This is a genomic window from Citrobacter sp. Cpo045 (genome assembly GCF_030332875.1).
GTDB classification, from domain to species: domain Bacteria; phylum Pseudomonadota; class Gammaproteobacteria; order Enterobacterales; family Enterobacteriaceae; genus Citrobacter; species Citrobacter portucalensis.
In genome coordinates, this window is record NZ_JAOWGZ010000070.1 from 56862 (window position 1) to 114532 (window position 57671).

Genomic DNA, 57671 nt, shown 5'->3' on the forward strand with positions numbered 1-57671 from the left:
ACCTCACCGCTCGGCAGCGAGATCATTGATGAACGCGGCGCTTATCATGACCGGGTGACTCTGCGTCTGAACGTCGAAAAACCGGCGCTGTGGAGTGCCGAAACGCCCAATCTGTACCGCGCCGTTGTGCAGTTACACACCGCAGGCGGAGTACTGATTGAAGCGGAAGCCTATGACGTTGGTTTTCGTCAGGTTTGTATCGAAAACGGCCTGTTGCTGTTAAACGGCAAGCCGCTGTTGATTCGCGGTACCAACCGCCATGAGCACCATCCGGTCAACGGCCAGGTGATGGATGAGGCGACGATGGTGCAGGACATCATCCTGATGAAGCAGAATAACTTCAACGCCGTGCGCTGTTCCCATTACCCGAACCATCCGTTGTGGTACACCCTGTGCGATCGTTACGGCCTGTATGTGGTCGACGAAGCCAACATTGAAACCCACGGCATGGTGCCGATGAATCGCCTCACCGACGATCCCGCATGGTTGCCTGCCATGAGCCAGCGCGTCACGCGCATGGTGCAGCGCGATCGCAACCACCCGAGCATTATTATCTGGTCACTGGGCAATGAATCCGGCCATGGCGTCAATCACGACGCGCTCTACCGCTGGATAAAATCAGAAGACCCGTCACGTCCGGTGCAGTACGAGGGCGGTGGAGCTGATACTGCCGCCACCGACATTATTTGCCCGATGTACGCCCGCGTCGATCAGGATCAGCCCTTCCCCGCAGTACCCAAATGGTCGATTAAAAAGTGGCTGTCGATGCCCGGCGAACAGCGTCCGCTGATCCTTTGTGAATACGCCCACGCTATGGGCAACAGCTTTGGCGGCTTCGCCAAATACTGGCAAGCGTTCCGTCAGTATCCGCGCCTGCAGGGCGGATTTGTCTGGGACTGGGTGGATCAGTCGCTGACCAAATATGATGAGAACGGCAAAGCATGGTCAGCCTACGGTGGCGATTTTGGCGACACGCCTAACGATCGTCAGTTTTGCATGAACGGGCTGGTGTTCGCCGATCGCACTCCGCATCCGGCGTTATATGAGGCCAAACATGAACAGCAGTTTTTCCAGTTCACTTTACTGCCGGGCGCTGAACGCCAGATTGAAGTGACCAGCGAATATCTGTTCCGCCGCAGCGATAACGAAGTTCTGCACTGGTCGATTGCCCTGGACGGCAACCCGCTGGCCGCCGGAGAAATCGTTCTGGATATCGCCCCACAGGGCCGCCAGGTGATTACCCTGCCGAACGTTCCGATGCCGGACACCGCAGGCGAACTGTGGTTGACGGTGCGCGTAGAGCAGCCTCAGGCAACCGCATGGTCAGAAGCCGGGCATATCAGCGCCTGGCAACAGTGGAAGCAGGAAGAGAAGCTCAGCCTGGTACGTCCATCACACGGCAGCAGCGCACCACAGCTGGATGTTAGTGAGAGCAATTTTACCGTGCTGGCCAAAAACACACGCTGGCAATTCGATCGTCAGTCCGGCCTGCTAACACAATACTGGATTAGCGATGAAGCCCAGTTGGTAAGCCCGCTTACTGACCAGTTCACCCGCGCGCCGCTGGACAACGACATCGGCGTGAGCGAGTCAACCCGCATCGATCCTAATGCCTGGGTTGAACGCTGGAAGGCCGCCGGTCACTATCAGGCTGAAGCAACGTTACTGTACTGTACTGCCGATACGCTGAGCAGTGCGGTACTGATCACCACCGAACATGCGTGGCAGTATCAGGGTGAAACGCTGTTCATCAGCCGAAAAAGCTACCGTATTGACGGCAATGGTGAAATGCAGGTAACGGTGGATGTCGACGTTGCCAGCGGTACGCCGCATCCGGCCCGCATCGGCCTGAGCTGCCAGCTGGCGCAGGTTGCGGAGCGAGTGAACTGGTTAGGTCTCGGCCCGCATGAGAACTACCCGGACCGTCTGGGCGCCGCCTGTTTCGATCGCTGGGATCTGTCGCTTGATGAGATGTACACCCCGTATGTTTTCCCGAGCGAAAACGGTCTGCGCTGCGGTACGCGCGAACTGTACTACGGTGCGCACCAGTGGCGCGGAGACTTCCTGTTCAACATCAGCCGCTTTAGCCAGCAGCAACTGATGGAAACCAGCCACCGCCATCTGCTGCAACCTGAGGCGGGCACCTGGCTCAATATTGATGGCTTCCATATGGGCGTCGGCGGCGATGATTCGTGGAGTCCTTCCGTGTCGCCGGAATTCCAGCTGAGCGCCGGACGCTACCACTTCCAGTTCGTCTGGGGCCAAAAAAAATAATATAAGCAGGGCAGGTTGATACCTGCCCGCATTTATAGGAAGTCTGTTATGTATTATTTAAAAAACACTAACTTTTGGATGTTTGGCTTTTTCTTCTTCTTTTACTTTTTTATTATGGGTGCGTATTTCCCCTTCTTCCCTATCTGGTTACACGATGTAAACCATATCAGCAAAGGCGATACCGGCATCATCTTCGCCTGCATCTCACTGTTTTCTTTGTTATTCCAGCCAATTTTCGGACTACTGTCCGATAAGCTTGGCCTGCGTAAACATCTGCTATGGGTAATTACCGGCATGCTGGTAATGTTTGCCCCGTTCTTTATTTACGTATTTGGCCCATTATTGCAGGTTAATATTTTATTGGGTTCAATTGTCGGCGGGATTTACCTTGGCTTTATTTACAATGCCGGTGCCCCAGCGATTGAAGCCTATATTGAAAAAGCCAGCCGCAGAAGCAACTTTGAATTTGGTCGCGCGCGCATGTTTGGCTGCGTGGGCTGGGCGCTGTGCGCCTCGATTGCCGGAATTATGTTCACCATCAATAACCAATTCGTCTTCTGGTTAGGCTCTGGCTGTGCGGTCATTCTGGCATTGCTGCTGTTATTTTCAAAAACAGATGCCCCCTCTTCTGCAAAAGTCGCGGATGCGGTAGGCGCCAATAACTCGGCATTCAGCCTGAAGCTGGCGCTGGAGTTATTTAAACAACCGAAACTTTGGTTCCTCTCCCTGTATGTGGTCGGCGTTTCCTGTACTTACGATGTGTTTGACCAGCAGTTCGCCAACTTCTTTACCTCATTCTTTGCCACCGGCGAACAGGGTACCCGCGTGTTTGGCTACGTCACGACGATGGGAGAATTACTCAACGCCTCTATCATGTTCTTTGCACCGCTGATTGTGAACCGCATTGGCGGAAAGAACGCCCTGCTGCTGGCCGGTACGATTATGTCGGTAAGGATTATTGGCTCGTCATTCGCCACCACTGCACTGGAGGTCGTTATTCTCAAAACGCTGCATATGTTTGAGATACCGTTCCTGATCGTCGGCTGCTTCAAATACATCACCAGCCAGTTCGAAGTACGTTTCTCGGCCACGATTTATCTGGTGTGTTTCTGTTTCTTCAAACAGTTAGCCATGATTTTCATGTCAGTTCTGGCCGGGAAAATGTATGAGAGTATTGGTTTCCAGGGAGCTTATCTGGTGCTGGGGATTATTGCGCTGAGCTTCACGCTGATTTCCGTATTTACCCTTAGCGGTCCGGGGCCCTTTTCCCGCGTTTTCACCCCAGCAAGCAAACAAGTTTGAAAACGAATAACAAGGAGGGAATATCTTCGATGAGCATGTCCATGAGAGACAGAATAAAAGCAGGCAAACTGTATACCGATATGTGCGAGGGCCTGCCGGAAGAGAGATTGCATGGAAAAGAGTTAATGTATGAGTTTAACCACACGCGTCCATCGGAGGTTGAAAAGAGGGAAATACTGATTCGTGAAATGTTTGGAAGCGTGGGTGAACATGCGTGGATTGAACCCCCTATTTATTTCTCATATGGGAGCAATATTCACATTGGCAAAAACTTTTACGCCAATTTTAACTTTACCATTGTGGATGATTACACGGTCACCATTGGCGATAACGTTTTAATTGCACCAAACGTCACGATCTCAGTAACGGGTCATCCTGTTCATCATGAATTAAGAAAATCCGGAGAGATGTTTTCCTTTCCAGTCACCATCGGCAATAACGTATGGATTGGCAGTAATGTGGTGATCAATCCTGGCATAACGATTGGCGATAATTCTGTTATCGGCGCAGGGAGCATAGTCACAAAAGACATTCCGGCAGATGTCGTGGCGGTGGGAGTTCCCTGTCGGGTTCTCAGAACCATTAATGAGCGAGATAGAGAGTTCTATTATCAAAATTATAAAGTAGAGCCGTCAATTTAAGCAGTCATGCCGGATAGACCACTTATGCGGTCTATCCGGCATGGAGTTACTCTTCGATCGCCTGACGGATTTGCTGCAACGACGCGGGATCGTCAATGGTCGTTAGATCGCCAGGATCGCGGCCTTCACAGATCGCCTGGATCGTCCGTCTAAGCATTTTGCCAGAGCGCGTTTTCGGCAACTGCGACACAAACCAGACGTGCGCCGGACGGCCAAAATTACCAATCTGACTGTCCACCAGCGCCATAATCGCCTTCTCTTCCGAATGTGCGATGTCGCGATCTTCAAGGCTGTCGCTCTGTTTCGGAATGACAAACGCGACCGCTACCTGCCCCTTCAGTGCGTCCTTCACGCCGACCACAGCCACTTCGGCAACGTTCGGATAGCTGGAAATACTCTCCTCTATCTCACGCGTCCCCAACCGATGCCCGGCCACGTTGATGACATCATCCGTACGACCAAGGATGAAGTAATAGCCGTCCGCATCGCGAATACCCCAGTCAAAGGTGGCGTACACCTGACGAGAAAACAGCGACCAGTAGGTATTCACAAACCGCGCGTCATCACCCCAGATAGTCTGGATACAGCCCGGCGGCAGCGGCCCTTCAATCACCAGCATGCCCTTTTCATTCGCTTCGCAGGGCTCACCGGTCACCTCATTGAGCAACTGCACGTTATATCCGTACATCGGCACGCCTGGGCTACCCAGCCGCGACGGGCGGTCGTCCAGCCCGCGAGCGATCGCCATAATCGGCCAACCGGATTCAGTCTGCCAGTAGTTGTCGATAACCGGGACGCCCAGCGTTTCCGTTACCCAACTGGCGGTCGGTTCATCCAGCGGCTCACCCGCCAGATACAGCACCTCCAACGAGGAGAGATCGTGATTGCGGATTTGCGCGGTCGGGAATTTCTTCAGCACGCGGATGGCGGTTGGGGCGGAGAACATCCGGCTGACCTGATACTTCTCAACAATTTTCCACCATACGCCACAGTCTGGATACGTTGGCAACCCTTCGTAAACCACTGTCGCCATCCCCGCCAGTAGTGGGGCATACACGATATACGAATGCCCAACTACCCAGCCGATATCCGACGCGCAGAAGAACACGCCGCCTGCCTTGCCGCCGAAAATAGTGTCCATCGAGGTCGCCAGCGCGACCGCGTAGCCGCCAACGTCGCGCTGGACGCCTTTCGGTTTACCGGTTGTCCCGGAGGTGTAGAGAATGCAGGACGTTTCGTTCGACTCCAGCCAGGCAACCGGTACCCGCGCGCCGAGATGCTGCTGGCGCAGCGTGGCAAAGTCGAGGTCTCGCCCCTCTACCCGCGCCATTTTCGCCAGACCGCGATCGACTAATACCACATGACGCGGCTGATGCTGCGCCTGATCGATTGCATCATCGAGCAGCTTTTTATACGGCAGGACTTTACCGCCGCGCGCCCCGGCATCCGCCGACACGATAACCACCGGTCGGGCGTCGTCGATACGCGCCGCTACGCTGTGCGAGGCGAAACCACCGAACACCACCGAATGGATCGCCCCTATACGTGCGCAGGCCAACAGCGTAATGTGCGCCTCGGCGATCATCGGCATATAAACCAGTACCCGATCGCCACGCTGTACGCCCAGCGACAACAACATCGCCGCCGCGACGTTCACTTCGTCATACAGCTGACGAAAGGTAAACGTGCGTTCTTCTTCGGTTTCTGATGACACAGCAATCAGCGCCAGCGCGTCAGGCTGTTTCTCCAGCCAGCGGTCAATGGCGTTGTGGCACAGATTGGTCGTACCACCGCAAAACCAGCGGGCAAACGGCGGATTACTGTGGTCCAGTACCTGCGTATACGGCTGCTGCCAGTCAATACGCTGGGCCTGCTCGGCCCAGAACGACTCCGGCTGCGTAATAGAACGTTGATAAAACTCGCTATAAGACATAATGCTCTCCTGTTGAACTTACGCCTTGCCGCACGCAGGTTTAGATTACATAAAGGTCCATATACTCATTGACCGGCATCTGCTCCAGGCGAGTTCTGTCCAGGGAGACATCCAGGATGCGCTGCTGCTGACGGGTCGGGAACTGACGCGCCAGGTTAATTTTGAACTTCTCGACCAGCTTCGGCATACCGTCGTTACGACGGCGCGCGTGGCCGATTGGGTATTCCACTACCACTTCTTCAAAGCGTGAGCCGTCGGTGAACTCAAGCGTGATGGCATTCGCGATGGCGCGTTTTTCAGGGTCGTGGTAATCGGCAGTAAAGGCCGGATCTTCGAAGCAGTTAATCTTTTCACGCAGCGCATCAATGCGTTTGTCCTGCGCCACGCCGTCTTCGTAATCTGCCGCCGTTAAGCGTCCGAACAGCAGCGGGATAGCCACCATGTACTGGATGCAGTGGTCACGATCCGCCGGGTTATTCAACGGGCCTTTTTTATCGATGATGCGGATACAGGCTTCGTGCGTACGAATGGTCACTTTTTCGATATCGGCAGCGGTCTTACCTGCGGCCTGTAACTGCTCGTACAGCGTCATCGCCGCTTCTACCGCGGTCTGCGAGTGGAACTCTGCCGGGAAGGAAATTTTAAACAACACGTTTTCCATCACGTACGAACCGTACGGGCGCTGGAAGCGGAAAGATTCGCCTTTGAAAGAGACATCATAGAAGCCCCAGGTTTTCGCCGTCAGTGCAGATGGATATCCCATTTCACCGGTTTTCGCCATCAGCGCCAGACGTACAGCACGTGAGGTGGCATCGCCAGCCGCCCAGGATTTACGCGTGCCGGTATTCGGCGCATGACGATAGGTACGCAGCGACTGACCGTCGACCCACGCCAGCGAGACGGCGTTGAGAATTTCATCCCGGTTAAGGCCGAGCATCTCGGCAACCACCGCCGTGGAAGCGACTTTTACCAGCAGGACGTGATCCAGACCGACGCGGTTGAAGGAGTTTTCCAGCGCGATACAGCCCTGAATTTCATGGGCTTTAATCATTCCGGTTAACACTTTTTTCATGGTTAACGGCGCTTTACCCACCGCCACCGCATTGCGCGACAGCCAGTCAGCCGTCGCCAGAATACCGCCGAGGTTATCGGAAGGATGACCCCATTCTGCGGCCAGCCACGTGTCGTTAAAGTCCAGCCAGCGGATCATCGCACCGATGTTAAACGCCGCCTGCACCGGATCGAGCTGGAACTGGGTACCAGGCACGCGCACACCGTTCGGGACGACGGTACCCGGTACAACCGGCCCCAGCAGTTTTTTACAGGCCGGATATTCCAGCGCTTCCAGGCCACAGCCAAGGGTATCAAGCAGGCAATAATGCGCGGTGTCATACGCCACCTTCGAGGTGATCTCGTAGTTCATGACATAATCAACGATATCAACGATTTCACGGTCAAATTCAGGGCGGACGTTCGAAATATGTGCAGACATAGGGTACATTTCCTGTTTTTTTATCTTTAGAGGTTTTGCATTAGCAACGTTTTTCAATCGGGACAAATTCGCGATCTTCCGGGCCGGTATAGTTGGCGGAAGGACGGATAATTTTGTTGTCCTGGCGCTGTTCGATGATGTGCGCCGCCCAGCCGGTGACGCGGGCGATAACGAACAGCGGTGTGAACATTTCAGTGGGGACGCCCATCATGTTGTAAGAGACTGCCGAGAACCAGTCGAGGTTAGGGAACATCTTTTTCGTTTCCCACATCACCTCTTCCAGACGGTCGGCAATGTTGTACATTTTCAGCGAACCGCCCTCCTGAGAAAGCTGTTTCGCCACACGCTTGATCACCTGATGGCGCGGGTCGGCGATGGTGTAAACCGGGTGACCAAAGCCAATCACCACTTCTTTGTTTTCAACGCGTTTACGGATATCCGCTTCGGCTTCATCCGGCGTTTCGTAGCGCTGCTGAATTTCCAGCGACACTTCATTCGCGCCGCCGTGTTTCGGCCCACGCAGTGCGCCAATCGCACCGATAATCGCGGAGTACATATCAGAGCCAGTTCCCGCAATCACACGCCCCGTGAAGGTGGAAGCGTTAAATTCGTGCTCGGCGTACAGCACCAGCGAAATGTGCATCGCCTTTTCCCAGCTTTGTGATGGCTTTTCACCATGCAGCAAATGCAGGAAGTGACCGCCAATAGAATCATCATCGGTCTCCGGCTGAATACGCTCGCCGTTATGGCTGTAGTGATACCAGTACAGGAGGATAGAACTGAGCGATGCCAGCAGTTTGTCGGCAATATCGCGTGCGCCGGAGACGGTATGTCCTTCTTTTTCCGGCAGCGTACAACCCAGCGCGGAAACACCAGTGCGCATCACGTCCATCGGATGCGAGGCGGCAGGCAGCGCTTCCAGTACGGTACGCACGTTAGCGGGCAATCCGCGCAGCGCTTTCAATTTGCTTTTATAGGCGGTGAGCTCATCGCGGGTGGGTAATTTCCCGTGAATCAGCAGATGCGCAACTTCTTCAAATTCGCACTGTTGTGCCAGGTCAAGAATATCGTAGCCACGATAGTGCAGATCGTTACCGCTTTTACCCACGGTACATAAGGCAGTATTTCCGGCAGCGACGCCTGACAGCGCAACCGATTTTTTGGGTTTAATGACATGGGTACTATTTTGCAGGATCGTTGTGTCGCTCATGTTGTCCTCGTCATTATTGTAATATGTAGGGTACTAATTTATTGCCGGATGGCGGCTAGGCCTTATCCGGCCTACGACGGTTACTTTTTTGTGTACAACGCGTCGAGTTTCTCTTCGAACTGGTAGTAATTGATGCTTTCGTACAGCTCGTTGCGCGTCTGCATAATGTCGATAACGTTCTTTTGCGTACCTTCCTGACGCAGCACGTTGTAAACCTTCTCCGCCGCGCGGTTCATGGCGCGGAAAGCTGACAGCGGGTATAGCGCCATCGCAACGTTCGCGCTGCGCAGTTCATCGGTGGTAAACAGCGGTGTGGCGCCAAACTCAGTAATGTTGGCGAGAATTGGTACCTGTACCGCATCGGCAAACTGGCGGTACATCTCAAGTTCGGTAATGGCTTCCGGGAACAGCATGTCAGCGCCCGCTTCGACATACGCCTGGGCACGATCGATGGCAGCCTCTAACCCTTCCACCGCCAGTGCATCGGTTCGCGCCATAATCACAAAGTTGGGATCGGTGCGCGCATCAACGGCTGCGCGGATCCTGTCGACCATCTCTTCTTTCGAGACGATCGCCTTGTTCGGGCGATGACCGCAGCGCTTGGCGCCGATCTGATCTTCAATATGCAGCGCAGCAGCACCCGCTTTGGAAATCGACTTGACGGTACGCGCCACGTTGAATGCAGACGATCCAAAACCAATATCCGCATCCACCAGTAACGGCAGCGGGCAAACATCCGTAATGCGACGAATATCAGTCAGCACATCATCAAGGGTAGAAATGCCGAGATCCGGCAGACCCAGCGACCCCGCAGCGACACCGCCGCCGGAGAGATAAATCGCTTGATACCCGGCACGTTGAGCCAGCAGAGCGTGGTTGGCGTTGATGGTGCCAACGATTTGTAATGGGTTTTCTTTAGTGAGCGCAGCGCGAAACGCCAGCCCTGGGGAGTGTAGAGACATATCCCGTCCTCTTGTTATCAACTTGTTATCGTTCGTTGATGTTTCTAAAGCAAGGGGTATGCCAGGGAGCTTATTTTCTCTTCGATTTAATTTTTTACCTTTTAAAACAACAGATTAAATCCAATGCTTCTATTTTTGTTGCACAAAAGCGTGTCAGCTATCGTTTCATGAAACGTTCCTTCACGTTTCATTGCAACATTTATGAAACACAACTAAACCCTACTACTCGGTTCCTTAATTTTTAGGGTTAGTTATGGCAGATACGCATCTACCGCCGCGAGTGAACGACGATAAACCGGTTATCTGGACAGTCTCGGTCACCCGCCTGTTTGAACTGTTTCGCGACATCAGTCTGGAGTTCGACCATCTGGCGACCATCACCCCCATTCAGCTTGGTTTCGAAAAAGCGGTGGCCTATATCCGTAAGAAGCTGGCCACCGAGCGTTGCGATGCCATCATTGCGGCAGGCTCCAACGGCGCATATCTGAAAAGCCGTTTGTCTATTCCGGTGATCCTGATTAAACCCAGCGGATTCGACGTGCTACAGGCACTGGCAAAAGCGGGAAAACTCACCTCGTCAATTGGCATCATTACCTATCAGGAACCCCTCCCGGCGCTTCTCGCGTTTCAAAAAACTTTCAATTTGCAGCTTGAACAGCGTAGCTATATCACCGAGGAAGATGCTCGTGGGCAAATCAACGAGCTGAAGGCTGGCGGTACACAAGCGGTAGTTGGTGCGGGGTTGATTACCGATCTGGCAGAAGAAGCAGGCATGACCGGCATCTTTATCTATTCGGCGGCCACCGTGCGCCAGGCCTTTGTCGATGCGTTGGATATGACCCGCCTGACATTACGCAGAAACGGTCAGTACGCCTCTGGCGATACGTTGCGCACTCGCTACGCGCTCGGAGATATGCGCGGTCACTCTGCGCAGATGGAACAGGTACGGCACACCATTATGCTGTACGCCCGTTCGCGTGCGCCGGTCCTCATTCAGGGCGAAACAGGAACGGGTAAAGAGCTGGCCGCACAGGCCATTCACCGTGAGTTTTTCACCCGTCAGGAGAATCGGCGCGGTAAACCCTCACCGCCGTTTGTTGCCGTCAACTGCGGGGCAATCACCGAGTCATTGCTGGAAGCGGAGCTGTTCGGCTATGAGGATGGCGCCTTTACCGGCTCTCGCCGAGGGGGACGCGCGGGCCTGTTTGAAATCGCTCACGGCGGAACCCTGTTTCTTGACGAGATAGGCGAGATGCCGCTGCCGTTACAAACCCGACTGCTGCGTGTGCTGGAAGAAAAAGAGGTTACCCGGGTCGGTGGACATCAGCCGATTCCGGTCGATGTCCGGGTAATTAGCGCCACACACTGTAATCTGGAGCAGGAGATGAAACTGGGGGAATTTCGTACCGATCTGTTTTATCGCCTGAGCATTTTACGCCTCAAGCTGCCGCCGCTGCGCGAGCGGTTGCCCGATATCCTGCCATTAGCGGAAGGCTTTTTAAAACAGTCGCTGGCGGAACTGGACGTGCCGTTTTCTGAGTCTGTTCGCAAGGGGCTGGGGTTAAGTCAGCCGACGTTGCTGAATTATGGCTGGCCGGGGAATATCCGCGAACTGCGTAATATGATGGAGCGCCTGGCACTGTTTTTAAGCGTCGAGCCGCAGCCAGAGCTGAATGTGGATTTTTTACAACAGCTGTTACCGGAACTGGCCATTGTTGCAGACTCACCGCAAGCATCGTCATTGCTGACGCCGCAACAGGTGTTGGCACAATTTGATGGTGACAAAACTGCCGCCGCGCGGTATCTCGGAATTAGCAGAACCACGTTCTGGCGCAGGCTAAAAGAAAAACCGCCGGTACAATGACCGGCGGGTATCGTGTCTTTTACAGTAGCGCGTTATTTTTTCTTGTAAATATTCGCTGTGCCATGGATTTTGTTATCCGTTTGGCCGGAGGTTAATACCACCACGTCAGCACCTTTCTCTTCAGCTTTCTTCAGAAGGTCTTCTTTAGCATCCGAAGTAGAGACTTCATTACTCGTTGAAATATCACCGATTTTTGTATACTGAGACTCAACCTTTTCAAACTCAACCTTCGTCATAAATTCCGCGGCGTACGCGTTGGTCACAACAAAAGCTAACGCACCAATAAGTACTTTAATTCCAGTTTTCATATAAAAGCTCCAGATTTTGTTATATATGCCATCATCGACCCCTGAACATTCGACATGCGAGTCAAGGATGATTAATAAGTAGTTCAGCCTGGCAAAAAGATCCAGAGCAGGCGGAAATATAAAGAGATTTTGCGAATCGTTGATAACAGAAAACCTGTGCCGTCGCGTTATCTGACGCGCCAGGTTTGCACAAAATAATCTATGAAGTCATTTGCAAATCTCAGCGCGTTTCACTGCGCAGTGTGAGTGAATACGCAGAATGATGAACACACTAAAATTATAGTGTTAGCTGTCACTTAAGCGCTTACTAATGGAAATGTTGTCTATGGAACCTTTGCACGCCGTTGTACTCACCGTCAGCCTGTTTGTTTTAACCTTTTTTAACCCCGGCGCAAATCTGTTCGTGGTAGTACAAACTAGCCTGGCATCCGGACGACGCGCAGGTGTGATGACCGGTCTGGGTGTTGCCTTGGGTGATGCGTTTTACTCCGGCCTTGGGCTTTTTGGTATGGCAACGCTAATCACCCAGTGTGAAGAGATATTTTCATTGATTAAGATTGTCGGCGGCGCCTATCTGCTGTGGTTTGCCTGGAACAGCATCCGCCATCAGGCCACGCCGCAAATGCCCACGCTACAGCACCCGCTTTCCGCCCCCTGGTATGTATTTTTCCGCCGTGGATTACTAACGGATTTATCAAATCCGCAAACCGTGCTGTTTTTTATTAGTATCTTCTCGGTCACCTTAAGCGCAGACACGCCTACGTGGGCCAGGTTGATGGCCTGGGCAGGCATAATATTGTCTTCCGTTATCTGGCGTATTTTTCTCAGTCAGGCGTTTTCATTGCCCGCCGTGCGCCGTGCTTATGGCCGAATCCAGCGGGTTGCCAGCCGGGTGATTGGCGCAATAATAGGTGTTTTCGCGCTAAGACTTATTTATGAAGGTATTAGCCATCGATAAGAGAGTTTAACTTGACCATTGTGAGGTAATTGTCCGTAATACCGCCTGAATTTTTAATCGCAGGTTGAGTGGCAGTGAGATGGAACAGGTTGAACCGGTAAACGACACATTACTCCTTACAGAATGGCAGGCGCTGATACGACAAACATCGCCTGACGTTCACACGCTCCTCACATCGTTAAGCGATGAAGAGATCCGCCATTTAGTGACCGTTTTTTATGACTATATGCTCTCCCATGCCCAGAGCGCATTGTTCCTCAATACAGAACAGGTCAGTACCCGCCTCAGCGGCAGTATGTTTGACTGGTTACGCAGCGTGCTTGGCAGCGCGCACGAAGATCTACCGCAGCTGCTGGCCAAACAGCGAGAAATTGGCGTGGTGCATGCCCGTATCGGCCTGCCCATCGATCTGGTAAACCGCGGCGCGCGTAAGCTCAAGGATGAGCTGTATCGGGTATTGAAAACCAAAGCTGACGACTCGTCTTCCCTGTTGAGCAATGCTATCTGTTTCAGCAGCCTGGCAATGGATACTGCGCTGGAGGCCATGACCGTCTCCTATTCCCCAAGCCACCAAAACTCTCTGCATACGCAGGAGCAGTATCGCCTGCAGACCATTTACGATGACGTTAACGTCGAGCGCGAACGGCAAATTCGCTCATTTACCGACTGGGAAAATCAGTTTATCTATAACATCGCCATCGGTATGCCTTTCGGTGAGATGGTATTTCTGGCGAATTCTGATTTTGGTATGTGGTTCTCACATAAAGGAAAACACATTCTCGGCAACAGCAATCTGTTGAAAGAAATGGAATCGCTGATAGCAGAGATCGACAACCGCATGACGACCACCTTTTCGCATCAGCATCAGCCAACAGAACCTGAGAGGATGAGCCTGTTGCAGGATGTCCGCCAGCTATCGGCAAAAATCCATTTCCTGCTCGCCTCAATGTTTGACGCACTGGTTAAACAGGAAAATGGTAAAGACTCGCTGACCCAGTTACTTAACCGCCGCTTTATTCCAACCATCATGCGGCGTGAGATTTCGTTAGCGTTACATGCGCGGAAGCCCTTCACCCTGGCGATGCTGGATATCGACTACTTTAAGCAAATTAACGACAACTATGGGCATAATACTGGTGATATGACGCTCAAAAACGTCGCAGCGGTCATTTATGATCATATCCGTAGCAGCGATTACGTGTTTCGCTATGGTGGTGAAGAATTTATGATCCTGCTCGTCGAGTCAGACAAGTCGCAGGCCAGTATCATCCTCGAAACGCTGCGTATGAAGATTGCCGAGATGTGCATGGCGGCATCGGCGGCAGAATCATTTTCTATTACCGTCAGCATTGGCATCACCGAATATGACTATCATCCCGACTATAAACAGTTGGTTGATAAAGCCGATCGCGCGCTTTATCTGGCGAAAAGTAATGGCCGCGATCGCATAGAGGTATATCAGGAATAACCTTCTCCGCCACAGAGAAATAAATACCCCGTTCAGGGTATTTATCTGATCGGCGATAAATACCGAGCTGTTATTTTTATTCAGGCCTATTTGCGTGATGAAAATAACAGCCACGTAATAAGATGTAAATCAAATACACCAAATCTGAATAGCGCTAGCATATCCCGGTGATGACGCCTTCTGAATGCAGAAGGGGAAATATGAGGGATAGTATAAAACCATGAACGGGAAGAAAAGAACGCGCTGGCAGCGCCGTCCAGGCACGATCGGAGGCAAACTGCCGTGGAATGACTGGCGCAACGCCAGCAGCTGGCGAAAAGCCACCCAGTTTCTCCTGCTGGCTATTAATATTTATATTGGCGTAACGTTCTATTACTGGGTCCGCTATTTCGAAACCGCCGGCACCAGCGTCTATATTCCAAGGCCAGGTGGTATTGAGGGATGGCTACCAATCGCGGGTTTGATGAATATCCGCTATACGTTGGAGACTGGTTTTCTTCCGCCTATCCATGCCGCCTCCATGCTGCTGTTAGTTGCGTTTATCCTGATTAGTCTGTTGTTAAAAAAAGCCTTCTGTTCGTGGTTATGCCCGGTGGGCACGCTGTCCGAACTGCTCGGCAATCTGGGGAAAAAAGTATTTGGTCGCAACTTCACGCTGCCGCGCTGGCTGGATATCCCGCTGCTCAGTCTGAAGTATTTGCTGCTGAGTTTCTTTTTGTATATCGCCCTGTCGATGCCTGCACAGGGGATTCAGTATTTTCTAATGTCGGCCTATGGCATGATTATCGACGTGAAGATGCTCGATTTCTTTCGCCATATTGGCTCCGCTACGCTCATCTTTGTTGTCGTTATCAGTGTCCTGAGCCTGTTTATTCGCAATGCCTGGTGCCGCTATCTGTGCCCTTATGGTGCGCTGCTCGGTCTGTTCTCGCTGCTCTCGCCGTTTAAAATCCGCCGTAACGCAGACAGTTGCATCGACTGCGGAAAATGCGCGAAAAACTGCCCGTCGAATATCCAGGTCGACAGACTGATTCAGGTGCGTACCGTGGAATGCACTGGCTGCATGACCTGCGTTGAATCCTGTCCGGTGGCCTCAACGCTGAGCTTCTCACTGCAAACACCGCCGGGGGCGCAAGACAACGGTAAACCGTTATGGCGACAGAAGACGCTATCAGGTGTTGCCATGACGCTACTGGTGCTTGGCATTCTGTTTGCCACCATTGGTTATGCCGTTTATGCCAATGTCTGGGATACACCAGTGCCTGACCATATGTATTTCCAGCTGATCCCGAAGGCAAAGATGATCGGCCATTAATTTTTTTATCAGTATGTTCAAAACCCTGCCAATTCTGGCAGGGTTTCCCGCCTGTCCTGCCATTTTAAGACAATTGAACTTGTGCCATCGCGCTCTCGTTTATACAACCTTAAATATCATCTGTAATAATTTTTCTATTTTGTTATGGGCGACTGGGATCAAAATAATGAACGGGATAACATCATGACTAAAATAAAACTGGCACTGCTATTACCTCTGTTTCTGGCAGGTTGTACGATGAATGACGGGGAATTAAGAAACGCTTACGCTCAGCATTATCAGCAACCTACCGCTTATGTAGATGCTTATAAACAGAAAATAGCCAGTATGGATATTCATGCGCTGGCCCAATATGCCGCCGCGGAAGATAAGAAAAAAATGCGTGGGCAGCCAAGACTGAAAATCGACGAATTCATTACCATTGAGAACGTGCAGGCGAAAGGAAATCGGGTGGTCTACGATTACTCACTGTCCGAAAGCTGGCTGGCGCTGTCCGCAGATAAACAGCGCGAGAAGCAGACCAATATGAATAAAGACCTGATCTACCGTACCTGCTCGCTGGAAACGGTACGTCTGGCGCAGGCAAAAGGGCTGGAAGAAGAGCATAACTATTACAGCCAGTACCCAGACAAAGTCGCCTTTACGCTGAGAACCAGCGCGCAGATTTGTATGCAAAACGGTTTTACAAAATAACCGCAATCCACTATGCCTGATGCGCTGCGCTTATCAGGCCTACGATTTGCACGCTGCCGTAGGCCGGATAAGGCGCCAGCGCGCAGATTTGTCTGCAGAACGGTTTTACACAATAGCCGCAATCCACAATGCCTGATGCGCTGCGCTTATCAGGCCTACGATTTACACGCTGCCGTAGGCCGGATAAGGCGCCAGCGCGCAGGTTTGTCTGCAAAACGGTTTTACACAATAGCCGCAATCACTATGCCTGATGCGCTGCGCTTATCAGGCCTACGATTTGCACGCTGCCGTAGGCCGGATAAGGCGCCAGCACGCAGATTTGTATGCAAAACGATTTTACACAATAGCCGCAATCACAAAGCCTGATGCGCTGCGCTTATCAGGCCTACGATTTGCACGCTGCCGTAGGCCGGATAAGGCGCCAGCGTGCAGATTTGTCTGCAGAACGATTTTACAAAATAACCGCAATCACAAAGCCTGATGCGCTGCGCTTATCAGGCCTACGATTTGCACGCTGCCGTAGGCCGGATAAGGCGCCAGCGCCGCATCCGGCTAAAACATCAGAATTTCCAGGACACACTGCCGACAATGCTGCGCTCGGCGCCGAAGTAGCAGTATGAGAGCGAGTTACAGGCCGCAACGTAGCGCTTGTCAGTCAGGTTGTTAACGTTTAACTGCGCGCTCAACCCTTTAATGCCGATATTCGTTAAGTCGTAACCAATCACCATATCCACCAGCGTGTAGGACGGCAGGGTGTGAGTATTCAGGCGATCGCTGGTAATACCGTTAACGTAGCGCACGCCTGAACCCAACGTCAGGCCGTCCAGCGGACCGCTTTTCACATCGTAGCTCAGCCAGGTACTGGCCTGGTTACGCGGGGCGTACACTGCGCGCTTGCCCTGCTCCTCCGGGCTGCTTTTCTTATAGCGAATGTCGGTATAGGTATACGCCGCCTGCAAACGGAAGCTATCTGTCAGTTGGCTAATTGCCTCCAGCTCCACCCCTTCAGATTCAATTTCCCCAATCGAGCGGTACGGATCGGTCGGCTCTTCTTTGGTGGCAATATTCGTCTGATTGATACGGAACACCGACGCGCTGAACTGACTGTTAAGTCCTTCCGGCTCATATTTCAGCCCCGCTTCCCACTGCTTGCCTTTCATCGGATCCAGCAGATTGCCGTTCTCATCGGCAAAGCTGGTTGGCGTAAAGGCAGTGGAATAACTCACGTACGGCGCAAAGCCGTTATCGAATAAATAGAGCAGCGCGGCGCGGGTGCTGAAGTTGTTTTTATCCAGATCGCTGCGGGTATCGTTGATCTTATCAATGTTAGAAACGCTGACCTGATCGTAGCGACCACCGAGCGTAATACGCCAGCGATCCCATGACATCTGATCCTGCAAATAGTAACCCGTCTGGCGCAACTTGTGTTTCTCACGCGCATACATGTCGATGTAATCAGGCTTCGCGCCGTACACCGGGTTAAAAGCGTCGATCGGCGGGAATGCGCCGTAGTAACCGGTAGTATTGTTGCTGCGATCCTGATAGTCGATCCCCACCAGCAGACGGTGGTTTACCTGCCAGGTATCAAAGCTGCCGTCGAGCTGGTTATCCAGCGTAATCGCCGACATTTTTTCATCAGAGCCGGAGTAACCGCGATTAAGCTCGGTTTCATTCAGCCAGCCCGCCGCATACACCTGATTCAGCTCAACGTCGGTATGCAGATAGCGCAGCTTTTGCCGCACCGACCAACCGCTATCAAACATATGCTCAATGTTGTAGCCCACCATGTTTTCACGGCGATCGTATTTGTCGTAATCATCCTCGCCTTCGTAAAAGGTGTTGGAGATCTTTTGCCCGTAATGCGGAACCACGGTGCCGTCATACGGCAGACCGGAGTGGCTACCGCCTTCCGGGTCACGGTGCAGATAGGCCATCAGATCCAGACGCGTCTGGTCGGTGATACGCCATGTCAGGCTGGGCATCAGCGCATAACGCTCTTCCTTCAATGGACCAAACTGCGAGTCCGCGTAACGCGTCATCCCGCTCAGTCGCGCCGCCACGCGATCGTTATCATCCAGTGCCCCGGTGACGTCAAACGCCGCGCCGCGCTGGTTATTGTTGCCGGCAAACAGCTTCACTTCGCCGCCCGCATCAAACGATGGCTTACGTGAGGTCAGCGCCACAATGCCACCCGGAGAGGAACGACCATACAGTACGGAAGCCGGACCGCGTACGACTTCGATATCTTCGAGGAACCACGGATCGACCACCAGCGAGCTGTGTGAGTTGGTGTCGCCCATCATCTTCAGACCATCGAGATAGACGTTATCCAGGCTACCGTCAGAAAAGCCACGCAGCACGATGTAGTCAAAGCGGTTGGAAGCGCCAATCTGATTGCTGTACACCCCCGGCGTATAGCTGACGGCCTGGCGCACGCTGGTTGCGCCCTGCTCTTCAAACTGTTCACGGGTAACGATCGATACCGACTGCGGCGTTTCAATATCCGGCGTGGCAAGCTTCGTGGCCCCGCTCTGCATCTGCGAGGTGACAACCACCGTATCGTTTTTTGTTGTTTCCTGCGCCAACAGAGGAAAAGCCACGCTGCCGGTAACCCATCCCACCAGCAGCGCCAAGCGAGTCTTCGCGAACATGAATATCTCCAAAGGCATGTCTAATTGTAAGTGAGAATTATTACCTTTTTGCTGGCGGAGATAGCTATGCCGGATGCCAGGTTGCCTATGCGCAGTGCCAAATTGTCAGGAAATCACGTGCGTAAAACGCAAATATGGATTAGCAAAGTTTGAGCAAATCACCGGGTGAAAAGCCGTAACGGCGGCGAAAAGCGGTAGAAAAGTTGGTGGCGTGCTGATAACCCGACATCCAGGCCGCCTGCTGTACGCTATATCCCTCCAGTAGATAGCCGCGTGCACGTTCCAGACGGCAATCGCGCAGGTAGTCGAATACCGAACAGCCATAGGCTGCGCGAAACTTACTGCGCAGGCTACTGGGACTCATCGCTGCGCGTTGGGCCAGTTCATTAAGGGTGTAGTCTTTTTCGGGACTCTGCTCCAGCAGTCGGCGAACGACCTCCAGCCGCTGCTGCTCACCGCTCGCCGCAAGACGTTTACCGCTCTCGACCTGACACACGCTGAGGCCATGACCAAACAGTTGTAATATCAGCCCTTCCAGCATCAGCTGACGAGAAATATGGCTAATCGTACTCTGCTGCGCGTACTGCAGTCCGCTGAGTAAAAACCCCGGCACCTGCCAGATAAGCGTCGGCGTCTGGCATCTTTCCCACTCACGCATCAACGATTCGAGCAACCCCGTGCGACACGCGCCGTCGGGATACAAACCGAGCGATAATGTCCGCAGTTTACAATCAGCATGATGACGGGCACGCATCGTCTGGTGCTCACTCAGGCGTGAGCTAAACGCCATGCCGGAGCGCACCACATGCTCCTGTCCGTTAAGCGTCAGGATCACGCAGCCTTCCAGTACCACCAGCATATACAGAGGGCTGTCGTGACGAGAGGTGGTTTCGTAGGGTTGCAATACCTGTACGTCGGAGTGCGTCACGCACATCCCACATGGGAGAGTCATCTCCTCAATTTCACCTTGCAGAACAGGGCTGCCAGACGGTAAATCCGGCCTTTGTGCCAACTGGGGAAAGCGGTAATCGATCCCGTAGCGCTCACCAAAATCCATAAACTCGCTGACGGAGAAAGTGCGAGCGACGCGTCCGGAGGCATTCAGGGCGGTGGTATTGTTCATGCTGTCTTCTGCGCAGAAAATGGGATTAACGGTTTATAACTGAAGCAACATTACCATTACCTGCGCAATACGACAATAATAATGAGAACCATTATCAATATTGGTGATTAGCAGAATAAACAGCTTAATCCAGCCAGTTTAGATCTGCCGAGGAGACACACGGCGCAGCCTCTTTTAACCAGCGATACAGCAGCTCAATATTTCTAAGCCGTGTTGAAGTCTTTGGCCAGACAAGGTAATAGCCCTCGCCAGTCGCTACCGCATCTTTAAACGGTAACGCCAACATCCCTGCCTGAATGGCCGCCAGGCTTAACAGCAGGTCGGCAACGGACACGCCATGACCGCTCATCGCGGCAAGACTGCCCTGCTCCAGGGTGTCGAACACTTTGCCCCGCGCAAGATTCAACGCCGGAAACTTCCCGGTGCGTTGCAGCCACCGACGCCAGTCACGGCGATCCGCTGAGGGATGAATCAGTTCACAGGCAGAAAGATCGCGCTGCGCCTGCACCAGCAGTGCGGGTGAGCACACCGGGATAAGCCACTCCTGAAACAGCAACCGGCTGTCGGTATCGTCACCAAAATGGCCATTCCCTAACAGGATCGCACAGTCATACGGTTCACGACCGAAGGATACCGAATCGGTATCCATCCAGACGCTGGAAATTTCGACAACCGGGGTCGGATGCGCTTCACGGAAATGACGCAGCACGTCCAGAAGCCAGCGCATCGTCAACGTAGACGGCGCTTTCAGCCGTAGCTCATGACTGCTGCTGCGAAAGGCATGACACGCGTGTTCCAGACTCTGAAACCCAGCCGTCAACTGCTGCGCCAGCCCTTGGCCAGAAGGCGTTATCTCGATACGCGGGCCGCTGCGGACAAATAGCTCGCAACCAAACCATGCCTCCAGCGTGCGAATATGACGGCTTACCGCGCCCGGCGTCACGTTAAGTTGAATAGCGGCTTTACTGAACGATCCCAGACGGGCTGCGGCTTCAAAAGCCCTCAGGGCATACAACGGAGGTAGCGTCATTCTCAGCTTCTATGTTGAGTTTTACTCACAGTAGAGCGCAGTTTTATTCGTTTTTCAATGCGCCACGCAGGCGGAATACTGATGGAAAATATCATCAGGATAATCAGGTATGAATTTCACTTTACTGGCTGCCTATAGCCTCAGCGTAGTAACCCTGCTGTTAACTCCGGGTCCTGTCGTGGCGCTGATTACCACCACCGCGTCGCAGCACGGCTATCGCCGGGCCTTTCTCACGCTGATTGGCACTAACGGCGCTTCTTTAGTATTGATTGCTCTGGCTGCACTGATGCTAGCTGGCGTGGTTTCAATCTCTGCGATATGGCTTGGCGTACTGGGTCTTGTGGGATCGTTGTATATCGGTGTGATGGCGATTAACGGCCTGCGGGCCAGGGACTCAAACCTCGGACTGTGTACGCCAAAACGCGATAACAGCGGGCTTATCCATGGATTTCTGACAGGGGTCGCTAACCCAAAGGACATTTTGTTTTTCGTAGCGTTTTTTCCCCAGTTCATTGCCATTACGCAAGATTTCACCACCAGCATTGTGACGCTAACGCTGGTGTGGGTTGTTTTTGATGTTACGGTGCTGTCTTTTTACATCATGGTTTTCAAACGCTGGATGCCAGAGCGGTTTGCCAGACGCAGCGTTTTTATCTCCTCCCTGTTTCTGCTCGCGGTGGCGGTGTTTGGCATTATTTATAATGTACACGCGCTACAAATGCTCTCACCCGCGATGTGATCCCCAACGAATTGTTCAGCCAGACATCTCATCTTGCACCGGGAGGAATAAAATAAGAACAAATCGACATTAACATTATTAATGGATTTATAAACCAGGATTCAGAAAATATAGACGATAACATTTTCCTGGCGTTCAACTGGCACCCTTACCCATGACAACGCATCAACGGCGACAGGTGCCATTTCATTTTCTAAGCGAAGTAAAGGAGTGTTGCCATCTGGTACAACCGTGCTTTCACCGATCTCAAGAACGCCCCGAAAATAAATGGACACATTGTCTGGCGTATCCGACAACCTTATCCATTCAGTTGTAATCACTAACTTTCGAGTAAACATTCGCTGTCCTTTGCGCGTGGTATAAATCCGATAATTTCACAGGTAGATCAATACACTCTTTGAACAAACAGAAATTTGTCCCCCATATCAGTTAAGCATTACTTAACTGAAAGAAAATTGAAGTAATAAAACTCATTCGAAATATGTTTCACAAATTCAACCGGCAGGTTATGTTTGATGAACGTTAACTTTGCAAACTCAATATCGCCGTACACTCGAATACAGAAAGGTTTGACTATCTCGCCCTGCACGCCAAAGCACTCCTGAAGCCGGGTGTCATCCATAAAAATAAAGTCACCTTTTCTGACCTTAATACTTTCATGAAGGCCTTGCCACTTCTCCGGAGTGAGCAGAAAGCTCTCCCATCCATTATTTCTCAACACTTCAATCGTGTGAGTAAATTTAAAATAGTCGTTTTGCATTGTCACATCACCACTCGATGTGGCGTACAAATATTCTATTTTAAATTTAAGTTGTGCATTGAGGCTTTTTTTCTTCCCCTCATCAATTAACCACTGAAGCTCACTGACAATGCTCTTCGAAAAGATTTTTCTTTTTTTGGCAATAGCCAGCCAATGCATAATGAATAGATGCTCTGACATTTTAGAGTAGATTTTATGATCCTTTATTGCGATACCAATTGCGACTAACGCACTCCAGGTAAAGGCTTCCAGATCATCCTGATAATGATGTCGTAACGTACTAACTCTTCCAGAATCCCTTACCACTTAAACCTGCCCAAATAAATCATCATTGTTATTCCACGTCATTCTTGTATTACTCTATTAAAAAATTACTACAACTAAAATCGTCAAAATATGATCCAGATTAACTTATCCCTATGTAATAAACGTGCAAATATAATACATCATACTTATTAATCATTAATCTGGGGTGGCTCAACAATGACTAATAAGAATAATGCGATAAAGATAAAGGTTAATAATAATCACCAGTAATCAATATCACCTTTTGTGATGAGACCTGTAAACAGAAAAAGCAAACTACCGGGCATTCAGCAACCCGGAAGTTTGCTTATTACAGACGAAGTTAATAGAAAATACCGATGATCAGGGTATGCGTTACAAAGCCCACAATCAACGGTACGGCGGTACGTTTAACCACATCAAATGGCGTTATTTTCGCCCCACTGGAAACGGCAATCACCACGCCGGAAACCGGTGAAATTGCCCGCCCCATATGTGATGCCTGTTGCATCGGCAGGATCATGGCAACAGCGTTAGCGCCCATACTTGCCGCGATTTGCGGGATCAGCTCAACGAAAGCAAGGAATGGCGCATTACCCGATCCCATAATAATTGCTGCCGCCAGCGTCACCAGCGCAAACACCACCGCCATAGCAAATGGAGGTAATCCCACGTGCTCCGCCATCAGGATTAATTGATCAATGGCACCAATGACTTTAATTCCGTGAGCAAAAACACCTGCCGCAACCAGTAGCCCAACCACCCCGGTAAAGGCGGTGCCCATGCCTTTAAGGAAATGGCTGAATCCTTCGCATACTGACTTTAAATCACGCACCCGCAACCACTCAATCAACATGCAGACAGCCATTGAAATGAGCACAATGGTGATAATATTCAGGTTAATACCACTGACGAACATTTCCGATGATCCCACCGCCATCAGTATCGGAAGCATCGGGAGAAGCGCATAAAAAGCCGGGGCTTTTCCTGAATCAGTCACCTCAGCGCTACCGATTTCCCGTGGAAGCGTCCCCGCTTTACGGTCGCAATGCCGCTGCCAGAAGAAATGGCAGACGCCCACGACCAGCACGGTTGCCAGCGCTGCAGGTCCCTGGTGGTAAACAACGTATTCCACCACATCCATATTAACCGCTTTAGATCCCCTGATAGCATCGATGGCCGTCGGGGTATACGCCACACCAAGCGAGGTGGCAATAACCCCAGCAGCCGAGGCCGCAGAAAGCCCTAACCCCAGCATAATGGGGAACATCGTCCCCATCAGCAACACGGCAAGCCCGGTAGCGGATGGGATGGCCAACTGCAGGAGGCTGGCGAGCAGATAGGAGAAAAATAGAAGCACATAGGGCGAACGCAGCGCGCGCAAAGGTTTCGTCACGACCCGCACAACCGCTTCATTTGCCCCGATATGATCCATGTAATGCGCAAATCCCATGAGCGCCATAATCATCAGGCCGAGATCGGCAGCACGCGTACTAAAGAGATCGCGCATCACCTCGAAAGGATCGAGAAATGAAATCCCCGTACTGGCAACGCCCTTCGGTAATACAGAACCCCATCCGGTTAACGCCGTACAAATCATCAACACCAGGCCCGCAATGAACAGCACGGGTTCAGCGCGATAACCTTTCAGTATCAGACGCGCGACCACCACGATAACCAGTAGGGCAATTAACACCTGAATCATGACTGAGCTCTCCTCTGCGCGAACTCAGCAAAGGTTTCCTCAATGACCGCTACCACCACATCGCTGGCGGCTCGCAGTGAACGCACCGGTAGATATTCATAAATTGAATGAAAGTTATGGGCACCGGTAAAAATATTCGGGCAAGGCAGTCCTTTCTGCGATAGCACTGCGCCATCATACCCACCACGCATGGCGACAGGTTGCGGGGTAATGCCACACTTCTGATACGCGCGTAACGCAATATCAATCGGGTAGTGTGCATCGCCCTGCAAACTATTGAACACATTGGCATAGCGATCGGTTAAATGGCAGACCACGCTGTTTTCTCCCCACAGCGCGCAGGTGCTGACGGCAAGCTGACGGATATATGCCATACGCGCCTTATACCCTTCTTCGGTAAAATCCCGGATATCCAGCTTAAGTACCGTACGGGCGCTGTTACCCTGAAGCTGTTTTACCCAGTAATACCCTTCGCGTCCTTCCGTATACTCAGGCGCCTCTCCTCCGGGCAGCATCGCAATAAACTTATGCGCCATCAGCAGAGAGTTCTTCAGCTTACCTTTGGCCGACATAGGGTGCGCGGACTGGCCGGTAAAGATGATTTCCGCATCACCCGCGTTCCAGTTCTCATAGACAAACTCTCCAATGCCGCAGCAGTCCAGGGTATAGCCAAAATCAGCGCCAAACGCCGCAACATCAAACGCTTTTGCTCCCCGTAATCCCTGCTCTTCATCAGGAACAAAACCGACCTTCACCGGCCCATGCTTAATCTCCGGATGCGCTACAAGGTACTCCAGGGCATTCATAATCGCGGCGATGGCGGCTTTATCATCAGCCCCTAGCAGACTGGTACCATCCGTCACCAGCAGGTCATCACCGATATAATTTTTCAGTTCCGGGAATTCACTTTCACGCAGATAAATATTCAGCTCCTGGTTCAGACACAAATCCCCACCGCTGTAGTGAAGACGTTGCGCATTTGTGTCCGCGGTCTGTTCTGCGCTGGTATCCAGATGACCAAAAAAGGAAACGACAGGGATGGTGTCATCGGTATTTCCAGGTAAGGTCGCGGTCACAATAGCGGTATCCCTGACCTCAATGTTATCCATTCCTAATGCTTCAAGTTCTACTGCAAGTAGTTTTGCCAGTTCCATTTGACCAGGTGAAGAAGGCATTATCCCATTAGCACCATTTTCCCTTGAGGTCGTGGTATTGATTTTCGTGTAGTTAATAAAGCGTTCAACAATATCCATTCCAGGAGATCCTTTAATGTATCATTTACGAGGTACTGCAAGAGAAGACCTGCATACAGCGTGGGTTGAATAATCTGAGAACAAAATAAAATCAGCGCTCATCCCAGAACGCTGATTTTATGGGTGTTACGACAACGATTTATATAAAGGAAGATAAAAAAGGCCAGTAATTATACCAGTGATTAAAAACTCCTTTTGATTGATAAAATCATATTCCCTGTCTGTTTTTACTACATTTTCCATGGTGTTAAGCTAACAGAAGTCATAAACTGAATTCGTATGTCTAAGGGATAATAAAAATCATTTAGATTCTTGCCCCCGATACCGACACAAGACATACCATCGCTATATTTTTTTAATGAACAAATGCTGTAACAGCAACATGCAACCGTTTGCACCTCTCTACAAATAGCCACTTAACGCACTAAAATCCGTGAACAAAATCACAATTACTTCAAAAGCGAAAATTAACATAACGCTTAAAAACAGATAGTTATAAGAAAAACTATATAATACCCATATAAATAAAGATGAAATCATACTATTCACCATGAAATAGATTCATAGCGATACTATTTCAACATTACCGTATGGTTCACAGAACAAAACCTGTCGTCATCACTAATGTAAAACAACAAGAACAATAATATTAAATTATCTATATATGACGATTATCAAAATTATACACAGGCAAAAAAAACCTCTCCCCTGAGAAGAGATTCAGGGCAGAGGTAATACGGGTGTTAAGGACATTTTTATAGTTTTGATGATAACAGAAGAGCTTCTTGCTGGATTGAGTATACACACTTCATGATGTTAAGAAAATTCCTAAAAAGAATTAAAAGAAAACACCATTAAAAATCCTTTTTATAATAAAGACATGTTTATCAAATAAAACAAAATTAGGATAGGGAAAAATTAAATATCACTAATCTATAGTATGACGCAAGTGGGGCTAACAACGCATCATTACGGCCAATACCGCTACTGACGATGTCTGAATATTCAATAAATTTAATATATCCATACACTGCTCAGCTAACGAGAGTTAAAAAATTATAAAATAAGCTAAACGCAATTTTTCGTCATAGATCACATTTTCCCGACAGAACGATTCCCCTACTCGCCCAGGCTGGTATGATTCAGCAGGTAAATACCTATCAACTCAACCCGAGGCTTTGATGCTGGAGAATGTAATCATCAGATAATCAGCTTACCGACCTTTTCAGGCCGGACTGGTTATCAATGCGCCGAAATCGAATGCGGACACCGCTGTGTGTTTGCACGTTTTGCACATGATGATTAAACAGGTTTTCCAGTATGAATTTATCCCGTCAGGAACAACGTACCTTACACGTTCTCGCCAAAGGTGGCCGTATTGCTCACGTCCGCGATGCATCTGGTCGTGTCACTTCCGTCGAATGCTATAGCCGCGAAGGGTTACTGCTCTGCGACTGCACGCTCGACGTATTCAAAAAACTCAGAACGAAAAAACTGATCAAATCCGTTAATGGTCAGCCCTACCGCATCAATACCACCGGGCTGAACAACGTTCGCGCCCAACTGGATAATCGCTAAGGAGAGAGAGATGGATATCCCGAAGATTTTTACGATCAGCGAAAGCGCACATCGCATTCATAATCCGTTCACCGCGCAAAAATATGCGACGTTAGGTCAGGTTTTACGGATGCCCCCAGGAACCCGCATCCTGGATCTCGGCAGCGGCTCGGGCGAGATGTTGTGCACCTGGGCACGCGATCATGGAATTTCCGGCGTTGGTATCGATATGAGCCAGTTATTCAGTGAGCAAGCCACCCTGCGGGCAAGTGAATTGGGCGTCACTGAGCACGTGCGTTTTATTCATGCCGATGCAACAGGTTATATCGCCGAAGAAAAATTCGATATTGCCGCCTGCGTTGGTGCAACCTGGATTGCCGGCGGCGTTGCCGGAACGATCAAACAGCTGGAACAAAGTCTCAAACCAGGCGGGATCCTGCTCATCGGCGAACCGTACTGGCGTCAGATGCCCGCAACGGAGGAGATCGCTATGGCTTGCGGCGCGGCTTCAGTAGCCGATTTTCTTTCTCTGCCAGAACTCGTTTCGTCTTTCGACCTGCTCGGTTATGACGTGGTGGAAATGGTACTGGCTGACCAGGAAGGTTGGGACAGATACGAGGCGGCAAAATGGTTGACGATGCGCCGGTGGCTGGAGGCAAATCCGGACGATGAGTTTGCCGCCGAAGTCAGAGAGCAACTGAGAAGTTCACCAGTCCGCCACGTTGCATTCACCCGGGAATATATCGGGTGGGGCGTGTTCGCACTCATGCAGAGGTAATAAATGCAGTCGGTATAGCCTGGCAGGTTATACCGACTTTTTCATCGCATCATCGCTTACTTCATTAATACTTCAACAAATTTAGCTAACCATTGCGGATGCGCGGGCCATGCTGGTGCCGTCACCAGATTGCCATCAACGTGGGCCTGATCGATACCAATATCGGCATAATGTCCACCGCTCAGACGAACCTCGGGCGCACAGGCCGGATAAGCGCTACAGGTCCGGTTTTCTAACACCCCCGCCGCCGCTAACAGTTGGGGCCCATGACAAACTGCGGCGATAGGCTTACCGGCAGTGTTGAAATCTTGCACCAGCTTAATGACATCCGGATTCAGTCGAAGATATTCCGGAGCACGCCCGCCGGGGATCAACAGTGCGTCGTAATCGGCGGCCCGCGCCTCGGCAAAATTAGCATTTAACGTAAAACGATGCCCCGGCTTTTCACTGTATGTCTGCGCCCCATCAAAATCGTGAATGGCGGTTTGAACGTAGTCACCCTGACTTTTATCCGGACAGACGGCATCCACACGATGCCCAAGCATTTGCAAAGCCTGAAAAGGCACCATCGTTTCATAATCTTCGACATAATCTCCGACCAGCATCAGTATCTTCTTCATTCACATCCCCCACTCACGGTTATTAATGATGAGAAATAACGGCCATCTTTACTATAGCCCACACGGTTCATGGCATTAATAAATACAACAGAACAATCGGCCAGATCACAATCCACGGCAAGGCCCGTCAGACGAGGGCTCAGAGCCAACGGCGTGCCATATGTTCATGCTGATAAATATAAATTATATATAAATATATAGTTGAGAAATTTTAATAGTCGCCAGTTTCACTCATTATATAAAACTAAGAGATTGCAACGTATATCTCCTGTGCTATATTTCGCGTGAAATTTACCCGCAATCACTTTATTTATTATTCAATATTTAAAATACACAGAATATTTATTATCTATTATTATTTCATTCACCTGATATCAGGTAAAAATACGCAAAGGTTAATCCTATGATGACAAGACGTTCATTCGTCAGACAAGGCCTGGTGACTTCAACGAGTATGCTACTCGCTGGTATGACGGGCTTCAGCTTTAGCCAATTTGCCCGCGCGACAGAGAACCGCCGCTGGCAAATGCCTGATGAAGGCGCACCGCATGCGGCAACCTGGATGGCGTTTGGTGCCAGTGCGGAGATCTGGGAGCCTCATCTGCTACCGGTGGTGCAGGAAAACCTGGCGTTAGTTGCCAAAACCATCGCCGCATTTGAACCCGTGAATATGTTAGTACGCGAAGAAGACAGCGAGCTCGCCGCGCGTCTGTGCGGGCCGTCAGTCAATCTTCTGGTTCACCCAATAGACGATCTGTGGATCCGCGACACCGGGCCGGTGTTTGTGAAAAGCGCCAGCGGCGCGCTCGGCGGAGTGGGATTTAATTTCAACGGCTGGGGCAATAAGCAAGAGCACGAACGAGATGCCGATGTGGCTGAATTTGTTACTGATTACGTTCATGCCGAGTTTATTCGCTCGGCGCTAACACTAGAAGGTGGCGGTATTGAGGTAGATGGTGAAGGCACGGCGATTATTACCGAGAGCTGCGTGCTTAACTCCAACCGTAATCCTGGCGTCAGCAAAGCCGAATGCGAAGAAGAACTTAAGCGACTGCTAGGTCTGGAGAAAATCATCTGGTTGCCGGGTATTGCCGGCAAGGATATTACCGACGGCCATACAGATTTTTACGCCCGATTCACGCATCCGGGTACGGTGGTGGCGGGTCTTGAGCAGGATCCGTCATCCTTTGATTACGCGATCACTCGACGTCATCTGGACATATTACGGGCCGCCACGGATGCCAAAGGCCGACGGTTGGAGGTAGTCACGCTGGAAGGACCTTCTACCATCCGCCAGACTTATGCGAGCGATGATTTCGCCGCGGGGTATATCAATTTTTATCTGTGTAATGATGCCGTCATTGCACCGCAATTTGGCGATAAGCGCACCGATCGTAATACCCATGCTATTTTGCAGGAGCTGTTTGCCGATCGTGAAATTATTCAGTTGAATATCGACGGTATCGCTGCCGGTGGCGGCGGTATTCACTGCGCGACACAGCAGCATCCTCGTTAATGATTAACAATTGAGTGTGTTGTGGGAAGGTGGGGAAACTCACTTTCCTGGCAATAAAAGAATGATTTTCATATCAAGGTGTAGCCATTAGTTAATATTCAAAAAAAGAGTAGCTCAACTAACATTCACGAAACAAATAATATTAAATAATAACAATTCAATAGCTTTCATCGATCTTTCATGGTATTTATGATCTGCCAAACCTATCGATGAAAGCTATCAAAAAATTTATATTGATCGTTTTTATCGATCGATTATTCTGTCTGAAATAATGGCTACTGACGCAACTTTTATTATCTGTACAACCAGCAATATTGTTCTCCTCTGTGTTGCGAAACATAGGGAAATTGTCGAGGATTACCTTTAAAAAACTCACATAACAGATTTTAAAATAGTTTTCAATTAGCGAAAACATCCAATAATACACATTTTAAGCCCTAAATCTAACCTGTTTTAAGTAGATGACTTAAATCGAGAACGGTGATAGCTCACTGAGAATTGCGAATGATGATATTGCTAAGAAAAACGGAAAATATAAATTTCATTAATACATTTAGAGACTATTTTTGTGTCGGCATCGCGTTTTTTGCATTACAACTGGTCGCTGGCCATCTCAGTAAGCAAGAGGATGTTGCGGGTATAACACTGCATTTTTACGATCTCACTTTACCTCTCATTTCTGCACTGCTGGTTTTATACCGGCAAAAGGCGCTGCCAATTTTGGCTGCCTTTTTCTTGTATGCGCTTTACTCTTACTCTTTATCTTCGGTATTCACACTAACGGCTCAGCTACTGGCTGCTCTCATTAGCCAGACACTCTACTTTTTCTCGACAGGCAAACGAGGCGCGGTTAGCTTTGGTCGTAGCCAGCTTACAACCCTGCGTATTGTCTGGCTCGTGTGTTGCAACGCCTTACTATTCATCTCGATTGATCACTGGTTCCAATCGAACACAGCCTCTGCACCGATCGCAAACCTTTTTACACTACAAACATTAATTAACTTACAGTGGCTGATGAACTCTTGCCTGACTGGCATCCCTTTTTGTTATCTGTTGCTTAGAAGCGTTCAAAATCCTGCATGGTGCATTCTATACATTAGACAAGTAAAGGCGCTGATAAAATCCGGCCCTCCTATTCTGTATCAAGTATTATGGCTGGCGCTGTTACTCTGCATTATGTCCGCTTTGATCGTCATCAGAGAAGATATTCTTATATTTACAGACTATTCATTACTGTGGTTACTTCCAGTAATGCTATGGGGAGTGATCTGTATTGGCCATGCTTTGATATCCCCTGTATGGGTAACAATGCTCATCCTGTTGGGATATTATATAAACAGTTATATTCCACCTGCTAACTATAATAATTATGTACATAGTCTCGTGATTTCCTCCACGATAGTGTTTGTCTTTTCTATTACGATTGTTGTTACCGGTGTACTTGTGGTTCATAACCGAAAATATCTCCGCCGCCTCAAACAACTTTTTAGATCAGAGCCTAACACCGGACTGCCTAACTTTCAGGCCCTGCAAATGGACATCCGTAAACACGCAACAGAGTGCTTGTGTTACATCCGTTGTACAGAGTTGAATACGCTGGAGCAAACTCACGGAATAGAATTTCGTTTTGAATTTGTAAAAGCGCTAAGCGCATATGTACGTAAATTGATTAAGGGTACAGGTGACATTTATTACGCACCAGGTCATGGAATAATTCTTCGCCTTAATGCTGTCCCTGACATTCCTGATCTCTACAAAGACCTAAACTCTTTTCGTTTTATCTGGAAGGACTACCAATTAGGGCTATCTTGTGGTGTGGCGTATACCACCGAGAAAAACCTGATTAAAAATTTATCTCAAGCAATTAAGCATCTTAATACCCAAAGCTACATCTCGTTAATGCAGGGGCAACCGTTGTTACTCAGCCCGCAAGTGCCAGGTGATAAAATTGTCAGCCAGGCTGTCATTCGTCATATGTTGCAAAAGGCAATTGACAGAAAGTCGTTTGAGCTTATGGCTCAACCCATCGTATCAACGATGCTGGTTGTTCAGCCGATCGTTTCAACCACGGGACTGACACGTTATCACGAGATACTTATTCGGATAAAAATGGTTGATGGCAAGTTAATCTTTCCAGACACCATCCTACCGGTTGCTCGCGAGGCAGGATTACTTCCTGCGCTGGATATCACTGTTATAGAGCAAACATTTCGTTTTATACAGTCACGGCAGAAATCTGACCCAAACAGTCACTTCTCCATTAATCTGACGCCTGACTCGCTTAATAAAATTGATTTTCTTGATAATGTTTTTACATTGTTCAGAAAATACTCAATAACACCTGAACGTATAATATTTGAAGTTATTGAATCAGATATTATTGACAACGCTAATGTCACTGATGTTCTGAGAGCACTACGTAAAGCCGGTTCTAAAATTGCTATTGATGATTTTGGCACAGGAGCATCAAGCTATTCACGACTACGAACGTTAGACGCAGATATTCTGAAAATTGATGGTTCCTTCATCCGTAACATACTGACCGATGAATTTAGTCGATGCGCCGTCAGATCCTTCTGCGAAGTAGCAAAACTCAAAAACATGGAAGTAGTCGCTGAGTTTGTTGAAAATGAGGAAATTGAAAAGATGCTAATTACGATGGGTATTGGTTGGTTACAGGGATACCATATAGGGAAACCCGTTCCTATTGAGTTGGCTGAATTATAATTCAGTAATTATAATAATAATTATATTCCTACATTGATTTACTTACCGGCTCCCGTGCCGGTTTTTTTATTCCCTAAAACAAGCGGGACTTTAATTAAAGCAGGTATGCCGCGACCGTTTGCCGCGACATACCGTGTTTCATTTTTACCTCAACTCAGCCGAATGCTACGGCCTATTCAGCTTCCATCACTCCCAGGCGCGCTCAGATTTCGCGGCGTCAAACTGCGGCGGCGGTTTGCGAAAACGTCCGGTCAGCCAGGCAAGATACACCAGCCCAACGCCGGCCCATACCAGACCCAGCGTCAGCGATGTCACCTCAAGATTCACCCACAGTACGGCAACCGTGGCGGCACCGACCATTGGCAATACCAGATAGTGCAGCTTCTCCTGCCAGGTATGCTTGCGTCCTTCACGACGCCAGAAGTGGTTAAACACGGAGAGATTAACGAACGTAAAGGCCACCAGCGCACCAAAGTTAATCAACGCCGTGGCAGTCACCAGGTCAAAAAACAGGGCCGACAGCGCCACAATCCCGACCATGATGACGTTCAACGCGGGAGTACGCCATTTGGGATGGACATAACCAAAGTACTTCTCCGGGAAGACGTTATCGCGGCCCATCACGTACAGCAGACGCGAAACGCTGGCATGCGACGCCAGACCTGAAGCCAGCGTATTCACAAAGGTGGTACACAGGAAAATAGACTGGAACAGCTTGCCGCCGACGTACAGCGCAATCTCCGGTAGCGCCGCATCCGGGTCTTTGAATCGGCTAATGTCCGGGAAGAACAGTTGCATAAAGAACGAGGCAGCAATGAAGATCAGCCCACCGTACAGCGCGGTAAGAAAAATAGCTTTTGGAATGGTGCGCGCAGCATCCGGTGTCTCTTCAGATAGGGTCGTCACCGCGTCAAAGCCGAGAAACGAGAAGCAGACAATGGTCGCCCCGGTGATAATCGGGATCAAATGCGCATTCTGGCTGATAAACGGTTGCAGCGACCAGACGGTCCCAACCCCTTCCCCTTTGTGCAGCCCCTGCACCACGAGGAAAATGAACACCACGATGATCGCCACCTGCACCAGTACAAACAGCGCATTGAAGTTCGCTACCAGATTAACGCTTTTCAGATTGGCCGCGGTGAGGATCGCGACGAACATCACCACCCAAATCCATGGCGCAACCCCCGGGAACAGCGCGGAAAGGTAAATTTTCGCCAATAGTACGTTAATCATCGGCAGGAAAAGGTAGTCAAGCAGTGACGACCAGCCGACCATAAACCCGACATGCGGGTTGATCGCTTTTTGCGCATAGGTATAGGCCGAACCGGCCTGTGGAAACTGGCGCACCAGCTTTCCATAACTGATGGCGGTAAACAGTACTCCCGCCAGGGCCAGCAGGTAGGAGGCCGGAACATGGCCATTGCTGATACCCGAAACAATGCCAAAGGTGTCAAACACCGTCATCGGCGTGAGATAGGCAAGCCCCATCACCACCACCTGCCACAGCTTCAGGGATTTACGCAGCTGTGCTTTGCCCGGCTGGGCAGAATGATCCGCAGAAGAGTTAGTCGACATAATTTTCCTCCCCGCTACGAGTCCAGATCTGCGTTCGAAACGTGGGTACAGCAGACCTGGGTCGTGTCGGGGAGGAATGGCATAAAAAAGGCGTCAATGGGGTACGGCACAGATGCGGTCCGTATTTACTGCGGGAGCCATGAATACTCACGCGGGGCGGGTTTTTAAACATTGGCATCATCACATTTCCTCGTCACAAACTCTGTCGGTTATCTGAAGACCCGTTGTCGCCCGCGCTCCATTACGCGACATCCGGGAAATGGCAGGTATTCCTGCAATTTTTACGGGCTGGCTCCGCTCAGCCCGCATGATGCGACTTCTTTTTCAATGACCTGTACAACGGTCAGGCGTTTTTCAGCATCCACTCAATTTCAGTGTCGGTAATCAGACGTTCAAACTGGATAAGCTCATCGTTTTTACAGGCGTGATACACATGGCTAAACCGCTCACCCAATAGTTCACGCAGACTGTCATTTTGCATAAACTCCCACAGCGCATCGCTCTGGCGAATCGGGAACGGCAGCCCTTCCTGCTCCAGACCGTTACCCTCCACTTCTTCTTGTAACGGCAGTTCGTTATCCAGACCGTGAAGGATCCCCGCCAGGATGGTCGACATCACCAGATACGGGTTGGCATCAGCCCCCGCTACGCGATATTCAACCCGATGGTTATCACGGTCGCCGCAGGGAATACGCAGCGCCACCGTACGATTGTTGTGCCCCCAGGACGCCTGGGTCGGAACATACATCCCGGGCTGGAAGCGGCGATAGGAGTTCACATTCGGTGCCAGCAGCGCCATTGACGCGGGCATCAGATCAATCATCCCGGCAAGCGCACGCTTTAATAACGCGGAATCATCGCCATTCGCATCAGCCAGCACGTTCTCACCTTTGTTATTCATGACGCTGATGTGGATATGCATCCCGCTACCGGCATGCTCCTCATAAGGCTTTGCCATAAACGTGGCATGCATCTTATGTTTCTCTGCCACCAGCCGTACCAGACGTTTCAACGCCAGCGCGTCATCGCAGGCGTCGAGCACGTTGTCGGTATGGTAGAGGTTGATTTCAAACTGCCCAGGGGAGGCTTCAGCCACCGCGCCGTCAGCCGGGATCAGCTGTAAACGGGCCAGTTCATCGATATCGTTCAGCACATCTGCAAAGTGGTTCAGGTTATCAACCGAATAAACCTGACTTTGGGTATTACGATCGTCCGTTCCCGGCGCGCATGGCGGCTGCAGATAACCTTCGGGGTCACGCTTACGATCGAGTAAATAGAACTCCAGCTCTACCGCTACGACGGGGAACAGACCGCGCTGGCGAAGTTTCTGCCAGAGTCGGTTTAGTACGTTCCGCGGCTCAACGTCAAAGGGAGCGCCATCTTCATCCAGCATCGTCAGCATCATCTGCGCAATAAATTCCGGATCGGCAGCCGAAGGGGTTAACGTACCTGCCACGGGTACACAGGTCCGATCCGGTTCGCCAAGCTCCTGGCCTAATCCCGCCTCTTCGACCACATTGCCCAGAATATCCATCGCGAAAACGGATGCCGGGAAATAGCAGCCTTTCTCTAACTTATGCAATCCCGCAACGGGAAGGCGCTTACCGCGAAAACAGCCATTAAGGTCGGTTAACAACACATCCACATACTGCGTATTAGGATAGCGTTCCAGATACTGCTTAACTTCGCGCGCAAACGCGCTACTTCGTCTCTCTTCAGAATGCTGAACAAAATTCTCAACTTCTACGATATTGGTTTCCATGATTCACCGCCGTTGGCCTGGTAAGCTGTTCTGTGATTTGACTGTTAAATATAATGTCCACCATTCGACTCTGGATGCAAACAAATTGTTTGTCAAATGTTAAATTAAGTTTGCTAGAAGGTTATTCCGCTGCTAGATTGAGAAAATAATGAACGGAATGGCACAACAAGGAACCGTTTGGCAATAATTTATTCCAAAACGTGAGGTCGATCATGGGCAATATATTTGACAAGCCAGTTATTGGTGTAGTGATGTGTAGGAACAGGCTTAAGGGTCACCAGACCCAGACTCTGCAAGAAAAGTACCTAAATGCGGTATTAAATGCCGGAGGATTACCGATAGCGCTTCCCCATGCGCTTGCGGAACCCGAATTGTTGAACGCGCTGTTACCGAAACTGGACGGTATCTTCCTGCCAGGAAGCCCAAGCAATGTGCAGCCGCACCTCTATGGTGAAAATGGCGATGAGTCTGACGCCGATCCCGGGCGTGATCTTCTGAGCATGGCGCTAATTACCGCCGGGCTCGAAAGGCGCATTCCCATTTTCGCCATCTGCCGGGGCTTACAAGAATTAGTTGTCGCCACTGGCGGGACTCTGTATCGTCGCCTGTGCGATCATCCACAGTTCCTGGAACATCGTGAAGATGCGGAACTCCCGGTGGAGCAGCAATATGCACCATCTCATGAAGTCCAGGTTCAACAGGGAGGATTGCTATCTCAGTTAATACCAGGTTGCAGCACGTTTTGGGTCAACTCCTTGCATGGTCAGGGCGCAAAAACCCTTGGCCTGCAGTTGCGCGTGGAAGCACGCTCGCAGGATGGATTAGTGGAAGCTGCCAGCGTCTATGACCATCCTTTCGCGCTCGGCGTGCAGTGGCACCCGGAATGGAACAGTAGCGAATACGCCCTGTCGCGTTTGTTACTTGAAGGTTTTATCACCGCTTGTCAGAACCACCTCGCTGAAAAACAGCGACTCTGACCACTACAGTTAAGGAAATGCAATTATGAGCGATGACGGCCTGGCGCCGGGTAAACGTTTGTCAGAGATCCGCCAGCAATTGGGTCTTTCGCAGCGTCGTGCCGCCGAACTGTCTGGGTTAACGCATAGCGCCATCAGCACCATAGAGCAGGATAAAGTCAGTCCTGCCATCAGTACGCTGCAAAAGCTATTGAAAGTATATGGGCTGTCGCTCTCCGAGTTCTTCGCGGAACCGGAAAAGCCTGACGAACCGCAGGTGGTTATCAATCAGGATGATTTGATTGAGATCGGGAGTCAGGGAGTATCCATGAAGCTGGTACACAACGGAAATCCGAATCGTACGCTGGCAATGATGTTTGAAACCTATCAGCCAGGCACGACAACCGGGGAGAGAATTAAACACCAGGGTGAAGAGATTGGCACAATACTGGAAGGTGAAGTGATACTGACCATCAACGGTCAAACGTATCCTCTTGTTGCAGGACAAAGCTATGCCATTAACACCGGCATACCACACAGTTTCAGCAACACCTCGGCAGGGATCTGCCGCATCATCAGTGCCCACACTCCCACCACTTTCTAATAAGTAGCGGCCTGAGTTTCTCAGGCCTTCTTAAATAACGCGCATTAACAGGGTACATCCCTGGGGCATCGTGCAGCCTGATTTTGCCTGAAAAAGATCAGCAACGAACTTTATCTTATTGATATAAAAGGAGTAGCTATGAACTTTCAGAATCTTAAATATTGGCGTGAGAAAGCCAGCCATTATTCACCAGAGACCCGTTTATTTATTAACGGCGAATATTGTGCCGCCGCTGATAACGAAACCTTTATTACGCTGGATCCGGCAGGACAACGTCCTCTGGCTAAAGTCGCCCGCGGTAAAAAAGCGGATGTGGACCGCGCGGTCACCGCAGCCCGTACCGTCTTTGAACGCGGAGACTGGTCGCAAGCATCACCCGCAGAGCGCAAAGCGGTACTGCACAAACTCGCCGATTTAATGGAGCAGCATCACGAGGAGCTGGCGCTACTGGAAACGCTCGATACCGGTAAACCGATTCGCCATAGCCTGCGTGATGATATTCCCGGCGCGGCACGCGCCATCCGCTGGTATGCCGAAGCTATAGATAAAGTCTATGGCGAAGTTGCCACCACCTCGGTGAACGATCTGGCACTGATTGTGCGCGAACCGGTAGGCGTGATTGCCGCCATTGTACCGTGGAACTTTCCTCTGCTGCTGGCCTGCTGGAAACTCGGCCCGGCACTGGCTGCGGGTAACAGCGTGATCCTCAAGCCTTCCGAAAAATCACCGCTGACCGCCATTCGCCTGGCTGCGCTGGCTAAAAAAGCAGGTTTGCCCGATGGCGTTCTCAGCGTTGTTAGCGGGTATGGTCACGAAGCGGGTCAGGCGTTGTCACAGCACCCGGATGTTGATGTGATCACCTTTACCGGCTCGACTCGTACCGGCAAGCAACTGCTCAAAGACGCTGGCGACAGCAACATGAAACGCGTCTGGCTGGAAGCCGGAGGTAAAAGCGCCAACATCGTGTTTGCCGACTGTCCGGATCTGCCGAAAGCCGCCGCTAATGCAGCGGCAGGTATCTTCTATAACCAGGGCCAGGTTTGTATCGCCGGAACGCGCCTGCTGCTGGAAGAGAGCATTGCCGACGAGTTCATCGCCCTGCTGAAAGAACAGGCGAAAAACTGGCAGCCCGGCAACCCGTTGGATCCGGAAACCACGATGGGCACGCTTATCGACAATGCGCATGCCGACACCGTGCACGGTTTTATTCGCGACGGTGAAGCGCAAGGCACGCTGGCGCTGGATGGCCGCAGCCACGTACATCCGGCCGCTATCGGCCCGACTATTTTTGTCGATACCGCACCGCAGGCCCACGTCAGCCGCGATGAAATCTTCGGCCCGGTACTGGTCATCACCCGTTTTAGCAGCGAAGCCGAAGCTCTGGCGCTGGCTAACGACAGTGACTACGGCCTCGGCGCCGCGGTCTGGACCCGCGATTTGTCGCGCGCCCACCGTATGAGCCGTCGCCTGAAAGCCGGCTCAGTCTTCGTGAATAACTACAACGACGGTGATATGACCGTGCCGTTCGGCGGTTATAAGCAAAGCGGTAACGGACGCGATAAATCCCTGCATGCGCTGGAAAAATTTAGCGAACTGAAAACCATCTGGATCTCCCTGGAGTCTTAATCATGACTGAACATACCAGCAGTTATTACGCCGCAAGCGCCAATCAGTACGAACCGTTTCCGACCCTTAGCGAATCGGTTAGCTGTGATGTTTGCGTCGTGGGCGGTGGTTATACCGGACTCTCCTCCGCCCTGCATTTAGCGGAAATGGGTTACGACGTGGTGCTACTGGAATCCGCGCGTATTGGTTTCGGGGCCAGCGGACGTAACGGCGGTCAGTTGGTGAACTCCTACAGTCGCGATATCGACGTCATCGAACGTACCTATGGCCCGGATGCCGCTAAAATGCTCGGTGGAATGATGTTTGAAGGCGGCAATATCATCCGCGAACGCATCAAGCGTTATCAGATCGAATGCGACTATCGTCCCGGCGGGCTGTTTGTAGCGCTGAACCACAAACAGATGGAAACGCTGGAAGAGCAGAAGTCGAACTGGGAACGCTACGGCAACACGCAGCTTGAACTGTTAGACAGCAGTGAAATTCGTCGCGAAGTCAGCAGCGATCGTTATGTCGGCGCGCTGCTCGACCACAGCGGTGGTCATATTCACCCGCTGAACCTGGCGATTGGCGAAGCTAACGCCATTCGTCTGAACGGCGGACGCGTCTTTGAGCAGTCGCCAGTCACCCGTATTCAGCACACCAGCCCGGCGGTGGTCAGCACTGAAAAAGGCCAGGTGACGGCCCGCTTTGTGATCGTCGCGGGCAACGCCTATCTCGGTGACAAACTGGAACCTGCGCTGGCAAAAAGCAGCATGCCGTGTGGCACGCAGGTGTTAACCACCGAACCGCTGTCGGCGGAGATGGCGCGCTCGCTGATCCCGAAAAACTACTGTGTGGAAGATTGTAACTACCTGCTCGATTACTACCGTCTGACCGGGGATAACCGCCTGCTGTACGGCGGTGGTGTGGTCTACGGCGCTCGCGATCCGGACGATATTGAGCGTCTGGTAATGCCGAAACTGCTGAAGACCTTCCCGCAATTGCAGGGGGTAAAAATTGATTACCGCTGGACCGGTAATTTCCTGTTAACGCTGTCTCGTATGCCGCAGTTCGGCCGTCTTGATACCAACATTTACTATATGCAGGGCTACAGCGGCCACGGCGTGACCTGTACTCACCTGGCAGGACGCCTGATTTCCGAACAGCTGCGCGGGGATGCCGAGCGCTTTGACGCGTTCGCCAACCTGCCGCACTACCCGTTCCCGGGAGGCCGCAGCCTGCGCATTCCGTTTACCGCCATGGGGGCGGCATATTACAGCTTACGCGATCGCCTTGGGGTTTAAGTTCTTCCGCGATAAACCCGACGCACAGGGCGATCCCCCCTGTGCGTTTTTTTATTCCTGGAAAGCGAAAAACAGATAACAGGTACGAAAATATCGCAATAGGACATAACCACACTCTTTGCATTGTTTCTCCCTTCCGATCGGATACGCTTTTTTAGATATCGCTGGCGGCATGCGCCAGAACTCAACGGGGGAAGAAACGCGTGTTATGAATACGAATAACGAGGAGACCTTTTATCAGGCGATGCGCCGCAAAGGCGTAAGCAGACGCAGTTTTCTCAAATATTGTAGCCTCGCGGCTACATCGCTGGGGTTGGGAGCCGGAATGACGCCCAGAATTGCCTGGGCGCTAGAGAACAAACCCCGGATCCCGGTAGTCTGGATCCACGGGCTGGAATGCACCTGCTGCACCGAATCATTTATCCGCTCCTCTCACCCACTTGCCAAAGACGTCATCCTCTCCCTGATTTCCCTCGATTACGACGACACGCTGATGGCCGCCGCCGGAACGCAGGCCGAAGAGGTATTTGAAGACATTTTGCGCCAGTACCATGGCCGCTACATTCTGGCCGTCGAAGGCAACCCTCCGCTGGGCGAGCAAGGGATGTTTTGCATTAGCAGCGGGCGCCCTTTTATTGAAAAGTTAAAACGAGCCGCAGCAGGAGCCAGCGCGATTATCGCCTGGGGAACCTGCGCCTCCTGGGGCTGCGTGCAGGCTGCCCGGCCTAACCCTACCCAGGCTACGCCGATCGATAAGGTGATCACCGATAAGCCGATCGTGAAAGTGCCCGGCTGCCCGCCGATTCCGGATGTCATGAGCGCCATCATTACCTACATGGTGACATTTGATCGTTTGCCTGAACTCGATCGTCTGGGTCGTCCGCTGATGTTCTATGGTCAGCGTATTCACGATAAATGCTACCGCCGCGCCCACTTTGACGCCGGGGAGTTCGTTGAGAGTTGGGACGATGACGCCGCCCGCAAAGGCTATTGCCTGTACAAAATGGGCTGCAAAGGGCCAACCACCTATAACGCCTGTTCCACCACCCGCTGGAATGGTGGCGTTTCTTTCCCCATCCAGTCCGGCCACGGTTGTCTGGGATGTTCGGAAAACGGCTTCTGGGATCGCGGTTCGTTCTACAGCCGCGTGGTTGATATTCCACAAATGGGGACGCATTCAACCGCCGATACCGTGGGCCTCACCGCGCTAGGCGTCGTGGCGGCCGGTGTCGGTGTTCACGCAGTCGCCAGCGCCGTCAATCAACACAACCGCCACAAACAGCAACTAGCCGACGCCGGACAACAGTCTCCAGACAATAAGGATAAACAGGCATGAGCAATTCGTATCAAACCCAGGGATATACGGTCAATAATGCCGGTCGCCGCCTGGTTGTCGACCCCATCACGCGCATTGAAGGCCATATGCGTTGTGAAGTGAACATTAATGAGCAGAACATCATCACCAACGCGGTTTCCTGCGGCACCATGTTCCGCGGGCTGGAGATCATTCTACAGGGGCGCGACCCGCGCGATGCCTGGGCATTTGTCGAACGAATTTGCGGAGTGTGCACCGGCGTACATGCGCTCGCCTCGGTCTATGCCATTGAGGACGCTATTGGCATAAAGGTGCCCGACAACGCCAACATCATTCGCAATATTATGCTGGCGACGCTGTGGTGCCACGACCATCTGGTGCACTTTTACCAGTTAGCCGGAATGGACTGGATTGACGTGCTGAATGCACTGAAAGCAGACCCGCGCGCCACATCGCAGTTAGCACAAAGCCTTTCAGCCTGGCCGATGTCTTCTCCAGGCTACTTCTTTGACGTTCAAAATCGCCTGAAGAAATTTGTCGAAGGCGGTCAGTTGGGGATTTTCCGCAACGGTTATTGGGGACATCCGCAGTACAAGCTGTCGCCAGAGGCCAACCTGATGGGCTTTGCCCACTATCTGGAAGCGCTCGATTTTCAGCGCGAGATCATCAAAATCCATACGGTGTTTGGCGGTAAGAATCCGCATCCGAACTGGATTGTCGGCGGGATGCCGTGCGCTATCAATATCGATCAGAGCGGCGCGGTAGGCGCAGTCGATATGGAACGCCTGAACCTGGTGCAGTCGATCATCACCCGCACCGCTGATTTCATCAACAACGTCATGGTGCCTGACGCGCTGGCTATCGGCCAGTTCAATAAACCCTGGAGCCAGATTGGCACCGGGCTTTCTGATAAGTGCGTCTTAAGCTACGGCGCGTTCCCGGATATCGCCAATGACTTCAGCGCGAAGAGCCTATTGATGCCTGGCGGCGCGGTGATTAACGGTGATTTTAACAACGTCATGCCGGTGGACCTGAACGATCAGCAGCAAATTCAGGAGTTTGTCGATCATGCCTGGTATCGTTATCCGGACGATCAATTAGGTCGCCACCCGTTCGAAGGGATTACTGAACCCTGGTACAACCCGGGCGATGTCAAAGGCAGCGATACCGATATCAAGCAGCTCAACGAACAGGAACGCTATTCGTGGATTAAAGCCCCGCGCTGGCGGGGACACGCTATGGAAGTTGGGCCGTTGGCGCGTACGCTGATTGCCTATCACAAAGGGGATGCCGCCACGATTGAATCCGTGGATCGCATGATGTCCGCCCTCAAGCTGCCGCTGTCGGGTATGCAATCAACGCTGGGACGTATTCTGTGCCGCGCGCACGAAGCGCAGTGGGCCGTGAGCAAGCTGCAATATTTCTTCGACAAGCTGATGACCAACCTGAAAAACGGCAATCTGGCTACCGCAAATACCGAAAAGTGGGAGCCTGAAAGCTGGCCGCAGCACTGTCGCGGGATCGGTTTTACCGAAGCGCCGCGCGGAGCATTAGGCCACTGGGCATCGATTCGCGACCAGAAGATCGACCTGTATCAATGCGTGGTGCCGACCACCTGGAATGCCAGCCCGCGCGATCCAAAGGGACAAATTGGCGCTTACGAGGCGGCGCTGATGGGCACCCAAATGGCGATACCGGATCAACCGTTGGAGATCCTGCGCACCTTGCACAGCTTCGACCCCTGCCTGGCATGTTCAACCCACGTACTCGGCGACGACGGCAGTGAACTTATCGCCGTCCAGGTTCGCTAAGCGTTAAGGAACGGAACGATGACTGGAAAAACATCCCCACGCGTCGGGGAGGCGCGTGATACCGCCACCAGCCACTATGTGTTTGAAGCGCCAGTACGCTTGTGGCACTGGCTGACGGTGGGCTGCATGTTGGTGTTGATGGTGACCGGATACTTCATTGGCCGACCGCTGCCGTCGGTCAGCGGTGAGGCCACTTATCTGTTCTATATGGGCGACATCCGGCTGGTGCATTTCGCCGCCGCCATGGTGTTCACGGTGATACTGCTGATGCGCATTTACTGGGCCTTCGTCGGTAACCGTTATTCACGCGAACTGTTTATCGTGCCGGTCTGGCGGCGCAGTTGGTGGCAGGGTGCGTATTCTGTGGTGCGTTGGTATCTGTTTCTGGAAAAAAAACCGGGAGATGATATCGGTCATAACCCCATCGCGCAGGCGGCGATGTGCGGTTATTTCCTGCTTTCCGTTTTTATGATCCTCACCGGTTTTGCCTTATACAGCGAACATAGCCAGTACGCCATTTTTATCCCTTTCCGCTATGTGACGGAGTTTTTCTACTGGACCGGCGGGAACTCTCTCGATATCCACAGCTGGCATCGGTTAGGGATGTGGTTCATCGCCGCCTTCATCGTAGGCCATGTGTATATGGCGATTCGTGAGGACATCATGTCTGACGAGACCGTCATCTCAACCATGATTAACGGCTTTCGTAGTCATAAGTTTCCTAAGGGTCAGCACGATAAGGAGGCGTCATGAGCGAACCTAACATCATCGTGATGGGCTTAGGCAACCTGCTGTGGGCAGATGAAGGGTTTGGTATTCGCCTCGCTGAGCGCCTGTACGCCCATTATCACTGGCCAGAATCGGTAGAGATTGTTGACGGCGGCACGCAGGGACTGAATCTGCTGGGCTACGTTGAGCAGGCCAGCCATTTGCTGCTGCTTGACGCCATCGACTACGGGCTTGAGCCGGGAACCCTGCAAACTTACGCCGGAGACAAAGTCCCGAGTTACCTCAGCGCTAAAAAAATGAGTCTGCATCAGAACAGCTTCTCTGAAGTGCTGGCTCTGGCGGATATTCGCGGCCATCTCCCCGCGCACATCGCTCTGGTGGGACTACAGCCGGTACAGCTGGACGACTATGGCGGCAGCCTGACCGACATCGCGCGCGCTCAGCTCCCGGCGGCGGAACAGGCCGCGCTTACGCAACTGGCCGCGTGGGGCATTGCGCCACAGACAAGCGATGAAACGCGTTGCCTGAACTATGACTGCCTGTCGATGGAAAACTATGAAGGCGTGCGTATTCGCCAGTATCGCGTAACGCTGGAGAGATAATTAACATGTTGAATGACCAACCGTTTTCTGCGCTATGGCAGCGAATGCTGGCTAAGGGCTGGCAACCGCTGAGCGCATCTGAACTGGATGACTGGATAACCCGCGTGCGTAATGGCGTGGTCCTGCTCAGTAGCGATCCTCGCCGTACACCGGAAGTCAGCGATAACCCGGTCATGATTGCGGAGTTGCTCCGCGAGTTTCCCCAGTTTGACTGGCACATCGCCATGGCGGATCTTGAACACAGCGAGGCGATCGGCGATCGCTTCGGCGTGTTCCGTTTTCCGGCTACCCTGGTGTTTACCCAGGGTGAGCTGCGCGGCATTCTCAGCTGTATCCACCCGTGGGCCGACTTGCTCAACCTGATGCGTCCCCTCGTTGAAGAACGTATACCGCCGGAGTCTGCATGATGAGCGATTCCTTTTTTCATCTGCTGGGGCCAGGAACGCAGCCAGGTGATGACTGCTTCAGCATGAATCCCTTGCCCCTCACCTGCCAGGTCAACAGCGACCCCAGCATGGCAACACTGGAAAACTGTCCGCACAGCCCGGCGGTGATGGCATTGTTAGCCGATGTGCGCCACCAGCTCACCCAGAGAATTCCCGCCAAACAGGATGTGCTGGGATGGGATTTATCCTCGCTCAATGCAGACGATCTCACCTTTCTGAATACGCTACTCGGCGAAGGCGAAGTTTCCGTGCGCATTCAGCATGCTGACGGCAGAGCGAGCGAGATTCAGGAGTCGATTTTCTGCGGTATCTGGCGGGTGCGTTGTCAGGATGACAAGGGGCAATGGCAGGAACATCTGGAAGTAGGCAGCGCACCACGGGCACTGTGGCAGGCGGCAACAATCAATACGCTGCCGGACGATAGCCTGCTGCCTCCGCCTATAGATGGGTTGATGAATGGCCTGACGCTGGCCCAGGAATTGCTGGCGCACGTGCGCGATCCGGCAGCGCAACCCCATAGCATTAACCTCACCCAACTGCCGATTAGCGACGCGGATCGCCTGTTCCTCGCCCGCCTGTGCGGCGAAGGGCACATTCAAATCCGCACCATCGGCTACGGCGAGAGCCAAATCGACGCCACGGCGCTGCGCCATGTCTGGCATGTGCGCTGTCTGGATACCCTGAAAGGGCTTCTGCTTGAGAGTTATGAGATCTGTCCGTTGCCGGAACTGGTGTTGGCCGCACCGGAAGATCTGCTCGACTCGCTCGAGCGGCTGGATGAAGTCTGCGGCTGGCTGGCATCCGGCCCGCCTGCCTGATCCCCTCTTTAGACCCGCGTACTTTTCTACTGCGGGTCTGACGTTTTCTTCCTTACCTATTCACTCTCTAATGCCTGATGGAGTTCGCATGTGGGACGTCATTGACCTATCGCGCTGGCAATTTGCGCTGACCGCGCTGTACCATTTTCTGTTTGTTCCCCTGACGCTGGGGCTGATTTTTTTGCTAGCCATCATGGAAACCCTGTTCGTGGTGACCGGCAAAACAGTCTACCGCGACATGACGCGTTTCTGGGGAAAGCTATTCGGTATTAACTTTGCGCTCGGCGTGGCAACCGGCCTGACCATGGAGTTTCAGTTCGGTACTAACTGGTCGCTCTATTCCAACTATGTGGGTGATATTTTCGGTGCCCCGCTGGCGATGGAAGCCTTGATGGCCTTCTTTCTTGAATCCACCTTCGTGGGGCTGTTCTTCTTTGGCTGGCAGCGCTTAAACAAGTATCAGCATTTACTGGTGACCTGGCTGGTTGCGTTTGGCTCTAACATCTCGGCCCTGTGGATCCTCAACGCCAACGGCTGGATGCAATATCCAACTGGCGCTCACTTTAATATTGATACCCTGCGCATGGAGATGACCAGCTTTAGCGAGCTGGTCTTTAACCCCGTCAGCCAGGTGAAATTTGTGCATACCGTGATGTCTGGTTATGTCACCGGCGCCATGTTTGTGATGTCCATCAGCGCCTGGTATTTGCTGCGTGGTCGCAATCGCGAGTTCGCCCGGCGCTCCTTCGCGGTGGGTTCCGTCTTTGGCACGCTGGCTATCCTCGGCACGCTACAACTGGGTGATAGCTCAGCCTTTGAGGTCGCCCAGCTCCAGCCAGTAAAACTGGCGGCAATGGAGGGCGAATGGCAAACCGAACCGGCCCCCGCGCCCTTTCATGTCATCGCCTGGCCGCAGCAGGAGCAAGAGCGTAACGCCTTTGCCGTGAAAATACCGGCCCTGCTGGGTATTCTGGCGACCCACTCTTTGGATATGCCGGTTCCGGGGCTGAAAAACCTGATGGCGGACGCGCTCCCACGCCTGCAGCGAGGCCGGGAGGCATGGTTACTGATGCAGGAAATTGCCAAAGGTAACCGCACGCCTCAGGTACTGAACGCTTTTCACGCTGTGGAGAAAGATCTGGGTTACGGCATCCTGCTGGCGAACTACGCGCCTGACATGAACCACGTTACGCCAGCGCAATATCAGGCCGCGCAACGCGGCGCCATTCCGCAAGTGGCCCCCGTGTTCTGGAGCTTTCGCATCATGATTGCTTGCGGTTCGCTGCTGCTACTGGTGATGGCGATTGCGTTGATACAGACCTTACGCTGGCGTATCGACCAGCATCGCTGGGTACTGCGCATGACGCTGTGGAGCCTGCCGCTACCATGGATTGCCATCGAAGCTGGCTGGTTTATGACGGAGTTTGGCCGCCAGCCGTGGGCGATTCAGGATATTTTGCCGACATGGTACGCCCACTCCGCGCTGAGCGCAGGCCAACTGGCCTTCTCGATGGGGCTAATTCTCACGCTTTACACCCTGTTTTTAATTGCTGAGGTCTACCTGATGCAGAAATACGCGCGCCTTGGTCCAGATGCAATGCATAACCAGCAACCAACGCAACAACAGGGATAAAGGAGACAATCATGTTGGATTATGAAACGTTGCGGCTCATTTGGTGGCTGCTGATTGGCATCATTCTGGTGGCCTTTATGGTCACTGACGGGTTTGATATGGGGGTCGGCTGCCTGTTACCGCTGATCGCGCGAAACGATGATGAGCGACGGGTGTTAATCAATAGCGTCGGGGCGCACTGGGAAGGTAACCAGGTGTGGCTCATTCTGGCGGGTGGTGCATTATTCGCGGCCTGGCCGCGGGTCTATGCCGCCGCATTTTCGGGGTTTTATGTGGCAATGATCCTGGTGCTGTGTGCCCTTTTCTTTCGCCCGTTGGCCTTTAATTATCGCGGCAAAATAGCCAATGCACGCTGGCGTGCTATGTGGGACACCGGGTTGGTTATCGGGAGCCTGGTCCCTCCTGTTATCTTCGGCGTCGCGTTCGGCAACCTGTTCCTGGGCGTGCCTTTTATCTTCACACCACAGCTTCATGTGCAATACCTGGGCACTTTCTGGCAATTACTCTCACCCTTTGCGCTGCTGTGCGGCGCATTAAGCCTGATGCTGGTTATTCTGCAAGGGGGCGTGTGGCTCCAGTTGAAGACCGACGGCATTCTTCACCAACGCGCGCTCTCTGCTACCCGTCGCAGCGCGATGCTGGCCGTGCTCTGCTTTCTGTTAGCCGGTTACTGGCTATGGACGGGGATCGACGGCTATGTGTTGCTTAGCCAGGATCCGAATGGTCCTTCCAACCCGCTGTTAAAAACGGTAACGACCTCACCGGGCGCGTGGATGGCGCACTTTTATCAGTCACCACTGCTGTTAATTATTCCGCTGCTTGGCATGATGTTCCCGATGCTCGCGATCTATGCCTGCGGGCAACGTCGGGCCGTATGGGGATTTCTGTGCGCTTCACTGACCCAGGCCTGCGTGATCTTCACCGCCGGAATCACCCTGTTTCCGTTTGTGATGCCTTCAAGCGCGTATCCGCTCTCCAGTCTGACGGTGTGGGACAGCACTTCCAGCCAGATGACGCTCAGTATCATGCTGGTTATTGTGCTGATTTTTCTACCGATCGTTCTGCTTTATACCGTGTGGAGTTATTACAAAATGCTGGGACGAATCAATGTAGAAACGATCCGCCGCCACAATCACGAACTTTACTAGGGAGGACCGTACGATGTGGTATCTGTTTTGGTTTGTCGGCATTCTGCTGATGTGCGCACTCTCCACGCTGGCACTGGTCTGGCTGGAGTCGCGGCAGAAATAATACTGCGCGTGCGCTACGCTTTCTGGCTCTCCGGTTTATTCGGGGAGCTTTTTTATCCCCTTTCCATCAGCTCGCCAAGGCGCCGAATCTGCCGTCCCTGGCTATCGAAATTACGCTCATCGAGCCACAGATCGTAGGCAGGTCGAAGTATCGGGTACTCACCGTCAATGATTGAGTACCATGCGGTATCTCGATTACGACCCCGGGTAACGATAGCCTGCCGAAATATACCTTCAAAACTGAAGCCAAAGCGCTCCGCCGCCCCACGGGAAGGCTCATTGAAGGCATCACATTTCCATTCAAAACGGCGATAGCCCAGATCCTCAAAAACGTACTTTAAAAGCAATGATATGACTTCCGTTGAAATTCGCGTGCGTTTCATGCGTACGGAGTAAGAAACATGCCCTACCTCAATCACACCATTTGCGGGATCAATCCGCATAAGAGCAAACGTACCAACAGGCTTCATACTGGTTAAATCGATCACGGCAAAATGCATCGGATCTGTCTGTTCTTCCATGTTTTTTAAATAAACCAGGAAGGCATCAAAAGTTTCAAAAGGTCCGACCGCCAGATATGTCCAGTCACGACAATCGCTTGCTTCGCAGTACGCTTCATACAACTCTTTTGCATGGCGTTCGGTGTTAATGCGCTCAAGCTTACAATAGCGACCTGTAATTTGCTGAGCCTGTGGAAAGGGTGCGCCTTTCCAGTCAGACAAAGTCATACCTACGGGTTGTTGGAATTGATTAAAGACGCCCGGCATATCTGTACCTCTTACAAAACAGAACTAAACCAGCGCAGGGTATGATCAAACTGAGCGGCCCAAAAGAACCACAATGCGTGTTTTTAACGGATCCACACTATTTAATTGTACAAAAAACAGACGCTATATTTTTGCCTGTAGCGAAAGAAACGTATTTACTGCATTAATGCTAAGAGCTAAATAAATTATAATTTAAATAACCTGAGCCAAACGGCGAATCCCATCAACAATTGCCTCTACCGGATGATTTGCAAAACCAATCAAAATCCCCTGTCGTGAGATATCGCTCTGGTAATAACGACTTAGTGATAGTATTCCCATCCCTAGTAATCTGGCTTGCTCCTCAACTTCATTTCCGGTTAATCCGTTTTGTAGCCAGCACACAATATGGACGCCAGAGTCAGAAGGCTGCACAATCATTTTATCAGCCAGGTATTCTTGAATAGCATTGACCAGCGCAGTTCTTCTTTCATAGCATGCCTTACGAATTCGGCGCACATGACTGGCATAGTGACCATCCTCAATAAAATTCGCCATCACAGCCTGTTCAAGATAACTGGTGCCAAGATCGGAAAAATATTTCGTCACCATAATCTGTTCTTGTAAATCCGGCGGGACAACTAAAAAACCTAAACGGAATTCCGGGTACATCATTTTAGAAAATGTTCCGGCGTAGATTACGCGTTGATTCTGATCTAATCCTTGCAGAGCTTGTAAAGAACGGTCGGCATAACGGAACTCGCTATTATAGTCATCTTCAAATATCCATGCCTGATTCGATTTCGCCCATTCCAGCAACTCAAAACGTCGGGATAAACACAACGTTCCACTTAATGGATATTGATCCGACGGGACGACATAGGCCAGCTTAGCGTCAGGAAAATGATCAATACCATAGCGGACGTTCATTCCCTCGCTATCTACCGGTACCGGCCTCACCATCGCGCCAACTGACATGAAGGCCCCGCGAGCGCCTTTGTAACCCGGGTCGTCCAACCAAACATCACTTCCTGCCGACAGCAATGCTCGTGCAGTAATGTTCAATGCCTGTTGAATACCATTTACGATGATTATCTGTTCTTCGTTACAGTTCACTCCACGCGTTGTTTTAATGTAGCGGCAAACCGCTTTTCTCAAAGGAAAGTACCCGCAAGGATGAGTGTGAGCGCCCAGTTGATGCCGGGATTGTCTCCAGACACGTTGCAGTAGCTTTCCCCATAACGCATGCGGGAAGAGATCCGTACACCCGACACCAACCGCAAATAGGCGGTTCATGCCGCGCCCTTCATACTCATTTGACCACAAATCGCGAACAGGATTATTTCGGCTGTGAACCTGTTCATCAGGCGAGACGACGTCCCCCGACGCCATCTTTGGATAGCTATTGCTGATACTCCGATCCGGAATATTATGTGAGACATATGTTCCAGACCCTTTACGGGTCAGGATATACCCTTCATCTAAAAGCCTGTCATAACCGGCGATCGCTGAGTTTCGTGAAATTGACATCATCTCGGACAATGCCCTGGTTGATGGCATTTTTGTTCCTGGCGGCAATCGCCCTTCGAGGATGTGATCGCGGAGGATGTGGTAAACCTGCTCCTTAACCGCGCCTTTTCCTAAAACAAATCCTTGAAATAAAGGCGCATTGTTTTTCTTCATTGTATTAACCTTTATACTAAAAGTGGATCCTATCAATATATCGAAAGTGTCTCTTTACGAGAAATTATAAAGTTCTTAGTATCATCATACTAACACATTACTCGTATAAAATATCAGGATATATATGACTAACATGAATACCGTTACTATTGAAAGTGCAGAACAAAAAGACTACGCCAGCTGGCTTCCTTTATGGATAAACTATCAAACATTTTATCGCACTAAAATTTCAGATGAAGTAACAAAATTAACGTGGGAGCGTTTCCTTACCCCGAACGAACCTGTTTATTGTGCTGTTGCAAAATATGATGGAAAAATAGTGGGGCTGGTGCATTATCTCTTTCACCGTTCAACATGGGCAGAATCCAACTATTGCTATCTCGAAGATTTATTTGTTAGCGAAGAGGTACGTGGTCAACATATCGGTAAACAGCTTATCGAATATGTCCAACAACAAGCCAAAAAACACCACGCGTCAAGATTATACTGGCATACGCATGAAACCAATCTCCGTGGACAACGTCTGTATGACTGGGTGGCCCAAAAGAGCGGGATGATCGAATATCGTATGTAAGGATAATAATACTCAGGATAGTATTTAATTATTCAGTACTAAAAATAAGCCTCTGAGTAGATATACTCAGAGGATGTCTCGGTGACAAATCCCCCCAACCTGAATAAGATAAGGAAAAAAACCAGCGATAAGCAAATTCTTAAGAATCAAAAAGGTAAAGAGCCAGCATGGCAACGATAAAGGATGTTGCAGAGTTAGCGGGAGTGTCCACCGCAACAGTTTCACGTGTTATTAATCAAACCGCATGGGTTGAACCCGTGACGCGTGAGCGTGTTGAAAAAGCCATGCGCGAACTGAACTATCATCGCAATGCCGCCGCTATTGCATTAGCGAAACGCAGCGGTGACATGCTCGGGTTATTGACCGGCAACCTTGCCGATCCCTTTTTTGCCAGGCTTGCCCGAGGCGTGGAAGAAGTATCACGCCAGCAGCAATTTCGGCTGATGGTATGCAGCGGTGGCCACGATGAAGGAATGGAAAAATCAGGACTCGATTTCCTGATAAACCAGGGCTGTGAAGCTATTGTGGTCCATGCCAGTAGGCTGTCGGAAAAGGAACTGTTGCGATATGCCGCTCATTTTCCTGCCATGGTGGTCGTGAACCGCTATATTGCCGGGATGGCCAATCGCTGCGTGTGGCTGGAAAATAGTCAAGCTGCTAAAACAGCCACGCTACATCTCCTGGAACAGGGGCACCGTTGTATTGCCTGCGTGACAAGTGATTTACCGATTATCGATCGCCGTGAGCGGCTGGAAGGTTATCGCCAGGCGCTGGCCGAATATGGCATTACGCCAGATAAAAACTGGGTGATTAGCGTGCCCTTTAATGAAGAAGGTGGCGAACGCGCTGCACACCAGCTGCTTAATTGCGGCATTCCTTTCACCGCAGCGGTGACATTTAATGATGTGATGGCCGCCGGGATTATGCGCATCCTCCATCAGCAGGGAATTACACTTCCGCAGCAGCTTTCGATCGTTGGATTTGATGATGTGGTGATGGCCCGCTATCTCTACCCCGCACTCACAACAATGCATTATCCCGTTGAGCGCATGGCTCGCTGCGCTTCGCAGCTGGCGATACAGCTTTTTAAGGGCGCAACTCAGCGTCCCAGCGTGAATAGTTTCACTGCGGATTTAGTGATCCGCGATTCTGTTCTTCCCCCCTCTCTCTGAAATCAATGCGTAAATCGTCAAGCCCCTGAATTGTGATCGACTTCAAGTTTAACGTCTTCATGTAATCGCTTACATGAGGGCCAATGAGCGATCACAGTCAGGCAAAAGGGTGTTCTCTACTCTTGAGCGACCTTACAGACTGGAGATTCATGAATGAATGCCTCTCAAAATCAGAAAAAAACACTCTCATTTGGACTGGCAGTGATCCCTATTTTAGCCATGCTACTGCTGCTAATTATTGGCTACGGCATCATGGGGCTACGTATTGAGCCCTTGTTGCTATGTTCTGCTGCAGTCGCCGCGGGCATGGCCTGGTGGCAAGGGTATTGCTGGGAAGACATCATTAATTCGGTGGTTGATAAACTCGCCAAAGCAATGCCGGTTATCATGATTCTTATCTGTGTTGGCGGCCTGATTGGTACATGGATGTTCAGCGGCACCATCCCTTACATGGTGTACTGGGGACTGAAACTCATCAGCCCCGAATACATTCTCATCGCCGCCTTCTTTTTGACCAGCGTCGTATCGGTGTGTACCGGAACCTCCTGGGGTTCCGCCGGAACGGTTGGCGTAGCATTGATGGGCGTTGCCGCCGGACTGGATGTTTCGATGGCAGCAGCGGCAGGTGCCGTTGTTTCTGGCGCTTACTTCGGTGACAAGATATCTCCGCTGTCAGACTCCACCAACTTTGCGGCCATTGTTGCAGATACCACCCTTTTCGAGCATATCCAGCACTTATTATGGACCACCATTCCCAGCTTTCTGCTTGCCGCCGTGGTTTATCTTATTGCCGGCCACAGCAATATGCTCGGCGAGGTCGCCACGCCACAACGGGTTACCGACATTGTCAACGCTCTGGAGTCGCTATACCACTTCAATATCATTCTGATTTTGCCGCCGGTTATTGTGTTGTGGGGCGCGATTCGTAAAAAGCCGGTCATTCCTTTAATGCTGAGTGCATGCGTATTAGCCCTGATTCTGGGCGTTGTCATGCAAGGACTCAGCATCAAGCAGGGACTGGATGCCTTTATAGATGGATTCAACATTACTATGTTCCCGCAAGGGAGTGAGGGCATTATTGCTGATGTTCCGCGCCTGCTGAACCGCGGCGGAATGTTCTCAATGATGAGCACTATCCTTCTGGTATTTTGCGCATTCTCTTTTGCCGGTGCCTTAACGTTAACCGGCGCGCTCAACATTATTATTAACCGCTTACTGACGGTCATTCACAGTGTCGGTCAGTTAATTGCGGCAACCATTGGTACCACCCTTCTGGTGACCGGAGCGACAAGCGACGGCAAGCTGGCTCTTCTGGTTCCAGCTGAACTGTTTAAAGACGCATATCGTCGTATGGGACTGGATACCAAAAATCTGTCCCGCACCATTGAAGACGCTGGCACCGTCATTGAGCCGTTGTTGCCGTGGACCGCTGCCGGAGTTTATATGGCCACGACATTAGGAGTGAGCACGCTGGATTTATTGCCATGGGCGATTCAGTGCTATGCCGCAATCTTCTTCGCCTTGATTTACGGTTTCACGGGAATCGGTATTGCGAAGGCGCCATCAGTGGCAGAAACAGAAAAAAATATTACGGCAGCAGAATAGGGAGAGCATGTAATGGATTTTAATAAGATTATCGATCGTCACGATACCGCCTCGTTGAAATGGGACTTTATGGCGCGATATTTCGGCGAGGATACACATCAACTGTTGCCAATGTGGGTGTCTGATTTTGACTTTACTTGCCCGCCCGCTGTTCAGGAAGCTTTAACTCATCGCGTCGGGCACGGTATTTTTGGTTACAGCGAACGACCACAAAGCTACTTTGATTCATTAATCTCATGGTTCTCAACCCGGCATCAGCTGGAAATCAAGCAAGAGTGGATCTGCAGTATTGAAGGTGTTGTTCCGGGATTATCGCTACTCGTACAAATGCTGAGTCAACCCGGTGAAGGCGTGGTCGTTCAGGGACCTTATTATGGCTCATTCGCTAAAATTATCTCTCTGAACGGCAGACAGCTGCTGGAAAATCCGTTGTATGAGGACCCGGCTACCGGTTATCAAATGGATTTTGCTCACCTGGAAATGTTATTCCGGACTGAACGTCCACCATTAATGATTTTATGTAATCCGCATAACCCAACCGGTCGTTGTTGGTCTGCACAGGAGCTGGAACAGCTACTTACGCTATGCGAGACCTATGATGTGACGTTGCTGTCTGATGAGATATGGGCAGATTTATTGCTTCCTGGAGAACAATTTACTTCAGTTCTGCATCTGGGAGAACGCTGGCATTCGCGTGTAATTTCAGCCACTTCAGCCAGTAAAACGTTTGGTTTGTCGACATTGCGTATTGCTAATTTTCTGATACCGGCACCGGCATTGCGTGAACACTTTTTACGCCGTCTGGATGCGCATGGACTTGATGTATTCAATGCGCTATCCGTCGAGGCGAGTACGGCTGCATGGCAACATGGTGCGCCATGGTTAGACGAGTTACTTGGCTATCTGGCTGAAAATCGACGCTGGTTTATTCAACAAATTGATGAATATCTCCCATGGGCTCGGGTTGTTCCTTCCCAGGCAACGTATCTACTGTGGATAGATTGCAAAGCGCTTGGACTGGATGATGAGCAGCTCAAATGGGTAATGCTTGATGTTGCCGGTATTGCGCCTTCAATGGGAAATGGCTTTGGTCCTGCTGGAAAAGGTTTTATCCGCCTGAACATGGGATGTCCACGCGCCTACCTCGAAAAAGCGGTAGAGGGGTTGAAGCGTATTGCATTTACATCCTGCTGAATCTGCTCAGTAAATGAATCGGCCCTGGCACAGGGCCGCTCGATATTATCAGCCATTTCGACGAGGCCTGATTAACGGCCTCTGAACTACCAACCAAGAATGGCGATACGGAGAACGTGGGGCAGGTTACCCGGAAAATAAGATGTGCGCTGAAAACCGCAGTAAACGGGGTTTGCGTTGATTTCGGTAGACTTGAGAAGAGTTTGAAATGGTGCCGATAATAGGAGTCGAACCTACGACCTTCGCATTACGAATGCGCTGCTCTACCAACTGAGCTATATCGGCCCTGATAAGGACATGCCCACGAATGTGAACACGGGGTAGAAGGTTAAAACTAACCGGGCGATGCGTCAATGGCCTTGCGAATCAAACGCCTAATTTTGCATCATCCGGTTTCAATAACCGCACGAATCGTGTCGTCACAGGTGTCCTGGTACGCGGCAAGGGAATTCTATAACCAGCGGCGAACACGCTGCTCGTAGCGTATCCATTCCGGCCCGAAATGTTTTCGCAGTTGTTCCTCTTCAAAATCAATATGTAATCTGGCAACCACCAGTATAAACAGCGGTGCAGCCAATATTCCAATCAGGCTACCGACGTAGAGAGAAAAAGCTAACTGGAGTCCACTCATTCCAAGATAGATTGGATTGCGGCTCCAGGCATAACATCCGCCAGTAACAAGTGTGGTCGATTTCTCTGCATGCAGTGGGTTTAGCGTCGTACGTTTCTTCCGCATCTGCCACGCGGTATGCAGTATCATCGCCAGACTGACGCTAGCCAACAATGCACTTATTACGATAGTCACCGCGCCAAATGTGAAACGCGGGATCGCCGTCAACGCATCCGCGATGAGGAATAATAACAGGATGAGTGGTGGTGGAAGCCAGACTCTTAATTTTGTCAGGAAAGGACGCATGGCTACGGGCTAACCTCAGTACCTGTTTGATTAACGCTGATATCACTATAAATACCCCGTTTAAGATACATAAACAAACGGTGCATACTTCACTGTAGGACTTTTTACTTAACCAGACAGACAGGCAGCGATGCAAAGACGCCAATCCCAGAGGCGTCTGCCCCTGGTGTTCAGGAAAAAATCATGCTGCAGGCCATGTCAGCTCAG

At 51.2% G+C, this 57671-nt stretch carries 48 protein-coding genes and 1 tRNA gene (1 of these 49 only partly in view); 30 read left to right on the forward strand and 19 right to left on the reverse strand.

Annotated elements, in window-relative coordinates; translation table 11 throughout:
* The 3 genes in view from OGY13_RS02110 to lacA are tightly spaced (at most 48 nt apart) and all read left to right on the forward strand, a layout consistent with a single transcriptional unit that may run on beyond the window.
* On the forward strand, positions 1-2274 hold the 3' portion of the coding sequence (locus tag OGY13_RS02110) for a beta-galactosidase (RefSeq protein ID WP_213752732.1). The gene continues 813 nt to the left of window position 1, outside the view; 2274 of the gene's 3087 nt are visible here — the last part of the coding sequence; the start codon falls outside the window, past its left edge; it ends in the stop codon at positions 2272-2274.
* A 48-nt stretch (positions 2275-2322) separates the two neighbouring features.
* Positions 2323-3576: an MFS transporter gene (locus tag OGY13_RS02115; protein WP_111466016.1), complete on the forward strand. Its 1254-nt coding sequence runs from the start codon at positions 2323-2325 to the stop codon at positions 3574-3576.
* Positions 3577-3605: 29 nt separating this feature from the next.
* Positions 3606-4217 (forward strand): galactoside O-acetyltransferase, encoded by a 612-nt coding sequence (gene lacA, locus OGY13_RS02120; RefSeq protein WP_111466017.1) that lies wholly within the window; start codon positions 3606-3608, stop codon positions 4215-4217.
* 46 nt (positions 4218-4263) lie between these two features.
* On the opposite strand, the gene prpE is transcribed toward lacA, so the two are convergent.
* The 4 genes from prpE to prpB all read right to left on the reverse strand — a co-directional run bounded on the left by prpE (position 4264) and on the right by prpB (position 9814).
* Positions 4264-6150, reverse strand: coding sequence for a propionate--CoA ligase (prpE, locus tag OGY13_RS02125; RefSeq protein WP_057067078.1), 1887 nt, complete (start codon positions 6148-6150; stop codon positions 4264-4266).
* Positions 6151-6190: 40 nt separating this feature from the next.
* Complete coding sequence (locus tag OGY13_RS02130) at positions 6191-7642, reverse strand: bifunctional 2-methylcitrate dehydratase/aconitate hydratase (RefSeq protein WP_048236009.1); 1452 nt, start codon at positions 7640-7642, stop codon at positions 6191-6193.
* Between the two features lie 40 nt (positions 7643-7682).
* The gene (gene prpC, locus OGY13_RS02135) at positions 7683-8852 is read right to left on the reverse strand and encodes a bifunctional 2-methylcitrate synthase/citrate synthase (protein WP_032942476.1); all 1170 of its coding nucleotides are present in this window, start codon (positions 8850-8852) and stop codon (positions 7683-7685) included.
* Between the two features lie 80 nt (positions 8853-8932).
* Positions 8933-9814 carry a methylisocitrate lyase gene (gene prpB, locus OGY13_RS02140; protein WP_048226370.1) on the reverse strand — a complete coding sequence of 294 codons (882 nt, stop codon included), beginning with the start codon at positions 9812-9814 and terminating at the stop codon, positions 8933-8935.
* A 253-nt stretch (positions 9815-10067) separates the two neighbouring features.
* On the opposite strand from prpB, the gene prpR reads away from it, so the two are divergent.
* Positions 10068-11678: a propionate catabolism operon regulatory protein PrpR gene (gene prpR / locus OGY13_RS02145; protein WP_191226357.1), complete on the forward strand. Its 1611-nt coding sequence runs from the start codon at positions 10068-10070 to the stop codon at positions 11676-11678.
* A gap of 32 nt (positions 11679-11710) precedes the next feature.
* Here prpR and yahO read toward each other — a convergent pair whose 3' ends face one another.
* Positions 11711-11986 (reverse strand): DUF1471 family periplasmic protein YahO, encoded by a 276-nt coding sequence (gene yahO / locus OGY13_RS02150; RefSeq protein WP_032942474.1) that lies wholly within the window; start codon positions 11984-11986, stop codon positions 11711-11713.
* 325 nt (positions 11987-12311) lie between these two features.
* Between yahO and OGY13_RS02155 the strand changes: the two genes are divergently transcribed.
* The 4 genes from OGY13_RS02155 to OGY13_RS02170 all read left to right on the forward strand — a co-directional run bounded on the left by OGY13_RS02155 (position 12312) and on the right by OGY13_RS02170 (position 16420).
* Positions 12312-12944 carry a LysE family transporter gene (locus OGY13_RS02155; protein WP_213752731.1) on the forward strand — a complete coding sequence of 211 codons (633 nt, stop codon included), beginning with the start codon at positions 12312-12314 and terminating at the stop codon, positions 12942-12944.
* Positions 12945-13023: 79 nt separating this feature from the next.
* Positions 13024-14412 (forward strand): diguanylate cyclase, encoded by a 1389-nt coding sequence (locus OGY13_RS02160; protein WP_213752730.1) that lies wholly within the window; start codon positions 13024-13026, stop codon positions 14410-14412.
* Positions 14413-14632: 220 nt separating this feature from the next.
* Positions 14633-15727: a 4Fe-4S binding protein gene (locus tag OGY13_RS02165; RefSeq protein WP_213752729.1), complete on the forward strand. Its 1095-nt coding sequence runs from the start codon at positions 14633-14635 to the stop codon at positions 15725-15727.
* 183 nt (positions 15728-15910) lie between these two features.
* Complete coding sequence (locus OGY13_RS02170; RefSeq protein WP_231504623.1) at positions 15911-16420, forward strand: hypothetical protein; 510 nt, start codon at positions 15911-15913, stop codon at positions 16418-16420.
* 560 nt (positions 16421-16980) lie between these two features.
* Here OGY13_RS02170 and foxA read toward each other — a convergent pair.
* The 3 genes from foxA to OGY13_RS02185 form a co-directional block, all read right to left on the reverse strand.
* A complete protein-coding gene (foxA, locus tag OGY13_RS02175; protein WP_103014994.1) occupies positions 16981-19089 on the reverse strand; it encodes a ferrioxamine B receptor FoxA in 2109 nt (702 codons plus the stop codon).
* 121 nt (positions 19090-19210) lie between these two features.
* Entirely contained in the window at positions 19211-20194 is a 984-nt protein-coding gene (locus OGY13_RS02180) for a helix-turn-helix transcriptional regulator (RefSeq protein WP_008783852.1), read from the reverse strand.
* Positions 20195-20318: 124 nt separating this feature from the next.
* Positions 20319-21224, reverse strand: a complete 906-nt coding sequence (locus tag OGY13_RS02185; protein ID WP_048236016.1) for a LysR substrate-binding domain-containing protein — start codon at positions 21222-21224, stop codon at positions 20319-20321.
* 109 nt (positions 21225-21333) lie between these two features.
* On the opposite strand from OGY13_RS02185, the gene OGY13_RS02190 reads away from it, so the two are divergent.
* Positions 21334-21963, forward strand: coding sequence for a LysE family translocator (locus tag OGY13_RS02190; RefSeq protein ID WP_213752728.1), 630 nt, complete (start codon positions 21334-21336; stop codon positions 21961-21963).
* Positions 21964-22064: 101 nt separating this feature from the next.
* Here the strand turns inward: OGY13_RS02190 and OGY13_RS02195 are convergent, their stop codons facing one another.
* From OGY13_RS02195 to pepT, 4 genes are all read right to left on the reverse strand, one after another.
* Positions 22065-22301, reverse strand: coding sequence for a hypothetical protein (locus OGY13_RS02195; RefSeq protein WP_118262431.1), 237 nt, complete (start codon positions 22299-22301; stop codon positions 22065-22067).
* Positions 22302-22399: 98 nt separating this feature from the next.
* Positions 22400-23029 (reverse strand): DUF2913 family protein, encoded by a 630-nt coding sequence (locus OGY13_RS02200; RefSeq protein ID WP_048226383.1) that lies wholly within the window; start codon positions 23027-23029, stop codon positions 22400-22402.
* Between the two features lie 322 nt (positions 23030-23351).
* Positions 23352-24713 (reverse strand): C4-dicarboxylate transporter DcuC, encoded by a 1362-nt coding sequence (gene dcuC / locus OGY13_RS02205; RefSeq protein WP_003830889.1) that lies wholly within the window; start codon positions 24711-24713, stop codon positions 23352-23354.
* A complete protein-coding gene (gene pepT / locus OGY13_RS02210) occupies positions 24710-25966 on the reverse strand; it encodes a peptidase T (RefSeq protein ID WP_057069053.1) in 1257 nt (418 codons plus the stop codon). The genes dcuC and pepT overlap by 4 nt, the downstream gene beginning before the upstream one ends.
* Before the next feature lie 1320 nt (positions 25967-27286).
* Here pepT and OGY13_RS02215 point away from each other — a divergent pair.
* Complete coding sequence (locus OGY13_RS02215) at positions 27287-27544, forward strand: YjhX family toxin (protein ID WP_003021255.1); 258 nt, start codon at positions 27287-27289, stop codon at positions 27542-27544.
* A gap of 10 nt (positions 27545-27554) precedes the next feature.
* A complete protein-coding gene (locus tag OGY13_RS02220; protein WP_008783845.1) occupies positions 27555-28301 on the forward strand; it encodes an SAM-dependent methyltransferase in 747 nt (248 codons plus the stop codon).
* A 56-nt stretch (positions 28302-28357) separates the two neighbouring features.
* Here OGY13_RS02220 and OGY13_RS02225 read toward each other — a convergent pair whose 3' ends face one another.
* Positions 28358-28921, reverse strand: a complete 564-nt coding sequence (locus OGY13_RS02225; protein ID WP_003830885.1) for a DJ-1/PfpI family protein — start codon at positions 28919-28921, stop codon at positions 28358-28360.
* A gap of 403 nt (positions 28922-29324) precedes the next feature.
* On the opposite strand from OGY13_RS02225, the gene OGY13_RS02230 reads away from it, so the two are divergent.
* Positions 29325-30437, forward strand: a complete 1113-nt coding sequence (locus OGY13_RS02230; RefSeq protein WP_213753147.1) for an agmatine deiminase family protein — start codon at positions 29325-29327, stop codon at positions 30435-30437.
* Between the two features lie 504 nt (positions 30438-30941).
* The gene (locus tag OGY13_RS02235) at positions 30942-33164 is read left to right on the forward strand and encodes an EAL domain-containing protein (RefSeq protein WP_286637526.1); all 2223 of its coding nucleotides are present in this window, start codon (positions 30942-30944) and stop codon (positions 33162-33164) included.
* 186 nt (positions 33165-33350) lie between these two features.
* Here the strand turns inward: OGY13_RS02235 and OGY13_RS02240 are convergent, their stop codons facing one another.
* Together OGY13_RS02240 and OGY13_RS02245 are read right to left on the reverse strand one after the other, a co-directional pair.
* On the reverse strand, positions 33351-34739 hold the full coding sequence (locus OGY13_RS02240) for an APC family permease (RefSeq protein ID WP_048236023.1): 1389 nt from the start codon (positions 34737-34739) through the stop codon (positions 33351-33353).
* 343 nt (positions 34740-35082) lie between these two features.
* Positions 35083-36501 (reverse strand): glutamine synthetase family protein, encoded by a 1419-nt coding sequence (locus OGY13_RS02245; RefSeq protein WP_003830879.1) that lies wholly within the window; start codon positions 36499-36501, stop codon positions 35083-35085.
* Positions 36502-36713: 212 nt separating this feature from the next.
* Between OGY13_RS02245 and puuD the strand changes: the two genes are divergently transcribed.
* The 13 genes from puuD (at position 36714) to cbdX (ending at position 49575) form a co-directional block, all read left to right on the forward strand.
* Positions 36714-37478 (forward strand): gamma-glutamyl-gamma-aminobutyrate hydrolase, encoded by a 765-nt coding sequence (gene puuD / locus OGY13_RS02250; RefSeq protein ID WP_213753004.1) that lies wholly within the window; start codon positions 36714-36716, stop codon positions 37476-37478.
* A 25-nt stretch (positions 37479-37503) separates the two neighbouring features.
* A complete protein-coding gene (gene puuR, locus OGY13_RS02255) occupies positions 37504-38061 on the forward strand; it encodes an HTH-type transcriptional regulator PuuR (protein ID WP_003830877.1) in 558 nt (185 codons plus the stop codon).
* A gap of 138 nt (positions 38062-38199) precedes the next feature.
* A complete protein-coding gene (gene puuC, locus OGY13_RS02260) occupies positions 38200-39687 on the forward strand; it encodes an aldehyde dehydrogenase PuuC (protein WP_103285713.1) in 1488 nt (495 codons plus the stop codon).
* A gap of 2 nt (positions 39688-39689) precedes the next feature.
* Positions 39690-40970 (forward strand): NAD(P)/FAD-dependent oxidoreductase, encoded by a 1281-nt coding sequence (locus OGY13_RS02265; protein WP_213753003.1) that lies wholly within the window; start codon positions 39690-39692, stop codon positions 40968-40970.
* Positions 40971-41178: 208 nt separating this feature from the next.
* Complete coding sequence (hyaA, locus tag OGY13_RS02270) at positions 41179-42306, forward strand: hydrogenase 1 small subunit (RefSeq protein WP_153753693.1); 1128 nt, start codon at positions 41179-41181, stop codon at positions 42304-42306.
* On the forward strand, positions 42303-44096 hold the full coding sequence (hyaB, locus tag OGY13_RS02275; protein WP_048236028.1) for a Ni/Fe-hydrogenase large subunit: 1794 nt from the start codon (positions 42303-42305) through the stop codon (positions 44094-44096). Before hyaA ends, hyaB begins: the two co-directional genes overlap by 4 nt.
* 18 nt (positions 44097-44114) lie before the next feature.
* Entirely contained in the window at positions 44115-44849 is a 735-nt protein-coding gene (hyaC, locus tag OGY13_RS02280) for a Ni/Fe-hydrogenase b-type cytochrome subunit (protein ID WP_213753002.1), read from the forward strand.
* Positions 44846-45427 carry a hydrogenase 1 maturation protease gene (hyaD, locus tag OGY13_RS02285; protein ID WP_213753001.1) on the forward strand — a complete coding sequence of 194 codons (582 nt, stop codon included), beginning with the start codon at positions 44846-44848 and terminating at the stop codon, positions 45425-45427. Before hyaC ends, hyaD begins: the two co-directional genes overlap by 4 nt.
* A 5-nt stretch (positions 45428-45432) precedes the next feature.
* A complete protein-coding gene (gene hyaE, locus OGY13_RS02290) occupies positions 45433-45834 on the forward strand; it encodes a hydrogenase-1 operon protein HyaE (RefSeq protein ID WP_213753000.1) in 402 nt (133 codons plus the stop codon).
* Positions 45834-46691, forward strand: coding sequence for a hydrogenase expression/formation protein (locus OGY13_RS02295; protein ID WP_137377173.1), 858 nt, complete (start codon positions 45834-45836; stop codon positions 46689-46691). Before hyaE ends, OGY13_RS02295 begins: the two co-directional genes overlap by 1 nt.
* An 88-nt stretch (positions 46692-46779) precedes the next feature.
* Positions 46780-48324, forward strand: a complete 1545-nt coding sequence (gene appC / locus OGY13_RS02300) for a cytochrome bd-II oxidase subunit 1 (protein ID WP_213752999.1) — start codon at positions 46780-46782, stop codon at positions 48322-48324.
* Between the two features lie 11 nt (positions 48325-48335).
* Positions 48336-49472: a cytochrome d ubiquinol oxidase subunit II gene (appB, locus tag OGY13_RS02305; protein WP_213752998.1), complete on the forward strand. Its 1137-nt coding sequence runs from the start codon at positions 48336-48338 to the stop codon at positions 49470-49472.
* Between the two features lie 13 nt (positions 49473-49485).
* Positions 49486-49575, forward strand: coding sequence for a cytochrome bd-II oxidase subunit CbdX (gene cbdX / locus OGY13_RS02310; RefSeq protein WP_003830863.1), 90 nt, complete (start codon positions 49486-49488; stop codon positions 49573-49575).
* Positions 49576-49627: 52 nt separating this feature from the next.
* Here the strand turns inward: cbdX and OGY13_RS02315 are convergent, their stop codons facing one another.
* Both OGY13_RS02315 and pdxR read right to left on the reverse strand, forming a co-directional pair.
* Positions 49628-50341 carry a GNAT family N-acetyltransferase gene (locus tag OGY13_RS02315; RefSeq protein WP_213752997.1) on the reverse strand — a complete coding sequence of 238 codons (714 nt, stop codon included), beginning with the start codon at positions 50339-50341 and terminating at the stop codon, positions 49628-49630.
* Between the two features lie 192 nt (positions 50342-50533).
* Entirely contained in the window at positions 50534-52003 is a 1470-nt protein-coding gene (pdxR, locus tag OGY13_RS02320) for a MocR-like pyridoxine biosynthesis transcription factor PdxR (RefSeq protein WP_213752996.1), read from the reverse strand.
* Between the two features lie 124 nt (positions 52004-52127).
* On the opposite strand from pdxR, the gene OGY13_RS02325 reads away from it, so the two are divergent.
* The 4 genes from OGY13_RS02325 to OGY13_RS02340 all read left to right on the forward strand — a co-directional run bounded on the left by OGY13_RS02325 (position 52128) and on the right by OGY13_RS02340 (position 56548).
* Positions 52128-52577: a GNAT family N-acetyltransferase gene (locus OGY13_RS02325; protein WP_191226371.1), complete on the forward strand. Its 450-nt coding sequence runs from the start codon at positions 52128-52130 to the stop codon at positions 52575-52577.
* Between the two features lie 167 nt (positions 52578-52744).
* Positions 52745-53749, forward strand: a complete 1005-nt coding sequence (locus OGY13_RS02330) for a LacI family DNA-binding transcriptional regulator (protein WP_008783828.1) — start codon at positions 52745-52747, stop codon at positions 53747-53749.
* 153 nt (positions 53750-53902) lie between these two features.
* A complete protein-coding gene (gene nhaC / locus OGY13_RS02335; RefSeq protein WP_048226419.1) occupies positions 53903-55354 on the forward strand; it encodes a Na+/H+ antiporter NhaC in 1452 nt (483 codons plus the stop codon).
* 12 nt (positions 55355-55366) lie between these two features.
* Positions 55367-56548 carry a MalY/PatB family protein gene (locus OGY13_RS02340; protein ID WP_048236037.1) on the forward strand — a complete coding sequence of 394 codons (1182 nt, stop codon included), beginning with the start codon at positions 55367-55369 and terminating at the stop codon, positions 56546-56548.
* A 209-nt stretch (positions 56549-56757) separates the two neighbouring features.
* Here OGY13_RS02340 and OGY13_RS02345 read toward each other — a convergent pair.
* Positions 56758-56833: transfer RNA gene (locus OGY13_RS02345), tRNA-Thr, on the reverse strand.
* Positions 56834-56999: 166 nt separating this feature from the next.
* Positions 57000-57464, reverse strand: a complete 465-nt coding sequence (locus tag OGY13_RS02350) for a methyltransferase family protein (protein ID WP_153753699.1) — start codon at positions 57462-57464, stop codon at positions 57000-57002.
* Positions 57465-57671 lie beyond the last annotated feature (207 nt).

What these genes read in the sequence shown, in the direction of transcription:
- OGY13_RS02170 (WP_231504623.1), top strand. Translation starts at nt 15,911, where the DNA reads ATGACTAAAATAAAACTGGCACTGCTATTACCTCTGTTTCTGGCAGGT.
- dcuC (WP_003830889.1), bottom strand. Translation starts at nt 24,713, where the DNA reads ATGATTCAGGTGTTAATTGCCCTACTGGTTATCGTGGTGGTCGCGCGT.
- hyaD (WP_213753001.1), top strand. Translation starts at nt 44,846, where the DNA reads ATGAGCGAACCTAACATCATCGTGATGGGCTTAGGCAACCTGCTGTGG.
- OGY13_RS02115 (WP_111466016.1), top strand. Translation starts at nt 2,323, where the DNA reads ATGTATTATTTAAAAAACACTAACTTTTGGATGTTTGGCTTTTTCTTC.
- OGY13_RS02240 (WP_048236023.1), bottom strand. Translation starts at nt 34,739, where the DNA reads ATGTCGACTAACTCTTCTGCGGATCATTCTGCCCAGCCGGGCAAAGCA.
- yahO (WP_032942474.1), bottom strand. Translation starts at nt 11,986, where the DNA reads ATGAAAACTGGAATTAAAGTACTTATTGGTGCGTTAGCTTTTGTTGTG.
- OGY13_RS02350 (WP_153753699.1), bottom strand. Translation starts at nt 57,464, where the DNA reads ATGCGTCCTTTCCTGACAAAATTAAGAGTCTGGCTTCCACCACCACTC.
- OGY13_RS02180 (WP_008783852.1), bottom strand. Translation starts at nt 20,194, where the DNA reads ATGAACAATACCACCGCCCTGAATGCCTCCGGACGCGTCGCTCGCACT.
- hyaB (WP_048236028.1), top strand. Translation starts at nt 42,303, where the DNA reads ATGAGCAATTCGTATCAAACCCAGGGATATACGGTCAATAATGCCGGT.
- foxA (WP_103014994.1), bottom strand. Translation starts at nt 19,089, where the DNA reads ATGCCTTTGGAGATATTCATGTTCGCGAAGACTCGCTTGGCGCTGCTG.
- OGY13_RS02315 (WP_213752997.1), bottom strand. Translation starts at nt 50,341, where the DNA reads ATGCCGGGCGTCTTTAATCAATTCCAACAACCCGTAGGTATGACTTTG.
- puuR (WP_003830877.1), top strand. Translation starts at nt 37,504, where the DNA reads ATGAGCGATGACGGCCTGGCGCCGGGTAAACGTTTGTCAGAGATCCGC.
- appB (WP_213752998.1), top strand. Translation starts at nt 48,336, where the DNA reads ATGTTGGATTATGAAACGTTGCGGCTCATTTGGTGGCTGCTGATTGGC.
- lacA (WP_111466017.1), top strand. Translation starts at nt 3,606, where the DNA reads ATGAGCATGTCCATGAGAGACAGAATAAAAGCAGGCAAACTGTATACC.
- puuC (WP_103285713.1), top strand. Translation starts at nt 38,200, where the DNA reads ATGAACTTTCAGAATCTTAAATATTGGCGTGAGAAAGCCAGCCATTAT.
- OGY13_RS02265 (WP_213753003.1), top strand. Translation starts at nt 39,690, where the DNA reads ATGACTGAACATACCAGCAGTTATTACGCCGCAAGCGCCAATCAGTAC.
- OGY13_RS02155 (WP_213752731.1), top strand. Translation starts at nt 12,312, where the DNA reads ATGGAACCTTTGCACGCCGTTGTACTCACCGTCAGCCTGTTTGTTTTA.
- OGY13_RS02220 (WP_008783845.1), top strand. Translation starts at nt 27,555, where the DNA reads ATGGATATCCCGAAGATTTTTACGATCAGCGAAAGCGCACATCGCATT.
- OGY13_RS02185 (WP_048236016.1), bottom strand. Translation starts at nt 21,224, where the DNA reads ATGACGCTACCTCCGTTGTATGCCCTGAGGGCTTTTGAAGCCGCAGCC.
- OGY13_RS02160 (WP_213752730.1), top strand. Translation starts at nt 13,024, where the DNA reads ATGGAACAGGTTGAACCGGTAAACGACACATTACTCCTTACAGAATGG.
- nhaC (WP_048226419.1), top strand. Translation starts at nt 53,903, where the DNA reads ATGAATGCCTCTCAAAATCAGAAAAAAACACTCTCATTTGGACTGGCA.
- prpE (WP_057067078.1), bottom strand. Translation starts at nt 6,150, where the DNA reads ATGTCTTATAGCGAGTTTTATCAACGTTCTATTACGCAGCCGGAGTCG.
- OGY13_RS02230 (WP_213753147.1), top strand. Translation starts at nt 29,325, where the DNA reads ATGATGACAAGACGTTCATTCGTCAGACAAGGCCTGGTGACTTCAACG.
- appC (WP_213752999.1), top strand. Translation starts at nt 46,780, where the DNA reads ATGTGGGACGTCATTGACCTATCGCGCTGGCAATTTGCGCTGACCGCG.
- OGY13_RS02215 (WP_003021255.1), top strand. Translation starts at nt 27,287, where the DNA reads ATGAATTTATCCCGTCAGGAACAACGTACCTTACACGTTCTCGCCAAA.
- hyaA (WP_153753693.1), top strand. Translation starts at nt 41,179, where the DNA reads ATGAATACGAATAACGAGGAGACCTTTTATCAGGCGATGCGCCGCAAA.
- puuD (WP_213753004.1), top strand. Translation starts at nt 36,714, where the DNA reads ATGGGCAATATATTTGACAAGCCAGTTATTGGTGTAGTGATGTGTAGG.
- prpR (WP_191226357.1), top strand. Translation starts at nt 10,068, where the DNA reads ATGGCAGATACGCATCTACCGCCGCGAGTGAACGACGATAAACCGGTT.
- OGY13_RS02130 (WP_048236009.1), bottom strand. Translation starts at nt 7,642, where the DNA reads ATGTCTGCACATATTTCGAACGTCCGCCCTGAATTTGACCGTGAAATC.
- OGY13_RS02195 (WP_118262431.1), bottom strand. Translation starts at nt 22,301, where the DNA reads ATGTTTACTCGAAAGTTAGTGATTACAACTGAATGGATAAGGTTGTCG.
- prpC (WP_032942476.1), bottom strand. Translation starts at nt 8,852, where the DNA reads ATGAGCGACACAACGATCCTGCAAAATAGTACCCATGTCATTAAACCC.
- OGY13_RS02225 (WP_003830885.1), bottom strand. Translation starts at nt 28,921, where the DNA reads ATGAAGAAGATACTGATGCTGGTCGGAGATTATGTCGAAGATTATGAA.
- pdxR (WP_213752996.1), bottom strand. Translation starts at nt 52,003, where the DNA reads ATGAAGAAAAACAATGCGCCTTTATTTCAAGGATTTGTTTTAGGAAAA.
- OGY13_RS02245 (WP_003830879.1), bottom strand. Translation starts at nt 36,501, where the DNA reads ATGGAAACCAATATCGTAGAAGTTGAGAATTTTGTTCAGCATTCTGAA.
- OGY13_RS02190 (WP_213752728.1), top strand. Translation starts at nt 21,334, where the DNA reads ATGAATTTCACTTTACTGGCTGCCTATAGCCTCAGCGTAGTAACCCTG.
- OGY13_RS02325 (WP_191226371.1), top strand. Translation starts at nt 52,128, where the DNA reads ATGACTAACATGAATACCGTTACTATTGAAAGTGCAGAACAAAAAGAC.
- cbdX (WP_003830863.1), top strand. Translation starts at nt 49,486, where the DNA reads ATGTGGTATCTGTTTTGGTTTGTCGGCATTCTGCTGATGTGCGCACTC.
- OGY13_RS02330 (WP_008783828.1), top strand. Translation starts at nt 52,745, where the DNA reads ATGGCAACGATAAAGGATGTTGCAGAGTTAGCGGGAGTGTCCACCGCA.
- prpB (WP_048226370.1), bottom strand. Translation starts at nt 9,814, where the DNA reads ATGTCTCTACACTCCCCAGGGCTGGCGTTTCGCGCTGCGCTCACTAAA.
- OGY13_RS02165 (WP_213752729.1), top strand. Translation starts at nt 14,633, where the DNA reads ATGAACGGGAAGAAAAGAACGCGCTGGCAGCGCCGTCCAGGCACGATC.
- OGY13_RS02235 (WP_286637526.1), top strand. Translation starts at nt 30,942, where the DNA reads ATGATGATATTGCTAAGAAAAACGGAAAATATAAATTTCATTAATACA.
- hyaE (WP_213753000.1), top strand. Translation starts at nt 45,433, where the DNA reads ATGTTGAATGACCAACCGTTTTCTGCGCTATGGCAGCGAATGCTGGCT.
- OGY13_RS02340 (WP_048236037.1), top strand. Translation starts at nt 55,367, where the DNA reads ATGGATTTTAATAAGATTATCGATCGTCACGATACCGCCTCGTTGAAA.
- OGY13_RS02295 (WP_137377173.1), top strand. Translation starts at nt 45,834, where the DNA reads ATGAGCGATTCCTTTTTTCATCTGCTGGGGCCAGGAACGCAGCCAGGT.
- pepT (WP_057069053.1), bottom strand. Translation starts at nt 25,966, where the DNA reads ATGGATATTGTTGAACGCTTTATTAACTACACGAAAATCAATACCACG.
- hyaC (WP_213753002.1), top strand. Translation starts at nt 44,115, where the DNA reads ATGACTGGAAAAACATCCCCACGCGTCGGGGAGGCGCGTGATACCGCC.